Below are 57,671 nucleotides of genomic sequence, written 5' to 3'. Positions count from 1 at the left end.
GGGCGACTTCGACCCCCTCGGGTACTGCATAGAAGCCGCTCACAAGAGGGGGATTAAGGTACACGCTTGGTTTGTGAACGGAGAAGCCGAGAATGGTGCTATCACGTCAAAGCATCAAGATTGGCTTGCGGAAGATGCCGAAGGCAAGAAGGCAGGTTGGTTTGACTTCACAAAAAAAGAAGTTCGGGATTTCCAGCGGGACTTAATGCTCTCGGCGGTGAAGCAATACCCTAATTTGGATGGAATACATTTCGATTATATACGCTTTCTGAATATGTCATTGGGCTACGGGGAAGCAGCTGAAGAGTTCCGCAAGGCTACCGGGCTTGATTTGCCCACATGGGATAAATTTCCCTTAAGGTTGACTATGAGTGCAAACCCAGTTCATGCTGCTACTACTGGCAGAGTCCTCGCTGTATTTGATAATGGCATTCCTGCAATTGTCGACAACCGTTTAGGAAAAGGGAGTGTATTATTGTTTAATTGGCACGCCGAATACTCTAGATTTCTCGTTTTAGACAATTTTCTGCGCGCAAAGCTCAGAGGATTCGGCGCTGATTCCAAGCGAATCCGAATTCTCATTTCTGAGGCAAATACGAAGCGCTATGGTTCGGCTTTTAAAAATGCTGCTGAAGCATGGCTGGAACGCATTGGATTCAAAGCTACAACTGCAGAATTTGGGAAAGATGAGCCCTCCGCTGACGAAATCCTTGTCGTGTCGAATATTTACGTTTGGTCGCAGCAAGACGCAGCTAAATTGAGAAAGCTTGTCGAAGAAGGAATGAATGTAATTTGGATAGATGGGCCAGCGGTGAATATGCACGACCTTATGGTTGTTCTCGGTGTTGATCGTCCGGCAAGCTTCTTTGCTGATGAGCAAGTCATCACGCCCACCGTAGATGACCCTGCAATGCCTGTTGATAAGGAATTAAGCGAGCAGAAGCTATTGCAGAAACAAACGGCCTCGTGGAAACAGTGGAGAATGGACCGCATCAGCGATCTTGTAAAGGATGTCTACCAGTCTGCAAAGCGGATTCGCCCTAATATCAAAGTAACTGCGGCTGTGTTCTATAAAAAGGCAAGCGCGGATGGGGTTCTCCAAGATTGGCAACGTTGGATTAAAGAGGGCTTTATTGATTATGTGATTCCAATGGCGTATGTTGGCCATGAGGAGCTGGCTAGGGCTTTTGATGAGTGGGAAAAGCTCCCGAAGTGGCACGAGAAGGTCATTCCTGGGCTGTCGATTTATACATTTAAGGACCAAAAAGCGGTTCCTCAAGAAAAGGATTATGTTAGACACCAGATTGAACTTTGTCGAAAAAGAGGTGTTAAAGGAATCGTATTTTTCTGTTGCCATTATATAAGTTCGGATTTAGAACCAGTCTTGAAATTTGCAAGGACGGTCAACAGCCAATGACGAACATAGGCAATAGAAAAAGTTTGGAGGCTTCATAAATGGAAGCGAGAAAGGCTCACAAATTGAGTAGGCGTGATTTTCTTAAGTCATCTTCGGCGATGGCATTAACAGCGGGCATGGGTCTGTCTGTTAGCCACGCTGCAGCACAGGAGGTAAGAAAAGTGGTTTCAGCAAACGAGAAAATCGTTCTTGGTTGTATTGGGCTTGGTGGTCGCGGAATGGGCGTCATGAACGGGTTCATGAAATACGAAGACGTGGAAATTGGGGCCGTCTGCGACGTAAGCGAGGAACGCCGGAATGCGGCTGTTGAAAAGACCGAAGGCAAGGCAAAGGCATTCAAAGACTTCCGCGAGGTGTTGGAGCAGAAGGACATCGATGCAGTTGTTATAACAACACCGCCTCATTGGCATCCTCTAATGTCCATTTATGCTTGCCAAGCTGGGAAGGATGTCTACTGCGAAAAACCAATTTCGCGCTATCCTGCCGAAGCAATTGCGATGGCAAAGGCAGCGCGGGATAATAAGCGTGTAACGCAAGTGGGGACACAAATTCACTCCTTGGACAACTTCCGCCGCTGTGTCGAAATAGTTCAATCAGGTAAGCTTGGTAAGGTGATGGCTGTTCGCGTGATTTGTACTATGAACGAGTATCCTGGGGGCATAGGTAAGACACCAGATTCCGAACCGCCTCTAGGATTGGATTGGGATGCGTGGCTTGGACCTGCGCCAAAAGTGCCATATAATGAAGCACGATTTAAGTTTCACAGGTATTTTAAAGACTATGTGGCAAGCTGGCTAAGCGAGCTAGGTCCCCATATTCTCGACCTTGCTTTTTGGGCAATGGATCCAGGACAGCCCCTGTCTGCAAATGCTACTGGTGGAAGATTCGTGGCTGACGACATTAGCGACATCCCCGACACAGTAGATGCAGTTTGGGAATTTCCTGGCTTCACTATGTCGTGGATAAACATGTGTGGAAATAGCTATAACTTCGACTTTGGCGGTCCACCAGATGGAGGGCGAAGACTAGGCGTAATTTTCCATGGGACTGATGCTACCTTGCTAGGTGATTATGGCAGCCACAAAGTGGTTGTTGAAAAGCAAAAGATGAAGGAGGGCGAAGAATTCACTCCTCCGCCTCCAACGATACCTTCGTCGCCAGGGCATGACAGGGAGTTCTTGGATGCAATTAAAACCCGACAGCAACCGTCATGCAATTTCGATTACCATTTGCCAATAGCTATTGCCATCGACATTGCGCATATTTCAATGAAAGTAGGGCGCAAGGTTCGTTGGGATGCAAAAAAGGGCGAAATCATTGGCGACAAGGAAGCCAACGAACTTGTAACGCCAATCTACCGAAAGCCCTGGGTTTTTCCCAAAGTGTAGCAGGATTGGGGTAAAGAAACAAAATAGGTTATTTAAAAATTTCCATCACTCCGAATTCTAGAGGAAAAATGTTATGAAAAGACGTGAGTTCTTGGGGCGGGCAGCGAAAATTGCGTTGGCGGCTGGCTTGTCACCAAGCTTAATAACATCGGAAACATTTGCCAAGGAGGAAAGTTCAGTGTCAAAATCCGAGCTTAAAAAGGCGTTGGTTTTCGGCATGCTGCCAGGAAATCTAAGCACCGAAGACCGCATGAAGCTTGCAAGAGATTGTGGATTTGACGGCGTCGAAGCACCGCCTTTGACAGATCCAAAAGAAACCGAAGCTATGCGTTTAGCGGCAGAGAAAGCAGGCATAGAAATTCACTCGGTAATCTACGGTGGCTGGGGAAAGCCACTATCCGCTGCGGATGAGAAAACGCAGGACGAAGCAGTCCAAGCGGCCAAAGAAGGGCTCAAAGGAGCGAAGGAAATGGGTGCGGCTTGCCTCCTGCTTGTTCCAGCAGTGGTCAACGAACATACGCGATATGAAGATGCATATCACCGATCTCAGAAAAATATCAGGCGCATTATCCCGACGGCAAAGGATTTGAATGTTACAATTGCGATTGAAAACGTATGGAATAACTTCCTGCTAAGCCCAATGGAATTCGCACGGTATGTAGATGAGCTTGATAGTCCATTTGTTCGAGCGTACTTCGATGTCGGAAACGTTGTGGCATTTGGATGGCCGCAAGATTGGATCCGCACGCTTGGAAAACGAATTTACAGGGTTCATGTAAAGGATTTTAAAAAGGATACTCGTGAGTGGAAAAACCTGCGTGAAGGAAGCGTCGATTGGATTGAAGTACGCAAGGCGCTCGACGAGGTAGGTTATAAAGGTTATTTGACGGCGGAGCTTCCGGGAGGCGATGCCGCATATCTAAAAGATGTTGCCATTCGCATGGACAAAATAATAGCCGGCGAATAGTGTGAAGCAGGGACAGCCGGCTTACAAACAGCCGGCTGTCTTTTTTGACCAAAAGTTTATGTTCCAGAGCCCCTAAAGCTCGCGGATGCGTATGTTTCTGAACCAGATTTTACCGCCATGGTCCTGAAAACCAATATGTCCGGAACGGGGCATATCTTTGTAAGCGGTATTGAACTTGTTCTTTGTACCATCAGGGTTTTTATGTGGAGTTGTCCACTTGTCGAGGTTCATGACAATGATTCGTTCCCCATTTAGGTCCACGAGAATCATGTTGTTCTTGCAGGTGAGTAGTAAGTTGTTCCATTCACCAGCTGGCTTGCAAGCGTTCTTTTTTGGTTCTAAACAGTCATAGATTGCCCCACAGTCATGCTTGCTCGGATTTTGTACACCATAAGAATCTAGAAGCTGAATTTCTATCCCCGTTTGAACTGGATCACTCAAGTTTGCCCAGCGGAAAAAGACGCCGCTGTTTACTCCTTTTTCAAGCTTGAACTCTAGTTCAAGTTGAAAATTGCCATAGGTCTTCTCAGAAGCGAGATAGCCGCCACCCTTTGCAAGATTAACAATTGTACCATTCTCCACGGTCCAACCTTTTGGATCGCCAGTTGCTTTCCACCCTTTTAATGTTTTACCATCGAATAAATACTTCCATCCTGATGGGTCGGCAGTGCATTTTGACCCAGCATGGTTAACTGATATGAAGCACAAAAGCAGAATGAGAGTGATGCAAGGTGTACAAAAACGTTTCAAGGTATATTCCTCCTATACAAAGTGCTCAGCAAATGCCGAGTTTGAAATGCATTTAGTAAAGTATTCGACGCTTAGTGCGTAATTTCCTAATTTTCTTGGGAATATATTAATAGAAATTTGCTAACCTAGGAAACACACGATGAATCGATGCTTGCAGTATTAACGCTTAGCGTCCAATAAATTGTAAAGGGGGCACTGGGTGCAAAGTGAAATTAATAAATGAGGTTTTCAGGCGTTCGAAGCACAACCCTATAATAACTTTTCGTGATATGCCATATCTCTGCCAGGCGGTTTACAACCCTGGAGTGGTTTTAGTCGGAAATGAAACAGTTTTGCTCCTAAGAGTAGAGGATTTGGAAGGTAAATCACACCTGACTGTAGCCAGAAGTATTGATGGAATAACTGACTGGCGAATTGAGCCTGACCCGCTGTTATCTCCTTCGCAAAATGCTTCTCCATATGAAGAGTATGGCTGTGAAGATCCACGAATAACCTATTTGGATGACCTAGGGCAGTACGTAATTGCCTATACCGCCTATTCTCCTTTTGGCGCAGGCGTAGCGCTTGCAACCACAAAGGATTTTAAGAGCATTGAACGTATTGGTTTGGCGCTGGCACCGAGCAATAAGGATGCAGCGGTGTTTCCACGAAAAATTAACGGCAAATATTGGATGCTCCACCGGCCAGAGGCAGGGCAAATTCAACATATTTGGCTGACCGAATCGACTGACCTTATACATTGGGGCCGACCTTGGTGTGTTCTTATGGAACGCGGTGGGCCAATGTGGGATGGAAGTAAGGTTGGCACAAACACTGTGCCAATTGAGACACCTGAAGGTTGGCTTGTATTATATCATGGAGTAAAAGAGTTCGCCGCTGGACCAACCTATCGCATGGGAATGGCGTTACTTGATTTAGAAGACCCCAGAAAAATGATTGCAAGACTTCCTTTTTGGGTTCTTGGTCCCCACGAACACTATGAGGTAAGCGGTGCTGTGCCAAATGTGGTTTTTGCTTGTGGACACACGCGGTTTGGTGATGAAATTCGTGTATATTATGGCGCTGCCGACACTTGCGTCTGCCTAGCAACTGCTCATCTTTCGGACTTGCTTGGGTTGCTTAGAAAGTACAGGACTTAAAAGGGCAAATGTTCATTAGAAGGAAATTGCTATTATTTCTCTTGCCACTTCACAGGTATTTTTACCTCGGCAGACATGGCAACAGCAGGGTAATTTTTGAAAAACCTTTTTGAATAATCGTCAGCAAGGTTGCGCACGGCAACAACATTAGGCTTACCTTTTACCTTTAAATGAACAATGTTGCCGTCTACTTCTATATCGTTGATTTTGCATGGAGTGACCACAAAGTTCTCAATACAAGATGCCTTTTTAGGATCAAGCCGCTTATTGAAGACTATTGTAATTAGGTTTTTCTTGCCAATTGCATAAAGAGGGCGGGGTTCTAGTTTATAAATATCAAGATTAAGGTGATATTCATATGCGGTGATACCTAGCATTCCTGCTTCTTTTGCTGATGCTTCACATTTATGCATCCATTCATAGCCACGTCGGCACATCTCTTTTGAGCCAACGTCTGTTTGCATAATAATCGGAACACCTGAAACCTTGCGAACGGCATCAACGAAGGGTTTGTATTTTAATGGATAATCAGCAGGCAAGTTCGGGTTTGACCAATCTGGCCAATCGGTTTGGATAACATAGATGTCCGGCCTTACGGTCGTTACAATAAGCGGTCCATCCGACCCTTCCCACTCCCTGAGCGTTTCAACGGGATTTGGAATATCATCTGCAATTCCCCAAGCAGCAACCTTGATGTTCGGTCGAGTATTCCTTACTCCGCCTGGGCTGTTTATAATGAAATCTTGGAATGATGCTATGCTCTGGCAACGGAAGCTCACCCATTTCTTATAAAGGTTAGAGTTGGTTTTGTAATAATTCGGGCTTTTTTTATCAAAGAAGTCGGGAATTGACTTCTCCTCTGGATACATTTTAAGGAAGGCGGCTTTACAATGGTCGCATAAACAGCCATAGTAGTCACTTTCTGGTCCATTAACCGCAGGCCAGAATGTTTCGGCGATTTCAAAGCCATCGAATGGAATGTGCTTGAGTGTCTTGACGACTTGTTCTTTTTTCCATTTGCGGTATTCAGGATTATTCATGCAAAGGTATACAAACCCAGCTGCTGCTTCATTTGCCTTTTTTGATTTTAGCTTCATCTGCCATTTTTCTGAGCCTGGCGGTAGCGAAGCAAATGCATATGTTCCATTGCCCCATGTTTCATACCAAACCGCAATGCCTGCTTTATGGAACTCTTCAATCAATTTGGGATTGACGTTGTTGTCATTGGTAACTATTAGACGGACGGCACTGAATCCGTTCGCTTTTATCTCCAATGCTATGCTCTCCGGACTGCGGTCCATATAATAGCTGAAGTTTGGGTCAATTTGGATGCTTTTGGCAAAAGGATTGAGCTTTGCCTCAGCATTGCATGAAAGTAACATAATCGCAAATATTATTAATGTTAAAAATCTGCAATCCATGTCCTTATTCAAAAACTTTGTGTTCGTTATCCAAAACTTTTGCGCTATAGTTGGGAAATTCGGCCGCAAGTAATTCCAAGCCTGGTGCGCCTAGGACAAGTAAAGCGGTTGCGAGGGCATCACAAATTGTTGATGATGGACCTGCAACTGCGGCGATTAAGGCTTTGCGGGTTGGCTGCCCACTTCTAGGATCAATTACATGACAATATTGCATTTTGCCATCGGTAAAGGCTTTCCCATGCGATGCGGATACAGACAGCGAACTGTCTTCAATTTCAAATATATCAAACGGCTTATTTTTTATGATTGGATGATTTACTGCTATTTTCCACCTTTTTCCGTCTGGTTGAGTACCAATTGCAGAGATACTACTGGTTCCGCCATGAAGAAGGGCGCTTTTAATGCCGTTTTCTCGCAGTATTTCAACTGCTCGTTCAATTGCATAACCTTTACCAATCGCTCCAAGGTCAAGTTCAACTCCAGGATGGTCAAAAGCAATGGTGAATCGCTCAGGGTCTAGGTGGATATGGTCAATTCCTGTGGCAGACCTTGCGGTTTCAATAACACTTGAATCAGGTGTTTTACCTTTGCCGCCAACGAATCCCCAAGCTCTCATTAGTGGTGCGATTGTAATGTCAAACGAAGAGGCTGTGCGGCGGCTGATTTCAAGCGCTTGCTTAAGCAACCGAAACATGCGTGGTTCTACCTTGACGGGTCCTTTTGCTCCATGCGTGTTAATCCATGACAGGTCGCTATCCGGACGGTAGAAACTCAACTGCTGGTCAAGTCTTTCAATTTCGGCAATGGCTTCCTCTGCTGCTGATCGTAGCCGTAATGGGTTATCGCCGTAGAGGACTAGTTCAAAGCGTGTCCCCATTGCAGGAATTGATAATTTAACTGGCAATGTTGGGACCATATAGGGTTTTCTAATATGTATGAGGTAAACTCAATTAATGAGGATTGTGTAACGGATGAGAGGAATATTAATTCCCCTCATCCGTTGTTAGACTTATATTTTTAAGCTATCATTCGCATCTTTTTCGGATCAAAGCGTACAGTCTTATTCTCGCGGTATGCTTTTACTGCCATTGAGACAATGGTTTGAACTCTAATTCCTAAATCAATCGGACAATATTGTTTTGCGCCATTTCGAATTGCATCGAACAAGTTCTTGTGCATTTCGACTTGGCTCTCACCAGGGCCCTCGTAAGGTTCATCTTTGGCTTCAACCTCATCTGCAAAAGGTCGCTCGGGTTCTATTCGGACTTTTCCGCCGCCGAAATAGAGATTTCCCTTTTGCCCACGTATCATGTCTTCTACGCCGCGTTCGTTTACTGTGCTACCAGCGAGAAAGATCATTGTTCCACTAGGGAACTCAACAGTCAACAATGTTGCTTCGGCAACATCGCGTGGTTCACCGTGGCCTGCATCAGTATTACAGAGTATGCTTCCGATGCAGGTAACTTTGGATGGCCACTCTTCGGTCATTGCTAGTGCAATCATTAACGGGTGAAGGCGGTGGGGCCACAAATCACCAATGATTCCTGTGCCATAATCCCAGAATTTCCTCCATCGGAAGTAGCGTTCAGGGCTGAAGGGCCGCTTGGGCGCATTGCCAAGCCACATATTCCAATCGCATGTTTCCGGAGTCAAATCAGGATCGATGTTATAATTCCACTCGCCATTGGGGTTATTTCGGCAGTAGCCACCCTGTGCCCAAATCGGCTTTCCAATTCGGCCGGCTTTTATCAATTCACCTGCCTTATGCCATTTTGCATCAGCACAGCCTTGCGAACCCACTTGCACAAGCTTTTTTGTACGCTGAGCGGTTTTCCACATGTCAACCGCTTCTTCGAAGTCGTGGGTCATGGGCTTTTCTATATATACATGTTTGCCAGATTCCATGGCGGCAATGGCAATTGGTGCGTGCCAGTGGTCTGGCGTGGCGATTACAACAGAGTCGATATCATTCCGCTCTAGAAGTTTTCGATAATCTTTATAGGCATAGGAACGAGGCAGATTGAGAGCATTTCTTGAGTTTTCTAGGCGCTTGTCCCACACATCGCAAACGGCGACTATTCGGATGTTTTGCTCTTCCTGCATGCCTTTTAAGTGATTGAGATGGCCTTGTCCCATGCCGCCAACGCCTATTATTCCCACGTTGATGCGGTCATTTGCTCCCAGAACCTTGGGGGATGGAAGTGATTCAGCTGCCTGAAGATTCGTGGGAACAATTGAGCCCGCTACAACCCCGGTGGCAGTTACGCCCGCAGCTTTGATAAACTCTCTGCGGCTTAGTCTTTTCTTTTTTTGCTTTTCAGACATAGAATTGCACTCCTTATACTTATTTTAGCTCAAACCAGTCTGGCTGGTAGGAAATTTTGGTCCCAGATAGGATTGCCTCGTTAGCTTTGATTGCTACCACCGCTGCCTGGTAACCTTCAAGTGCTCCGCAGGCTGGTTTGGAGCCTTCTCGGATGCTCCTGGTAAAATTCTCTAGCGCGCAATATAAAGCTTCTTTGGTTGGTTCAACCGAACCTTCCTTGCTTGGTTCTTTGCCTGCTTCAAGAAGTTTTGTCGAATCAGCGACCATGCAAATGCCGGTTTCGTCGAAGCATTGTTCTTTCTTGGCGTATACTTCCCATCCAAGCAAGGGTGAGTCCGCTTCTTTTACCATCCAAGCTCGTTTTTCGCGCATTATCAGGCTGCTATTGCTTCCCTGGAACAGTGTATACGCGTTGCTGAATGAGTTAGCTAGTGTGGCTGAGAATATCATGCGGACGTTCTTTGGGTATTCAAAGATACACTGTACCGTATCAGGTACATCACGTCCGTCATTCCAGTTTATTATTGAGCCAAACCCGATTACAGCGGTGGGTAGCGAGTTGAGGTACCAATTTGCTAAATCTAAATTGTGAATTCCTGTTTCTGCAACTAGGCCGGCAGAGGTCTTATTGGAAATTCTCCAATTGAGTTCTGCCTCGCGTTCGGGTGTTGGAGCCATGCGCCGCCAGCTATCTTTTTTGTGCCACTGGGCATGGACCATCGCAGTATTTCCGAGAACGCCGGCCTTTACAAAGTTGGCGACATGCTTGTAAAGAAGGTTCGACCGCCCTTGCTGTCCAGCATAGAATACCTGCTTCGTTCCCTGTGCAGCCATCGCAATGGCCTTTGCATCTTCTATGGTTGAAGCAAGTGGCGACTCACAGTAGACATGCTTGCCAGCTTGCAAAGCCGAAATTACTATGTCTTTATGCAGGTGAGTTGGAGTTGCTACAATAACGGCTTCGACATCGGGCGATTCCAACACTTTTTTGAAATCAGTAAAAGTTACAGCATTTGGTGCAATTTCCTTTCCTTTGTTTAGGAAAGGTTCGTAGGTATCGCAAATTGCCGTTATTTGTGCTGAGGGCATTTTAGAAAGTGTTGATAAAATTTCTCTTCCCCATTGGCCAATCCCGACAACTCCGAACTTTACTGGCGGTCCTGCTACCGCGGTTTCAGTTGCCCCTTCTGCTGCAAAAAGTTCCTCTGCAGCAAAAAGAAGTGCCATTGATGCTGCTGCACCTTTGATGAAATCTCGCCTATCAATTGCTCCGTTGCTCATAGTTACTTCAGCACCTTGATTCTTATATTTCTAAATGCAACCGGGCCATGATCTCCTTGAAGCATAATTGGCCCTGGTTCATTTACTTTATCATCCAATGCGCCTCCCGTTGGTGCGCTAAGTTCCTGATTATCAATGATTTTTACGCCGTTTAGAATTACGGTTACTTTATTGCCGATTAGTTTGGCTTCGACGGTTTGCCACTCCCCCGGGGCTTTGCTAGCGAATTGGGACGGCGGAATTAGACCGTAAATAGCACCGTTGCCGTGAATGTCGGGGGTTTTTTTATCGAAATCATCGAGAATTTGTATTTCATAACGCCCCCGCAGATAGACGCCGCTGTTACCGCCTTTTGGAATCATGTACTCATAGCGTATAATGAAATCACGGAATTTTTCATTGGTAATTAAGTCTGAACCACCTTTCCCCATAACCAACATTCCGTTTTGCACTGTCCATGGAGTGGCACCCTCGTGCCTGGGATGCCAGCCTGTAATGTCTTTGGCGTTTAGAAGCGCTCTGAAGCCTTCTTTCTTTTCTTGCTTAGTAATGGGTGCAGGTGGGGGCAGTGGTTTTGCGTCTCCTTTTGCAATGCCGAGAACCCATCGAATGCCGCCACGGAGGTGCTTTTTGTAATTCTCCGTTTGCATTAAATCTTCTCGATGGCCAAGTGAGGTGTAAAAAACACGTCCTTTCCCATATTGGTGTACCCAGGCAATTGGGTAGTCGCCTGGTTCGCCTGAGTTTGGATGTTTGTCCAATGCAATCAGTACGCGGACTTTATCCCGTGACCAATCCTTTAAAAGGTAAATTTCTTCTTTGACTTTAAATTTCGGAGGCAGTTCTTTTGTAGCTGGGTGTTTGGGGTCTTGGATAAGAAGTTCTACTTCTGATTGAGGTCCATGGGAAACAAATTGACCTCCCATCATTTCTCGGAATCCGGCCCAGCCGGGAGAATCGCCGCGTTCACGGAATGTGTCGGTTGCGGCATGTATTCCGACTACGCCTCCGCCGGCTTTTACCCAATCGAGGAGCCCCTGCTTATCGGGAAGTGGTAAGTCGCCGCTTGTATTATTGAAGACTATGGCATCGTACTTTTTGAGAGCATTCGCCGTCATTTTTTGTGCCATTTCCTCGTCTGTGCGCACGAGATCTACGTCCCACTCGCCCGATTCAGTTCCAAGCTTTCTTATCAGTTCTTCTCCAAGAGGTATGGAACTGTGTCGGAAGCCTTTGGTAACTGATATAACGAGCACCGATTTCTTGGGGGATGATGGGAGTGCAAGAGTTGAACCGAGGAAAAACATTGAAAGACAGCAAACAAGTGCTAAAGTGCTTATTACTTTAAGGTTAGGCGTTTTCAACATTGTCGCTCCTAAATAAAAGAGTAACCGCTTTATTATATCGCGTTAGATTTAAATGTACAAGAATGCCTATTGCACTGATTCTGGGACTTGCTTTGCAGCGGCCAGAATGTCGGATGCTGGGAGAATCATTGGCATTATTGGCATATAGTTCATACTAAACAGGGAAAAGGACATTTCCCCACCAGCCCGCGTTGGAAGAATTCGCATAATAAGCAAGCCAATTACATTTCCATCGAGCGCGAAGACTGGCCCACCAAGGTTTAGGTCACCTATAGACATACCTGTGATATAGAATGTACGCGGTTTTTCTACAATTGCTTGGATGCGCTCAACGCTAGCGGCAATCGTTCGGTTGGCAATCATTCCGAGTCTTGATAGCATTATTGCTTGATCTAATAATGCTGGTTTAGCTTGTTTTGAAAGGTCTAGTACATTTAGCGGTTTTGTCGGCTTTTGTATCGGACGAATAAAAGCAAGGTCTAGGTCCTTGTCTCGCAGGGCAATTTTTGCAGGGATTTCTGTGCCATCTGCAAGGCGAATTTTTAAATCGGTGACCTCGCTAGAAATCTTAAGATTATATTCGCTGGAGCTCATCATCTTGCTCATCATTTCAGATGGATCTACTGCAGAGAGCGATGCAACTGTGAGACCTGATGGGTCAATTATGACTCCTGTGGCCTCAGCTTTGTTCTCTTCTTTCGATGCTTCCTCGCCTTCCATTGACATCTCGGTCTTGACGACTAATTGCAGAGTAACAATGGCATCGCCATATTTAGTGATGATATCCTTTCCTGCTTGAGCGGCTTCATCAGCGGCCAGGGGTGCGGGAGAAAACAAACTACATAGCACACACAAAAGTGAAACCGCGACCGCAAATCCAAATCTTAGTGTTTTCATCGTATCCTCCTTAATTTATGGTACACGTGACCAAGTTGGCCTTATTTCTATGAACATTTCTTGAATACCACGCTTAATCTGAAAAACTACCATTTTCCGTTTTTCGTTTGCTATCCTTGCCATTATTTTCTGGAATTCCTGGACATTTTTCACTTGCTGGTTGTCAACTGTGCAGATAAGGTCGCCAATCAAAAGGTTTCCTAAAGCCGCCCAACCGCCTTCGCTGACTGATTCGACAATAACACCTTCTTGATTCTCTGGCCAACCTTCTTCTACTCGGTCTAAAAATGCGATGTCGCGAACAATAAAGTCGAAGTTGATATCCTGATATTTTTTCATCTCACGGGGCAGTTTAGGCGAGGCAGGCAACTCCACCGGCACCTTTATTTCTTCATTATTGTGTAGGACAGTGAGCTCTACCTTGGAACCTATTGGGTACTGTCTAATCATTGTAGATAGTACCTCTTCGTCCTCGGGTTGTGAAGCAGGCACTAGCTCGCCATCAACTTTGGTTATAATGTCTCCAACACGGAGGTCAATTTTTGCATTTGGGTATACTTTGGTTACCCTGACTCCCATTTTACCTTCAATGCCTAGCACTTTTGCAAGGTCCCTTGTTAGAACTTGTGTAGACACTGGTAGCCAAGCTTTGCTTAGCTCGAGCCCAGGGTCTTTTAACTCTCTGATTCCTACTTTTACAACCGTAAGGAACTTTTCGGAAGAGCGCTCGAAGGCAACAAGGGTAGGGGTTGGTTCGGTTTTGTCTTTTGTTATTTCCTCTGTTAATTTTGCCAAATCGTTGATATTATTTACTGGTTTGCCGCCTACTTCAATAATAACATCGTCTTCCTTTAGGTTTGGTTTGGCAGTACCAGCTGGCCCTCCCGGACGGACGCTTCTAACAAGCACACCATTACGTGAGTTGCGCTTTAATTCCTTGGCTTTGAGAAAAGTTATATTGCTCGCACAAATACCCCATTGTTTAAATTCCTGGGGTCGGGCTAACGCAGGTTCTCGCTCTTCAGGTACAATAGATACAACGATTTGTTTTCCATTACGTAATATTACAGCTTTAACAGGCTTTCCTATCGGAAGCGCTGCCATAATTTGGTTGAATGGAGGGAGTTCCTCTTTGAACCTCACGCTTACGTCGCGCCCGCCAATTTTGAGAAGGATGTCGCCGGATTTGATGCCTGCCTTTTCGGCAGGAGAGCCGGAGATGACGCCACTGATTAATACGCCGTTCTTTACTTTGGTTGATTTTAAGAGTGGCTGAACGCAAACGCCAATCCAGCTGCGAATTATCTTTCCATGTTTTATTATCTGTTCACTTACTTGCTTAGCCAGGTTGCTGGGGATTGCGCCTCCGAGGCCAATTCGAATTTCATTTATTCCAATAACTTCACCATTCAAATTCACAAGAGGTCCGCCGGAGTTGCCGCCGTAGATTGCTGCGTCATGTCCTATCCACCTCACCATTGACCCAACATCTTCGCCGTCAAGTTTAAAATCCATGCCCCAAGTTTCTGGTATTACAAGTTCAGTATTGCTTACCACCCCCATGGTTACTGACTGAGAGAAGGCTAGTGGACTGCCCATTGCAAAAACATAATCGCCAACTTTTATTTTAGAAGAGTCACCGAATTTTGCAGTTGGAAACACTCGTTTTGTTGGTGGAAGGAGCTTGATGACTGCAATATCAGTCATTGGGTCTGTGCCAACTAACTCGGCATCAATTTCTTCTTTATTTGCAAGGGTGCAGATTATCTGCTTTGCATCGCCAGCAACATGATGGTTGGTTATGACATAGCCCTCTTTTGAGATTATAAAGCCGCTGCCAAAACTCTCGCTCTTAGATTCTTTCCCCTCGTAGTATTCGGCGCTCACCACGTGAATCCGAACTAAAGCGGGCTTGACAGCCATAACAGCCTTTTCTATTGCGTCTCGAACAAGCTTGGAAGGCATTTCTCCTGCTGCTGCTTGAAGTGGGGTGAATGTAGCTAAAAGGGAGATGTTTATTATGATGAGCAGGATATAATGCGGAATTTTATTGCACGTGGTGCGTATCATGAGTCCCTCCTTATCGTTTTTGGCGCAGTAACGGTATTATTGTTACAATCATAGACTGTTTATTGAGTGAGGTCAAGACTGTTTTTCTATTTAAGACAAGGCTAATGAATCTTCTTAAGACAAGGCTAATGAATCTTCGAGGTCATGCCGATAACTACGATTGGGAGTTGAAGAATCGTGGGGGCACCGATAATTGAGGCAAGATGTCTTAATATTGATTACTCTGCAGGGCATGGTAAAAAACGTCAAGCGGTAAAGGATTTGTCTTTCAAAGTTCACCGTGGCGAAATAGTTGGTTTTATCGGCCCAAATGGTGCAGGAAAAACTTCTACAATCAAAGCATTGCTTAATTTAATCCCCGTGGCACATGGTGAATGTTTCATAGCAGGTATTTCAAGCTCCAACCCAAAATCAAGATTGAGCGTTGGGTACATGCCGGAGGTATCTTACTATCCAAAATATTTGAAGCTTTGCGAATTTCTTCGTATTTGTGCCGCATTGTCTGGGGTTCCTAGAGGACAACGAGAAAAGTGTGTTAAGTTTGCGGCTGAACGGACGGGAATGACCCCTTATCTAAAAACGAAACTTTTGGGTTTCTCAAAGGGCATGCTTCAGCAGGCTGGCTTTACCCAGGCGCTTCTACATGACCCTGAGATACTTATTTTAGACGAGCCCATGTCGGGCTTGGACCCGATTGCTCGAATGAGAATGCGCACGATGCTTTCAAGTCTAAGGTCAGAAGGAAAAACAATTTTATTCTCCTCCCATGAGCTTGGGGAGATTGAGATGGTAGCCGATAGGATTTTGCTAATGAATGAAGGAAGCCTAGTATTTCAAGGACCGATTGCAGAGCTCGTCGGAAATGAGACTAATTTGGAGCAGGCGTTCGTGCGGTTACTTGGGGAGGAATTGCCATGGGCTGCCTAGCAGTTGCATACCTTTCTATTATTGAGACTTTGCGCCGCAAGGAATTTTATGTCGTTCTTGTTTTAATCATTGGACTTGCTATTTGGCTTCATCTAATCAATATTGGTGAATCAAGCGCGGGCAGGTTTGCAAAAGATGTAATAATGCAAGTCGTATGGCTTTCATCCTTTGCTCTGGCTGTTCCTCTTGCAGCTCGCCAAATCCCTCAGGATTTAGAAAGCAAAACAGTTTATGTAATACTCGCTAGGCCTTTACCTAGGTGGCAATATGTACTTGGAAGGACAATTGGAGCGGCTGGAGCTGCTGGCATTTGTCTGACAGGATTGTTTCTTGTCCTAGCTACTATGCTCTGCGTAAAAGGTGGAGAAGCATTAGTTGATCCGATGCTGTGGCAGGCATTTGCTCTTCAGCTGGTGGCATTATTTATGTTGTGCTCGCTGGCTGTTTTCTTTTCCTCTTTCTCAACAACTGCAGGTGCGGTAACATTTTCTTTCATAATCTTATGCGTCATGAGATATGGCGCAAAATCGCTGTCGGATATGATCCTGGGAGTATCCAGTATATGGCAGTATATAGCGTGGTGTTTATATCTTTTGATGCCGCATTTCGAATTTTTTAATGTAACCCAGCGGTTTGTTCATGGATGGGGACCCCTTCCGTTTTGGATATTTCTTTATATTGCAATTTACGGGATAGTCTACGCAATTGGCTTGATAGCTGTATGTTCGCTAATTTTTCGGCGAAGGTGGCTTTAATGGTGAAGTCCATTGCGGTCGTAATTTCTTTTCTTTTTTCCGTGGTTCTTCTTGCTGCTATTCTTAACCCCATAGTTCATTCTGCAAATCCGCAGCCTGAAGATGTTCTAACACAGCTACTTGGCGGGGCGTCGGAGGTTGCGGCGCAAGCAGCATATAAGCAGGCTGATGTTTATTTCCATTCCGGTGTGCGCGGCAATGAATCACATGAGGAGAATGAAAACTTACACCATAAGAAGGGTAATAAACCAGAAAATTTAAGTCTCCCATTAATGAGATATATTAAGTTACTTCAGGAGACCGCCATACCAAGCAGCGAAAGGCATGTCGTTGGCGCAGATGAGAAAGAGATTCTTCCCTGGTTCGTTGTTGCTGTCCGCCTCAATCCTCACTACGTAGAAGCATGGTGTGTTGGCACTTATTGGTTTTATCGCACAAAGGAATATGACCGCGCAAAGGCCTTCATTAACGAGGGAATTCGGCACAATCCGAAAAACTATAGGCTTTATTTAGAACGCGGAGTGCTCTTCGCGCGCCTTAAGCAATGGGAATGTGCTCTCAGGGATCTTGAAAAAGCGGATATCCTACGACCTGTAGTTAGTGATGGATTTGAGTGGCATGCAGTTGATACTTATTTAAGCTATGTCCGTGCGAAAGCCGCCGGAAGACCGAACGTAAAAGATATCTGGTAATTGTTTTCTTTGCAATTTTTCCCTCTATACATTGATGCCTCCTTTCAAATTGTTTTTTCTCTCAAGAGGATTAATGCTTCCAAAGTATAATCCTATCTTGTAGACATGGAAAAAACATCCCTCGAAAAGCAGTCAGAGGTTGCTCGGCCTGGTAGGCCCGAAAAGCTCGCACATGCCCGCGTATTAAGATTTCGTGCAGTGATTCTTGGGCTGTTGATAATTCCTATCAATAGCTACTGGGTCATCTTAATGGAAAAGGTTTTACCCGGGCCATTTCCAACGAGTATATCGCTTTTTGCTAACGTCATCTTCATATTGCTAATCGTTTGGTTGCTAAATCATTTTATCCACCAATTTGCTCCTAAGGTTGCGCTAACCCAAACCGAGTTGCTCTTAGTTTACACAATGGTTGCTATAGGAAGTGCGCTTGCAGGCCACGATTCCATTCCTGTGCTCATAATGATGATGGGCCATCCTTACTTTTTTGCCAATGCAAGCAACAGATGGATGAGCAACTTTGGCGGATATCTGCCAAAGTTTGTTCTTGTTGACGACATGGATGCGCTGAAAGGCTACTATAATGGCGCTTCATCGCTTTATAGGTGGAGCAATCTTGAGCCTTGGATATCACCCGTGCTGATTTGGGCAGGCTTCATCTTCGTGCTACTTTTTGTTTTCATGTGCATCAATACATTGGTTAGAGCGCAATGGCAAGACAGAGAAAAACTGTCGTTCCCGATTGTTTATCTGCCAATCGAAATGAGCGATGTCGAGGGAAAGCTTTATCGAAATAAGCTGATGTGGGCGGGTTTCATACTAGCCGGAGGAATTGATTTCATTAACGGGCTTCATTACCTCTATCCCGCAATCCCTGAGATTGTCGTCAAACATACTGATTTGCGGCCATATCTTACTGCAAAACCGTGGAGTGCAGTTGGCTGGACTCCGTATTCGTTTTATCCCTTTGCAATTGGTCTGGGTTTCCTGCTCCCCGTGGACCTTCTTTTCTCGTGCTGGTTCTTCTATGTTTTCTGGAAGATGCAGCTAGTTGTGTCAAACGCTATGGCTTGGGACGTCACTCCTAACTTCCCGTTCATAACCGAACAGTGCTTCGGCGGCTATATGGCTATCGTGGCTTTCCTTCTTTATACGGGGAGACGACAACTTAGAGAAATTATCAAGAAAATCCTTGGTCGGCCTTCTGCAGTTGATTGTAGCAACGAAGCCATTGACTATCGTGTGGCAGGGATTGGAGCGGTTGTGGGGACTTTCATGCTTGTTGGATTCTTTGTTCTGCTGGGTTTGAAGCCCTGGTTGGCTTTCGCCGGGATGTTGATTTACCTTGCCTTGTCGGTTGCCGTAACACGCATCCGCGCCGAACTTGGGCCGCCAGTGCACGACCTCCATTTCTCCGGACCTGACCATATCATTACAAGGGTGGTTGGCACGGAAAACATTGATGGGCGCTCGCTGACCGCCTTGAGTTATTTCTTCTGGTTCAACCGCGCTTACCGAAGCCACCCGATGCCAGTGCTAATGGAAGGGCTGAAGGTTTCTGACCCGACCAAATCAAGTCGGCGCTTCTACTTCTGGGCAATGAGCGCAGCGTGCTTTCTTGGAACCTTTTCGGCGTTCTGGGCATTTCTCCACCACGCCTATATTAAAGGAACAGCGGCGAAATTTAACTCCGGCATATGGTTCAGCACCGAGATGTACACCCGCCTAAACGCCTGGATTAGTTCACCTCAGCCGCCAAACCTTCTGGCTACTTGGGCAATCGTGATAGGTTTCACTTTCTGCATGCTTCTAAACCTAATTCGCATTCGGTCGGTCGGGTTTCCATTTCATCCTATCGGCTACGCAATTTCGGGAAGTTGGTCGATGAACCTTGTCTGGCTTCCGTTATTCATTGCTTGGTTGTTAAAGTCGCTGATTCTCCGCTTCGGCGGCTTAAAAACATATCGGTGGGCAATCCCATTTTTCCTCGGGCTAATACTAGGACAGTGCGTTGTCGGTTCATTCTGGAGCATTTATGGGATTATTTTCAAAATACCGACATACAGCTTTTGGGGCGCATAATAACAGAAGGAAAAAAGAGTCCATACGCCGAAGTAGCGTGTATAAACCAAATTGTTGAGTTTTCTTTCCTACTTCAGAGTGCCAAACAGGAGGATTAGTAGGCGATGAAAATCGGCTTAATACCCGCCAACAGAGGTTTTTTCAGCGACATCCTTGCTGCCCAAATGCGCAAAGAAACTATCGCGGCCATGGAAAAGGCTGGCATTGAGGTTGTGGTTCCAAGCGAAGATATGACAAAGCTTGGATGCGTTGAAACCTACGAGGAGGCGCTGAAGACGGGACGCCTCTTCAGGGAGGAAAGTGTCCAAGGCATTATTGTCGCCGCAGTCAATTTTGGCGACGAACAAGCAGTGGCTTTTACAATCAAAACAGCGGCGTTGAACGTGCCAATACTAATATTCGGCTGTCAGGAAGAAGAGGTGTTAAAGCCTAGCACGGATAGGAGAGATTCTTTCTGCGGGCTTATTTCGATTGGAGAAGCCCTAAGACAGCTAGGTGTGAAGTATACCGTCGCTCGTGTGCCTATTTGCTTCCCAAGAGAAGATTCTTTCCAAGACGAACTCCAACGCTTCATGGCACTTTGCCGGGTGGTGAATGGTATTAGGAATGCTAGATACGGTCAAATAGGGGCCCGCCCCGATGCATTCTGGACTTGCCGCGTTAGCGAGAAAGCTCTCCAGCGTCTAGGAGTCACTACAGTTACGCTAGACCTTTCTGAAGCGATTCGTGCCGTCTCGAATATGGACCCCGCCTCCGAGGACGTCAAGAGAATTGAAGACAACATACGCGGATACTGCGACACGTCAGATGCACCCGAAGGCGTCGTCAATAAAATGGCTCGCTTCGAGCTTTTCCTGCGGAAGTTCGTCGAAGAGAAGGACTTGAATGGATTGGCAATTCAGTGCTGGACGAGTTTCCAGGATAATCTGAGCATGTGTGCATGCGCAACAATGGGCCGCCTCGGGGAGGAAGGAATCCCTTGTGCCTGCGAATCGGACATACTCGGGACCCTTTCGATGCATGCGCTTCTCCTTGCTTCTGGTAGCCCTGCGGGACTTGCTGATTGGAATAACCTTCACAACGAAGACCCTAACTTGGTTAACCTCTGGCATTGCGGTGTCTTCCCCGGAAGTTTCGCAAAAACCCGCCTAAAGCTTGGCATCCAGGAAATAATCTCCCACACCATTGGCAAGGATAACTCTTGGGGTGCTGTCGAGTTCGAAGTCAAAGAAGGGCCCGTGACGCTACTTCGCGCAACCCAGGACGCAGATGGCAACCACAAGGCAGTGATTGTCCCTGCCAACATCGAAGCAAGCAATGCTAAAACATTCGGTGCGTATGGGTGGGCAAGAATTAACAACCTAACGAAGCTTTATCGAGACATCCTCGTGCGCCATTTCCCGCATCACGTCGGGTTTACAAGAGGAAAGGTCGAGGATGTCCTTTGGGAGGCTTTCGGCAACTATCTCGGCTTCGAAGTATATGCAACTGACCAAGTTGTTCCAGGAATGTGGACGCCCGAGCCGCCGTTCCCGCCAAGATAAGCACCATTGCCGAACAGCTTGCAGTTGCTCTGCCTAAGCTGTCGCGTGTCTTCCAATTAATTTAGCAGGATTAGCTTTCGGATGCAGGATGATATCCATTTGCATAATTTGCGGATGGTCTTATAATGTCGTCTGGCGTTCGCAGATAAAATTGCAAAGGAGCTTGTTGGAAAGCATGCAATGAAAATCACCGCTTTTCTCGGAAGTCCAAGACCTGGGGGCAATACGGATATCCTCGCCTCCCGCATCCTAGACGGCGCTGAGGAAGCCGGCGTCGAAACCGACGTCGTCGCCCTCCGAAGGCTCAAAATTAAACCATGCGTCGCTTGCGGGAAATGCTGGCGGAAGGGACGCCCTTGTGCGTTTGATGACGATATGACTCGCTTATATGAAATAATTGCCGCCTCCGACTTCCTTTTGCTCGCCACGCCGGTTTATTGGTATGCGCCCACCGCAATTATGAAGACATTCATTGACCGCCTTGTTGTGTTTAACCACCCCGAAGGACGGCCTATTATCAAAGGTAAAGAGGCTATCCTCGTCGTCGCATACGAAGAGGAAGGTCCCCAAGCCGCCGACCCTCTCCTTAGAATGTTTGAGATGAGCTTCGACTACCTCGGCATCAGCCTCATCGAGCGATTGGTCGTGGATGGAGTCGGACCAAAAGGCGCCGTCTTGCAGAAGCCGACCGTCCTCGAACGTGCCTATGAGATTGGCAGGTCGCTGAAAAAACGCGTGAAAGCCTAGGCGGCGCTCGTCTATCTCAATAACGAAAGTCACCCAACACGCAAAAAGTTGAAGGGTGCCGATTGCCCCGTTCGCAAATTGTCCTTCTTAATTCAGAGGCTTACTCTAACAGAAATCCTCGCACTGAACTACTGCCGAGTGGCTCTCCTTATAGGTGCACTTTTCCCTAAATCCGCAAGTATCGCAGAGCCCTTCGTTGTTTGTCTCAAAGATTAGGTAGGGGATGTAATCTTTGGGGATCTTCTTGCCGTTGCCGTTGACCTCCCCCTCATATTCGTCGCATTCAATAATGCTTTCGGAGTTGGTCGTGAATGTGCAAACGTTGCGCTTTACACAAGATGTGCAAATGCCTTCCTTCATTGGATCATTCCTCCATTGGAATATTTCCGACGTCGTCGTCGGAGATTTCTTCGCTTGCCCAACTCTAGGACAAGATGGTCTAACCTCTACCGCTTATTATACAGCATTTTTAGTATTTTTATCCAATTATTTGAATATTCCTCCTAAAAAAGAATCGGCACATTCGCCCGATTTCGAAAGTCCACGAAGTTGCAGGAAAAACCTTTCTTTTCGGATAAAAGTTTACCAAACAAAAGTGCCAAATGTGGGAGGATAATTATCTTGCCAGACAACAAGAAAATCGGAAGAAGGGAATTTTTAGCAAGCGCAAGCGCCGCCGTTGCAAGCCTGCCGTTCATCAATATTCACAGAGCTTTCGCCGCCGATAAAAAGCCCAATTTCGTCTTCATCCTCACAGACGACCAGCGCTACGATGCGATGAGCTGTGCTGGGCACCCGTTCCTTTTTACGCCAAATATAGACCGCCTCGCAAAAGAAGGCGCACGCTTCAGAAACGCCTTCGTAACAATCGCACTCTGCTCCCCAAGCCGCGGTTGCTTCCTTACCGGCCGTTATGCCCACTCGCACGGAGTTATTAATAATGGAACTCCTTTTAGCGACGAAATCCCAACAATGCCGCAGGCACTCCAAAAAGTCGGCTACGATACGGCTTTCATCGGCAAGTGGCACATGGACGGTCAAGAAAGGCCTAGGCCCGGCTTCAATCATTGGATTAGCTTTAAAGGGCAGGGCGTCTACTACAACCCAACGCTGAACATCAATGGCGAAGCTAAGAAAGTCGATGGCTACATGACCGATATCCTTACAGAGTTTGCGGTGGATTGGCTGTCGAAGACCAACAAAAATCCTTTCTGCTTGTACCTTTGTCATAAAGCCGTCCACGGTCCTTTCCAGCCCGCTGTAAGGCATTCCAAACTGTATGAAAATGTGCGCATAACAAAGCCCTCGAGCATGAATGACACCCTCGAAGGCAAACCCGAGTGGGTGAAGCTTGGCATGGAGCCGGGCCACGATGCGAAGGGCGCGCTCAAAAGCAAAGAAGGCTACGAACTTTTCATCCGCGATTACAACCGCACTATAATGGCTGTGGACGACAGCGTCGGTCGGATACTCAAAACACTTGAGGCAATTAACAAGCTGGACGACACCGTTGTCGTCTTCGCAAGCGACAACGGCTACTTCCAAGGCGAGCACGGGCGCCTCGACAAGCGCGCGATGTACGAAGAATCAATACGCATTCCCTTCCTAATGCGGTATCCGAAGCTTATTAAGCCCGGCACGCTAGTTGATGGAATGGTGCTAAATATAGACCTTGCGCCAACGTTTCTCGATTTGGCTGGCGTTCCAATGCTCCCCGGCAACCAAGGGCTTTCTATTGTCCCTTTGCTGAAAGGACGCAAGTCGAACTGGCGTAGCGACTGGCTTTACGAATACTTCCAAGAGAAGGGCTTCCCTCGCACACCCACTATAATCGGCGTTCGCACTGACTGCTGGAAATACATCGAATACCCCGAAATAAACGACAAGTCTGAGCTTTACAACTTGAAAGATGACCCGCAGGAACTCCGCAACTTGGTGGATGACCCAAAATACAAACACATCCTTGCCGAAATGAAGTCGCGCCTCGAGCGGCTTAAAAAGGAAACGGGGTATCCAAAGTAAGTGCGCGGTACCGCGCCTTCCATTTGGCGCACTGCGGCACATTAAAGCATAAGCTTGGAGAAAGTTCGCAAGGCGGCGCTCTTTTGCAGAATATGGTCAAACTTTGTGGAAGGCTTTTCTCTCGTCATTTTACCCTTTTCTAACAAAAAGAGAAGCCCGACCAAAGGAATTATCACTTGGTGCAAAAGTTTTGTACCGCAGTACAAAAATGTTGTACCGAAGTACAAAAATGTTGCACGACTGTACAAAACTTTTGTACGATGGCCCCAAAATAATTAGCTAGCGGTGAAAGCTGAAAATCGGGCCTGCAATGGAGATAGAAAAGCGGCCAAAAAGGGCTGAAAAATATCGAATTCAATTAAAAAAGCGGCAAAAAACCTTGAAAAAATCAGCAATCACTTGACATTGCGGGATATCATGTGCAAAAATCCCTGTATCTAAGTGTTGTAAAGGATTACAACATTTGAAAAGAGGAGCGTTGAATTGATATATCTTGACAACGCCGCAACTTCATTCCCCAAGCCGCCTCAGGTGGTCGACGCTGTTGTTAGATATCTCACGGAAGTTGGTGGCAACCCTGCGCGGTCGGGTCATCGCATGTCGACGGAAGCGGCGCGCATCATCTACCGAACTAGAGAAAGCATCGCTCGCTTAGTTGGCTTGGAGGACCCTCTGCGCATCATCCTCACGGCAAATGCGACTACCGCAATCAACATAGCCCTTCAGGGGCTCCTCAAGCCTGGGAGGCACGTAATCACAAGCAGTGTTGAGCACAATTCGGTTATGCGGCCGCTCCGACAGCTAGAATCCACGGGCGTTGAAGTAACCGTTGTAGACTGCAGTCGCGAGGGCTATATTTCGGTTGATGCGATTGCAGAGGCAATTCAGCCGAACACAGACATGGTTGCCATCTGCCACGGGTCGAATGTTCTTGGGAGCGTTCAGCCGATTGGTGAGATAGGACGTCTTTGCCGCGAGAAGGAAATCCTTTTCCTTGTCGATGCCGCGCAGACATTGGGCGTGATTGACGTTGATATTGAGCGGGACTGCGTTGATCTCCTCGCTTTCACCGGTCATAAATCGCTGTACGGTCCTCAAGGGACTGGCGGACTTGTAGTATCGCGGACGGTCAAAGGTTCACAGTTTAAGCCACTTGTTTGTGGCGGGACCGGAAGCCGTTCAGACAGTGAGATCCAGCCTAATTTCCTTCCTGACGTCGGTGAAAGCGGGACGCTGAACGGTCCTGGGCTAGCGGGCCTTGGTGCAGGCGTGGAGTTTGTTTTGGCTGAAGGCATCGAAAAAATCCGCAAGCATGAGAAAGCATTGACAGAAAAGCTAATCAAAGGGCTAAAGGCTATCCCGTATGTTAGGGTGTATGGCCCAAAAGATAGCGAGAACCGCATATCCATTGTATCGGCAAACATCGGCGGCTTCGACCCGTCGGTATTTGCTTATCTCCTTGAGGACAGGTATGGAATCCTCACCAGGGCGGGTCTCCACTGTTCTCCGGCGGCGCACAAGACTGCGAACACGTTTCCCGTGGGCACTGTTAGGTTTAGTCTAAGCTACTTTACTGCGGAAGAAGAGATAGACGCTGTAATTGACGCCATGCAAGAGATTAGCGGAGGCAAGATAATTTCGGGAGATTGGAACAAATAGCGACGGGAGAATGATTCACGGAGGCGTGAGCGGCATGACATTTCGGGAGAGAACACTTGCAATCTTCGCCCGCAAGCCGGTAGACAACATAGTCTACCAACCGAGGATAGAGCATTGGTATTGGACGAATTTAAACGCGGGAACTTTGCCCGCGCGCTATCGAGGGATGTCGCTCCTCGATGTATACGACGATCTTGGCTGTTCCATCCGCAGTTATCCCTTCTTCAACGGATGCCTTAAGGTCAAGGAAGACCCGAGCGTGAAGTACAAAGTCGAAGAATACGGCGGCATTACCGTAAGCAGATGGACGACTCCCGTTGGCAGTATTGAGATGCGCTCTCGACGCACGGCGCTTGCTCATCACACTGAAAAGTTCCCGGTGGAGAAGCCGGAGGATGCGCGAGTGATGGAGTACATCCTCCGCGGGCGGACGTGGTGGTTTGATTATGAAGAGTTCGAGCGAAATGACAAGCTAATTGGCGAGCGTGCCGCACCGATGATTTTCATTCCCCGCATCAACATCCAGCGCCTCTACATTGAGATAATGGGAGTGGAGAACACGATATTTGCGCTAAACGATGACAGGCGAATGGTTGAGCATCTGATTCAAGTAATTAACGAGACGGATAAGCAGATGCTTGAAGTGGTTGCCGAAAGCCCAATCCCGATTATCAACTTTGGCGACAACATTGACCATCACTTCCTGCCGCCGAATCTCTACAAGCGCTACGTCGAGCCGGAATATCAGCGCAGAGCGAAGTACCTGCGGTCGAAGGGCAAATACACGCATGCCCACTGGGATGGACACATTAAGCTCTTGTTGCCATATGCCAAGGACACGGGATTAGACGGGATTGAAGCATTGACACCGATGCCGCAAGGAGATATTACAATTGACGAAATGAAGGAAGCGCTTGGGGATATGATTCTGCTCGATGGCATACCGATGACATGGTTTCTTCCACATGAACGCGTGGAGGACCTCGAGAAGGTTACGCGGGAGATTATCGAAAAGTTCAGGCCGAACCTAATACTGGGCATCTCCGACGAGCCGTCGCCGGTCTGCGACATTGAAAGAGTGCGGCTGGTATCGGAAATTCTAAAGACGTATGAGGAACGATAGCATATGAAACTTGCAGGCAGAGAGCATGCAGACATTATGTTCAGGCGAATCCTGGCGGAAGCGAAGGGATTCGGGTTGGAAATAGTTGACAAAGATTTTGACAGGCCCTGGGGAGGTTTTCTTCGGTTCTCGGAAGAGTCTCTCGAGCCTTTCTTCGAAGCTTATTGGCGGGGAGTGGACACGGGCTCGAGGACTGGGCGGCGTGACCCGAAGGTGTTGCTCGTTGCCCCTGGGCAGAGACTTTCGCTACAGCTTCACAACCGCCGTTCGGAGCTGTGGCGGGTTCTTGATGGGCCGGTGTTGGTTATACACGGGCCTGACCAAGAACATCTCGCCTATGACGTATTATATGCAGGCGAGACGATACATATTGAATGCGGGGAGATGCACCGCCTAGCGGGCGCGTTGGATTCTTGGGGCAGGGTGGCGGAGATTTGGGAGCACGTGGACCCAAGCAATCCGTCGGACGAAGACGACATCTTGCGGATTCAAGACGACTATGCGCGGTAGATTGGCGTGCGGGAGGCTTCTTATTATATTTGAGAAGCTTTGGTGAAGAATAGTTTATTCTTCAGCTTCGGGGAAATAAAGCCCAGCTATCATGTTCCGATTGTCTATCGTTATTACCATTCGGTAAGAACCCTTCTGGGCTTCGACAACGTAGGTTGTGACGGTTTCCCCTTCATAGGTGGTGGTTTTGCCCTTCAGCACCCGCTGTGGTTTACCATACTTCTCGCGAAGAATTTTTCCGATATAGGCAACCTGGCTGTCCGTAAGCACGTTTTCAAGGTCCGCCCTCAAGTGTTTGGATATCGGGCGCAGTGAGCCGTCGTATACGCACGATATAATTTTGCGGACGAACTTGGGGTTGTTCTCCATCTTGGAACAACCGGAGAAGATGGCGGCAACCACAAGCGCGAGGACAAGCGCAAATACTTTCCTCTTGCACATAACACCAATTCCTCTTTTTATATAACAAAGTAACCGCTATTTTGGAACGAACCAGACTCCTGCAAGTCTTCCCTTCTTGTCAATAATGAGCTTCATGTCGAAACTACCGCGTTCGGCTTTGACATCCCATGTTTCGTGCTCGAACTCATCTTCAGTGCCTTCGTTGAGTTTTTCCGTTGCAGTTAGCTTTAAACTTTTGACTTTGCCATAACGCTGTTCCAGGTCTTTGCCCACCTGGCTGACGGAGTAATCCGACATTGTCTCCTTCATCATATCGGTCATCTTGGGGCGGAGTGGGTCGAAAGACCCGGCATAAGTGGCGTCAATAACCTTGCGGGCAAACTTCTCCTTCCCATATTTGCCGCATCCCGGCATTAGGAGAGCGAGCGCCAGCATTGCAACAATAGCAGTTGACAGTCTTTTATTCATAAGTTAACCTCCGATGTTTTTCGTTAGACTTGATACTTATTTAGGGCAAAGGCAAGCCTCAATCCGTGCGCCACACTTGGGGCAGTGCGGTACACCAGCGGCTGGCTGCCAATCTTTACCGGTGTTTGGCCCAAGGATGATAAAGTTCGACTCGAACTTATCGGCGCCAATCTCGACCTTTGCCTTGATTGTGTTCGAATCCACTGGGTTGTCAGCAAAGACTTCGTATGCCATCTCAAGTTCTGATGATTCGATTGGCTTAACATGCCAGTCCGAGGGGAATTCAAGCATGGCGTTGGCTGGTATGGGTTCTTCGTTGCGCTCAACCGTGATGCTTAAGACCTTTGGAACGCCAGGCTTAATCACGGGATCGCCGTGGTAATGGAGTGTTACCTCCATGTCTTTTGAGATTGGAATTGTAGCAGATTCCATATCTCGCTTCCAAAGCGTGCGCGCTTTTTCATTTATTGAATAAATGTGAAGGATATTGGGCGGAACTTTAGTGCTTTCGCCAACCATGCTGATTTTGGAGCGTTGAGAAAGCACCTTCTTCCCGATTTCTACTGTTTGCTCTGTCAGTTCGGCGATTGTCTTCGGAGCATCCAGTTTCTGTGTAAACTTGTGGAGAACGATTCCTTCTCTTACGGGATCCGACCATTCCTTGGGTATATTCTTCGTACCGCCAAGGATTCCAAGGACGGAGCCAAGGGTAGCGCCAGTACAATCAGTATCGTAGCCGCAGTTAACAGCTTTGCACAATTTGTCGCCATAATCTTTGCCATAAAGCCAACCAATTATCGTGAAGCCGTGGTTTTGAGGGGCATGGCATGGATGGTTGTGTCCGAAGCGATTCAATATTTTTTCTCGGGCTTGTTCCCAGGGGATATTGTTATGGTAACACCAAACAGCCGAATTAACGGCGCGGCTAATATGAGACCAAATTGGAATCATGCTGAGTCCAATTTGGATAAGTTTGAGAGGGTCGTTGATGACAAACGCAGCGCTTTCGACGGCCGCCCAAAACATCTCCCCCCAGACGCCCTCGCCGCCCGCATGGTCGAGAACTGCATCCTTCCATGCCATAATGGCGGCAAGTTGCGGGTCTCCTGGGGCAATGCATGCCCATATCTCGCTTCGGATTGGTGAGCCCATCTGGTCAATGAAATCATTTTCGAAGCATCCGCTAATTGGAGGCCTAAGCCCCCTTTGCAAGTTGCGCTGGCAGAATCCATATTCATCCCAAGGATATGGATAGAGGTGCTTCATCCAATAATCAGCGAAATCCTGGAGGCGCGGGTTGATGCCACGCTCCTGTAGCATTTTTAACCAAACAAGTTGAAGGTCGAGATCGTCATTTGCTGCTGACCCGGAGGGAAGTGGGTCATAGTAGGTGAGGTTATGTGCTTCCTTTCGGCCCTCATATGGTGCACCAAGCGTGCCTCCAATGTTCTTCCCGAGCCAGCATGCGTATACTTTGTCGCGGTATTCGGTTTCTGAGATGGTAATAGGCTTCACTGCAGTTTGTCCTTTCTATCATTTCTGCTGTTGGCGTTGATCTAAAAACTACATAAACTTTTTGCCTGTTGCTTCTTCATATATTGCAAGTATATTCTCGAGTGGCGTGTCCGGCTGGATGCAGTGTGCCGGTGCGAATATATAGCCGCCATTTTTTCCTATGACATCAATACGATGTCTTGCTTCCGCCCGACATTCCTCAATTGTACCATGGGGTAGCGTTTGTTGGGTGCTTATCATACCGCAATACGTCAAACGGTCGCCGAACTCCTTCTTTAATTCTTCCGGATTCATTCCTACGGGTTCCGGCTGGACTGCGTCCAGTATATCAAGTTTCATTTCAATAAACTTGTGTTGGAGCAAGCGGGTTGAGCCGCATGAGTGGAGCATTGCTTTTGCTCCGAACTCATGGGCTAAGTCAATGAACTTTTGTATCCGAGGCCGGAAGAAGCTATCGAAGATTGCGGGGCTCATGGTTGGTCCTTTTTGTGTGCCCAAGTCTTCCCCGATGCATAGGATGTCTATTTTTCCTCCGCCTGCTTCCAACCCTCTGCGACACCATTCATAATAAAAGTCTACGCGTTTGTCGATAATAGCGATTCCAACTTCATCTTTTGTAATAATATCTATAAGCACCTGTTCCATTCCACGGCCACGGCCAACTCCATTAATAATATCGGGAATGCCTGCATTACCTAAGCAAATAGCGTAGTCTTTCACTCGCTCAATTTGTTTGGGGATGGATGAGTAGTCGTAGTCGTTAGGGTTCGGCCATGGATATGATTGAACATCATCGATTGTCTTTAATCGTGCCAAAGCGAGATCGCATGCCTCGCTATATACGCCACCTGCATTATTGGGAACGTTCTTGTAACCAACACCCCAGATGTCATAGTAGTCGATTGAACTCCCCTGTTCGGGTTTTCGTGGAGCTTTGAGTTCAATCGGGGAAACATAGCGAAAATCAACTTCAAAAACCTCAATGTAATTTGACGGGGCAAAATATTCCATAAGCTGCTGGTGGATTTCCGGCGTGACGTATATTTGAATTGGTGGGCGGTCTGGCTGAATGTGATTTACAGCAGCTAGAACTCGTTCCTTTGGGGACATATGGGTTATGCTGACCTCCACATGGCAATTGGCCATCGTTGTTTTTTGATTATACAGACTTTGAAGTTGTGAGTCTAGCTGGTATAGTTATATAAAAAAACAAGAGGTAAAGTAGCTGAGCGAATCGGAAGAAGCAATTTTTATTTGAATAACCTAGTTTCTATGTGCAGTGCAAGGCGTGAGAAAAACGACACGGGCTTTTATGCGAATTTGACTTCTGCTTAACCGACGTTTTTGCATACTTCAGACAAGTTAATACTAATTTGGAAGAAAGTCGAGATGCAACATTTTTGAGTTAAATTGGTTTAACCAAGTACTTGGAGAGTTAAAATGTCAACACGACCGGTAATTGGAATAACTATGGGCGATCCAGCTGGGATTGGCCCAGAAATCGTACTTGTTGCCCTACAACGCCGAGATATTTATAAGCGTTTGGTTCCCGTCGTGATAGGCAGCCTTTCTGTGCTCAAGCGAGTGGCTGATATCTTAGGTATTCGAACACCGTTATTAGCCATCAGTGATCCTCGAAGTGCCCAAGGGATTCCAGGAATGATTGAAGTTTTGGATGTCGTTGTCGAAGGCATCCAAGAAATCGAACCAGGAAAGGTCCAAGCAATTGGAGGTCGTGCCGCCGATGCATACATAAGGTATGCATGTGAATTGGCATTGTGGCAAAAGATAGATGCTATTGTAACCGCCCCAATTAGCAAAGAATCGCTGAGGGCTGCCGGCGTTGAAGGCATTGGACACACCGAAATGCTTGCCGACTATCTGGATGCACCAAACCCACTCACAATGTTTATAACTGAGAATATGAAGATTTTCTTCCTTTCTCGCCATCTTTCGCTAAGAGAAGCAATTGACTATATAACAGAGGAACGTCTGCTCAACATGCTACAACTAGTGAACAATGCGATGAGAGAATTGGGTTTCGAGTCGCCACGAATTGGAGTAGCCGCGCTTAATCCGCATGCAAGCGATGGTGGGCAATTTGGCAATGAGGAAGAGAAAATTCTAATCCCTGCTGTCAAAAAAGCACAGGCAAAGGGCATAAATGTGCAGGGACCTGTGGGAGCGGATTCTGTATTTCACCAAGCTCTTGAGGGCAGGTATGACTGCGTGGTTTCGCTATACCATGACCAAGGTCACATAGCTGCAAAAACGCGCGATTTCTATCGAACAGTTTCAGCAACACTAGGATTGCCTGTCCTTCGCACATCCGTTGACCATGGAACGGCGTTTGACATCGCTTGGCAGGGCAGGGCGAATCCCGTTAGTATGGAAGCTGCCATTATTGCTGCTGCAGACTTACTCGAACATCAAAGGCGAAACTTGTAAAAGGAATGTTCAGTTTGGTATTATTCTACAGCCTGTTATGCCGTGAATACTACATGAATTGAATTGCGGAGGTTTTCAAAATGTATGTTGGGCGAATAGTCGCTGTAGGGATGACTAGTAAGCCATTTGTTGCATATAGGGTTTCATCACGTTCGTTTCCAAACCGAGTTGCTAGAATTACCGATATAGGTGTTGCTATCCAGCCATTAGATTCCGAGGATTTGAAAAAAAACCCTTATATAGCTTACAACTGCATACGCGTATCGAAGAATGGAGTTGTAGTCTCAAATGGTTCGCACACTGACCCAATTTGGGAGAAACTTGAGGGTGGAGTCGAACCAGAGACAGCGTTGAGTGACGTGCTTGCTGAGATGGGTTACGAAAGGGATGAGCTGAACACACCTCGAATTGCCGGGATTGTGAAAGATTCAGTGGGCTACATTGGGATTGTTCGTCCGGATAAGGTGGAGACTGCTCATTTTAACCTGAAGCCTAATTCTTGTCGAATAATTTGCACTTATGAGATGAATAAGGTAGAAGATAAAGATTATCCCTTTTTTGCAGAAACTCCTCTTGAAGCAGCTAAGTATGTTGTAGATAGTGGTATTTTCGCAAACCTAGAAAAACCCATATGTGCTGCAGCTTGGATGGAAAAGCTAGCAGTATTTAATCCATTTGAAATTGGCAAAATAAAGGGATAAGATATCAGCCTTCTGAAAGGATTTTTATAAATCTGGCTCAATTTTGGTAACAATCGGTGTCAAATTGGTTGAAAGCGGCTAGTGAACCATTTTATCGGCCTGGCAGCTTCGCTGTCATTCGTTCAAGCTTTGGTTTGGTGGCTACCAGCTTTCCGTCTATGAATAGGCTATACCCTTTTGGGCAGCCTTTATATCGCTTGCCATCCTCCCTTAAATCAAAAACAATAGTTAGCTGATGACCTTTGTATGGGATTTTGTCCAGCCTAAAATAGTTCCAAGGTATGTCAACAACAGGGAAAAGCTCAACCTCATCGTCATTCCTTGGCACCAAACCTCCTACTAGTGTGATGATTAAATTATTGTATGTGGAATGAAAGTAGTCTGGGCATCCAAACATTTGTCCATCATCTGCGTTTCCTTCTTCTCGGATATTCGGTTGTTTCCAAATCCCTTTATCCTCATAATGAAGATTTGTGTATGAATCGAGAAGCTCCCAAACATGCTTCCGTGAAACGGCTGGAGCCATGTATCTCCGTATTCCCTGGGCAAGCGCATTGGCAACAATGCTATTTGCATGAGGCCAGACGGGACCATTCCAATTGCAAAGCACAACTTTTGGGGTGAACATTGGACACTTCATTGTGCAGGTGGTAAGCTTCCAAGGTCCCCAAAACTCTTCTGGATTCAAAATAGACTCGAATGCTCCAACTTGCGTTTTCTCTGGAACTTCGAATGCAAACGGATAAATGCCGACAATTTCTTTTACCATTGCTTTTTGGTCATCTGTGCCAGTTTTGATTGAATAGAAGAAGTTTGTATCTGCATCCCACATGAGTGTATTGAGCGCTTCTTTAATTTTGTCAGCCAAAGCATCAAATTGTTTAGCTCTATTTATATTGCCTAGTTCGCGATACATATTTGCCACAGCGCGGGCGTTTGCGTAGTAATAGGCTGTGTAATCGGGTCGGTAGAGGTTTGTTTCCTTGCTTCGGTCATAATTGTCGAAGTAGAACCAAGCAGGTTGCCATTCCATGCCTGTTGCCCAGTGACTTGGTGGATTGAGAAGATAATCGCATAGAGGCCTATTGGTATCGAGTCTGCCGCGGAAAGCGCATTCAGTGTCTTCTGCCCATGCTGGTAGAAGTTTCGCTAATCTCTTTTTATCCGGATGCACGAGGTAAGTATTCCATAGTGTGCTTGAAATCCAATGGGTATATCCTCCAAACCTTCTACCATTTGGCTCCCGACGTTTGCCGAGAATTTCTGCTTGACCATAGGCGTACTTGCCATCGCGTAACCAGCGAACTTCATCCATTATGTGAGGCGCAGAATAAGTTATATGTCGCGTATATCCGCCGCGCTTACCTTCATAGAATCCAGGAATGCCATCTTCTTCTTGATAGTTTACTTTAACTAAAAACCAGCGGTAGTACCAGCAACGTGTCCATTTTGCGTCTGGGCAGTCGAAGATTGGTATATTATCTGCAAGCCATTTCTCTGCGGCTGCTCTGTCGGCATACTTGTGAATACGCAAAGCTTCAGCAAATCGCTTAGCCCCCATCATAGTGCTGAAAGGATATCTTGGGAGGAGGTCAGGTTCAAGTGCAAGAGGCGCTAAAATTTTCGCCATCTCACATACTGATTTTGGTGTTTTGTTCAAAGGCGCGGGTTCGTCAATTGGAATTAGAGGCTCCTTATCAAGTCCAAACATAGCTGCTAATTCTTTAACTTGCCTTTTATTAAGGGCAATATTGTAAATCATTACATCAGCAATTATCCCTCGGAATCCTTCACCAACGTTCCATCCCCCGATTGTCCAATTGTCAGGATCTTTTGGCCATGCCATAACTCTTGATGCTCCAACCTCAGAACCATTGACATACATTCGTGCGTTTTGTTCTTCGTCCATGGTAACAGCGATATGGAGCCATTGGTCCTCGGGCAGGAATTGTTCAACGTGCCAATCATGACCCCAGATAGCAAGCTTTAGTTGATTTGTGGAGAATACTAGCCCACCAGCACCTGCAGATCCGATAATTTGACCAAACGAGGTGGAGCTACTTTTTATTCTTGCGGCGAGTGTGAAGTTTGAGCGGAATAGCAACTTTGGAGCGCTTCCAATTTGGACATTTCCATTTCCATTAAAAATGACCCCTCCCGTTGGTGCCCAATTACCGTTATTCAATTTTCCATCAGCAGACGGCTGGATGGAATCGTGCATTACATTGCCTTTACCTTCGTTCATTTTGTACCAGGCTACCAAATGTTTGGAAACAGGAGGAGAAATATCAGCATAGCTTGGTAGGCATGCAAGTACTGCAAGAATAAGAACTACTGTAAGGCATCTATTCATAGTAGACCCCCTCATGTTTTGCAATCAAGATTTGATTGTTTTAACAAAGCGGTTTACGGGTACTAAATTAGGCAAAAGGAGCCTTGGCATGGCATACGAATTACGAATTTCATGGTTTTCAGTTATAGTAATAGGTTTAATTGTGATATTGGTTGCTTTAATTGGAAGCTACTTTAGCAATCAAAACAGGGATTGGTATGAACAGCTGAAAAAGCCTCCGTTCCAGCCACCGAATTGGGTATTTCCAATTGTATGGAATGTTATATTTCTACTTGCAATTGTGTCGCTATCGCTTGTATGGAATAGCCGCCCACACACGAACGGCACATTTTGGGTGATAAGCCTTGCTCTCTTTAATGGCGTTTTAAATATTGCGTGGTCGGCACTATTCTTTGGAAACCGCATGGTATACCTTGCAATATGGGATGCGGCGGCGATTTGTCTCTCTGTAATAGGGATAATTATTATTTCTTGGCGTATTTCACGCATTGCATCTTTTCTTTTCATCCCATATGCCCTCTGGACTGGGTTTGCAACGTATTTAACATGGGTGATTTGGCGTCTTAATGTATGAGTTTATTTCCACAAATCTCTTTCTTCTGCCAGGTTTTTAGGATGATTCGGCAGGTTAAGGTTACCTTTACAGAAAATTCTAATTAATTTTCTTCTGTAAGGCTTTCTCAATTGCAGCTCCTAATTTTCTTCTCACTTTTTCAAGTTTAAGCGGATCTAGCTCATAATATGTTAGCGATTTTGCTACTGTGCGGATGTATTGGTTCGTTGTGCTAGAGCCAACCAAGTTATTAGCAAGACATAGGTATTCGAAGTCTTCGATGCCATCGCGAATTACTTCCAACCGAAGCGACGAAACCGGGCCGTCAATTCCAACGGGTTTTCCAGGATATAAGAGCGAACCGTCGCCGAATATATTTGGGTTTATGTTTTTTACTGTCATCATTGACTTCCATGGATCATCACATCCTGCCCAAGGCATCCAATAAGTCGTTGACCAGTAAAGGAGTCCGTCAATGCCTTCTCGTTTCTGGTGCCAGAAAAGCATTCTGTGTTTCATTGCTTCCTGTTGAACAAAGAAATTCGAATATGGATCGCCAGGCCCACAGCAAACATACCACCAAACATCTTCTCCGGCGTTCTTGCGGGTCCTTATCATTGGCCGGGTACGCGGTTCAAGGTCGAAATAGTGTTCGTTTGGACACCAGATGTTTATCTGCCCGATTGCAAGGTCCCAAATGGTTTTTCCTTCTGCAAAATCTGGTCCTCGGAAGAAAGGCGCCACAATGCGGTATCTTGGTTCAATTGCACGTAAGCGGTCTGTAATTTGTTTTAGCTGGTTGTAAGCGTTTTTATCGACCGGCTCATCAAGGGGATAAAAGTAGCCTTTTCGAAACCAGTTATTTTCGATGAGATACTGAACTAGCGATTTGAGTTTTGCATCATCTTCGATGTAGGGGATGATATACGAAGTCATCCGCGGATCATCTAGATATGCCTTTGCATCAGGCGACATAAGGTCAACCGGGATATGGTACGGTGAAATTTTATGGTCGAGAAGCATCTCATGGTATTTCTTATGTAGCTCTAAAGTCTTATCAGCGTCGCCAGTAGCGCCGTGGGTTCGAGCGACTGATTCCATGGTGATGCCGAAAGCCGTCACACAACTGGGTGTCTTAGGTAGGGTAAAGTCCCAAACATGAAGTTTGATTGCTATGTTTAACGTAGACCTGCCTGCTGTTACCTTAATGCTTCCTTTGTATTCGCCTGCTGGAATTCCCTCAGGTACTTTGACTGTAACCCATATTGGTTGGGTAACGTTAGGCTGAAGGTCGAAGGGGCGAAGAGGCGGCAGTGGATCTGGATATGGAATTGGTGGGTCCATTATAGGCACATATGAAACAAGGCCTAACCAGATGTTTGTACTTGGAATAACGCCTTTGCCTTTTACCTGCTTGAGGTCAGAAGCTTCGACTCCAATGTTTCGTATGGTCTTGTTAGACCTTAGGCATATTTGAAAGGATTCCCATTCGTTGTGTGCAGCGCAAAGATCGGCGGCAGATGGCGCTTGCTCGGAAGGTAATGCATCTTGTAGAATTTTCTTTGCTGATGGTTCAATCCAAAGCCGGTATTCATTTGTTGTCGCAGACGCTGTACCTAATAATATCATGAGGAGTAGGACAGCGGCAAAGTTTAAGTACGCCATAATAACGCACCTCCAATAATTATCATCTTTCAGTTCAGCAGGCTGGCAAGAATTCCCTGCTTTGCACTGAGTTATCCTTTAATGCATGTTCGTTACTTTTAAAATATTCATGTTGAAACTAAATGGCTAGATTTACAAAGCTTTTGAAGGTAATTAGGGGAGCCAAGTGAAAAATAATTGCGGAGGTTTTATTATGAGAACTTTTTTTCTATGGATACTTGCGGTGTTGGTGTTACTAGGTATTGACGCATGTCCGGCAGATTGTAAATTTCCAGGCAATGTCGGGGCTTATATGAACTTGCGCGATGGTTCTGCTGAAAACATTTCTGCTCTTATCAACGAGGCTGCAGATTTGGGAATTCAATTTCTTATGCCTATTGCCAAGTCCACAAGCGGCAAAGCATACTACAAAAGCGAAATTATTCCTGAAGCACGTCCCGGCTCTCCGGATATGTTAAAAATCGTTATAGACGCTGCACATAAACGAGGACTCAAAGTTTATCCTTGGATATGCGTTAATTGCGATGGTGGAGAACAACCATCAAAAATTCTCGAAGAACATCCAGAATGGCGAGTTGTAAGCATTGATGGAAGAAGCGGTGGTTATATTGACCCTTCTTCGCAGGAAGCACGCGATTATGTGTGCTCTGTAATAAAAGAAATTGTAAGCAAGTACGATGTGGACGGAATCAATCTTGATTATCTGCGTTATCCAAGCGGCCGCAATTGCTTCTGTGATAGGTGTGTGAAACTTTTTAAAGAAGCAACAGGCTATGATGCACGTGATGCGGACAAAGCTATGCCAGGAACTGATAAATGGCGCAAGTGGCGGGCTTGGCGAATGAAGCAGATAAATTTAGAGATGGAGCAGATTCGCAAAGTTGTTGACGAGATTAAGCCTGGACTGCCGATTTCTAGCTATGTATGGGGAGTGCACACCTACAGTGAGAAATACCAGACCTGTCAAGATTGGAAGACATGGATCAAAAAAGGTTGGCTCGATTGGATTAATCCTTCTGGCTACATTTACAATATGAAGTCTTTCTCCGACCGCGTGAGCCAAAATCGCTCGGCTATACCCAAAGGCTTCCCATATTTGGTAACTATTGGTGTGATTACAAGTCATGGTAGGCTTAACACCGTAGACGAAATCAAAGCTCAGATAAATGAAGCAATGAGGCTGGGCGCCGATGGCATAGTGTTCTTTACACTCGAATATACAAAGCCGTTTCTAAAGGACCTATCTTCAACGTTAAGGCAACTAGGAAAACATGCTTCTCAGACACATTAACTTTTCATCCTTTTTATGAATTGCTATGCTAAAAAGCATCGGCGGAATACGAAGGAAAAAATCTTTTGCCAGTTTAATAGCACTTTTGTTGGAAGCAAGAGAAAGCTTGCTAATTAATGTTTCCGGACTAATGCATTGTAGTTTTTGGAGGTAAAAGTGCCAATAGAACAACCCATGCTCCATGATAGAATCGAGGAGCTATTGCTCCAAAAAGCTCGACAGCGCTGGAATGAAATAGGCAATTTGCGCTGGTGGGGCACTCGACAAATCGAAAAAATCCTAATACGCGAGACTACCGCATATGAGAAGATAGATGAGGCGTTGAACGCAAGTGACTGGCGTATTATCAAGGTCGGTGATGAGTGGGCTGGCGGTGGTGAGTTTGCTTGGTTTCGCTTCCAATTTACAGTTCCAAGGGAATTCGCTGGTAAGACGCTTGTAGCATTGTTTCGTTTCGGAAAGACAGGTTGGTTAGGTGGCGAAGGATGCCTCTTTATAGACGGCATTCCATACCAAGGGATAGATCCCAACCATCCGGACGTAATTTTGACTGAAAAAGCAAAGCCTGGAGAGAAATTTGACATTGTGGTGGCATGTGTTTCCACCCCAGTTTGGCAGGGCATCAAACACAAGATGGTGCTTGAGCAAGCAGATATTGCAGTGCTGAATACCGATGTTAAGGACTATTACTATGATCTTGGATTCATTCTTGGGATTGCCGAATCCTTGCCAAAGGGAGATAGGCGTCGCGCAAGAATAGTTCGGATTGCTAATAAAAGCGTGGATTCGTTCAACCCCGACGCAAACAGTTTTGACGCACTTGCAGAAAGCGCAAGAAACGCGGCAAGGATACTCATGCCCCTATACAAGGCTCCTGCAAACGCAAGCTCCCTTGAATTTGCATGTAACGGTCATTCTCATATTGACGTGGCTTGGCTATGGCCATATGCGGAGACCATACGCAAGTGTTCACGCACATTTTCAACTGTTGACCGCTTAATGGAGGAATATCCGTATTATCTTTTTACCCAAAGCCAAGCTCAGCTCTACGAGTTTACAAAAGAACATTATCCTCAGCTTTATCAAAAAATTAAAAAGCGCATAAATGAACGAAGATTTGAGCCTCAGGGAAGCATGTGGGTTGAGGCAGATTGCAATCTTACGTCAGGTGAATCCCTTGTAAGGCAGATTTTGCTTGGCAAGAGTTATTTTTTAGATGAATTTGGAATCGAAACAGACGTGTTCTGGCTACCAGATGTATTTGGATACAGCGCCGCATTGCCACAGATTTTAAAGCTTGGTGGAATTAAGTATTTTTCAACTATCAAGATAAGTTGGAGCCAATTTAATAAGTTTCCCTATTCAACCTTTTGGTGGGAGGGAATAGATGGAACGCGGGTTTTAGCTCATTTTCCTCCTAGCAACGACTACAACGCAAGGATTGATCCAGGAACGCTTCGAGGAGCGGCAGAGAATTATAGAGAGAAAGATAGATCGGATATCGCCCTTTACCCATATGGTTTTGGCGATGGCGGGGGCGGGCCAACTAGAGAACATTTGGAGCATCTGAAGCGTGCTGCAAATTTAGAGGGCGTTCCTAAATGCAAACCGTCGTGGGTTAGCGACTTTTTCCATGAGCTAGAGAAAAGAAGTGAGGACCTTCCCACATGGGTGGGCGAGCTCTATTTGGAGTACCATCGGGGTACGTATACCACCCAATCGCGAAACAAGAGAGCGAATCGAAAATCAGAGTTGCTCCTTCGTGACGCTGAAATGGCATGCGGCCTTGCATGGCTTCTTGCGAAAGCTGAATATCCACATGAACGGTTTACACGTGCTTGGAAGCTCATTTGCAAGAATCAATTCCATGATGTAATTCCTGGAACCTCGGTTACAGATGTTTACAAAGACACAGCCATTGACTACCAAGAAATTGCCGAAATTGGCGAGAAAATGCGAGCCCAGGGTCTGCGGGTAATTGGCGCATCAGAGGCAGATGGTAATCAAATTATTGTTTTTAATAGCCTAGCATGGAATCGGTCGGATGCAGTCTGCTTGAAGGTACCTGGGAATGCAAAAAATTGGCACGTTGAAACTATTGATGGTCAGGTGCTTCCATCACAACCGAAAGCTGGAAACGCATCGGAACTTTGGTTCGAACCGCAGGCACTACCTGGCATAGGACTTTGCTCATTTAAACTTGTTAAGGGCGTACCAAGGATAGCTAAGGCAAACATAAAGGTTTCAACATCATGCATGGAAAACTCTTTCTACCGCGTCAAAATTGACCGGCAAGGGTTAATAACCTCGATTTACGATAAGCGGGCAAAAAGGGAGGTGCTTCCCAGAGGAGCCCGTGCCAATCTTTTCCAGCTATTCGAGGACAAGCCGCTTTCTTGGGATGCATGGGATATCGAGTTCTACTACCGCGATAAAGGCAATGATATAACCGACCTTACGGAAATTACGGTAGAAGAGGCAGGGCCAGTTCGAGGCTCTGTGAGAATGGTAAGAAGGTTTGGGAACTCTCAGATTGAGCAAAGGATTGTACTTTGGGGCTCAAATCCAAGAATTGATTTTGAAACGCATGTTGACTGGCATGAAGCGACAAAGATGTTAAAGGTTGCTTTTCCTGTGAATGTTCATGGAAACAAAGCGAGATACGAGATTCAATTCGGAAGCGTTGAGCGCCCAAATCATTGGAATACCGGTTGGGACTTTGCTCGCTTTGAGGTTCCTGCTCAAAAGTGGGTTGATCTCTCGCAAGCGGATTACGGAGTTAGCCTCTTAAACGACTGCAAGTATGGCCACGATATATACAGCAACGTAATTCGGCTAACTTTGCTCCGTTCACCAAAAATGCCAGATTCGCAGGCTGATATGGGCGAGCATGTATTTACATATTCACTTCTGCCCCACCAAGGCGACTGGATAGCAGGGGAGACTGTGCGCAGGGCATATGAGCTAAACGTTCCTATGACGGCGTGGCTTTCGGAGGATAAACCAAGATTCAGCGGAAGTCTGTTATCCGTAGATTCGCCAAATGTGATTGTTGAAACAATAAAGAAGGCAGAAAGGGAAGATGCGTTAATCATGCGATTGTATGAATGCTCAGGTGGTCTTGCAGAGGTCACGCTTACAGCAGGCTCTTCGATTTCTCGTGCGGCAGAGTGTGACCTTCTTGAGAGAGATAAGAAAGAACTTGAAGTTGATAATAATAAAATCCAGCTATCATTTACACCTTTTGAGATTAAGACGGTTAAGCTGGTCGCTGGCTAAAGGAAAAGATTAGTTTAGGATAATTTCTTCTGTGTTTGAAATGCGTAATTTGTGTTTGGACATGAGACCTGCCTAAAAAATGTAAGTAATGAGTTTTACATAAGCGGATGAGACTATTATTCGCTTAGAAAGGGCTTTTCGCCCCATTCCAATCCAAATAGCTTCCTCCAATTATGGAGGAGCACAGGGGTTTGGAGTCTTTTGTTAGCACAAAAGCATAGCGACCGTCGGTTAGTAGCGGCCGTTCCCCTATATGGGGCTCAATTGAGATCCAGTCAGTAACTCCGTCATGATTGACTTCTATCAAACCCCTTTTCAAAGTTGCCGTTACCCTTAGTGAACCTAGGTATGGAAACAAAATCGCAGTAAATGTTGCCGTTTTGCCTTTTTTGTGAGAAACTATCAAAGGTACTTTTCGCGTTCCCAATTCGGCAGGACATTCGGTAGAATATACTAGCGATGGAGAATCATCAAGCATGATAAGACCAAGCCCTCCATCTTTAGTCTTCCACCTTGCTTGCCATGGTCCTTTGGGGGCGAAAGAAGCTAACTGCTCAACGTATTTGTACGAAATTGGAGGGGCATCTGTAGTTGGAACCATCCTTATTGTAAGGTCGCCTTCACATCGGAGGAACCAGTCATAGGAATGCTCTTCTTCGCTTTCTAAGTAGTCAACCACAATAAAATAATCTTCAACGCGAATTACCGTGCGGCGATGAAGCACCCCAGGATAAGCTTCCTCAGTTTCAGCTTCGGCAACTTCAAAAAAATCACCTGAATTAAAGCAAGTAAGCCGGCGTTCCTTTGTCGTAGCTTGGTTTTTGCAATCTACGACTACCGTGTTGTGAGCTGGAGTGCTTACATACCATTGCATAATTTCAGAGCCGTAACCAGGTGTTCCATAATCTAGAACAAGCGGTTTGCCATTTGCAAAAAGAGTGATTCCCATTTTATCGCGTTGTCCGTGTCCGAGATGCGGTCCATAATCGAAGGTTATCATGTTTCCGTTCTGAGAACGCAGGACAGCTATACCTAAGACAGGGAAATTAATTGATTTAAAACTCGGCTCTTTGAAATTCTTGTCAAGAGATCTGCCGTGTAACAGTGCCCAAAGACTTGACCTAGGGGATTTGAGCTTGTCATAGCCTTGTTTTAATACCCAGCCTAGCATTGGGTCATCATATCTTGCATAGGCAAGTTCATAAAGACCAAGCGGCAAGAAAGATTTGAACCACCCATCGTTGATTGCAGGAAGTTGAAAATTGGGATATGCATAATTAAGTGGAGCGATGAACATTGCCTTGAGCCCTTTGCCTGGTTTTGCTTCCCAGTTATAGAGGTCAGTACCGTTGTGAAGTGCTGCCTCCGCAAGGTAGAGAAATGCATTCATTGGATAAAAATGGTAGGTGTGGACTGACTCGGGCCAAAGGCCGTCATCTCCAAGTTGTTTATCTATTTGCGACTTAAAGCTTTCCAAAGCATATTGAATAAGCTCTTTGTCCTTTATTGCATAGCCGATTACGCCTACTGCCGAGAGATGCCATGAGCCCCAATTGCCACCAATGCCCATGTTACGCAGTCCCTCAGCAACAGGCCGAAATAGCTTTGTCTCGATTTTTGTTTTTTCATTTTCTGACAATTCGTTGTAGACCAAATCATAGGCAGCGGCAAGTGGAATGACCCAAACTGCTTCACAAAGCGATTGGTACATAATACCGCCAGCAGTTGGGGAAGTATGGGGTCCGGGGTAAGCATTTGTATATTTTATGAGAATTTCGGCAGCCTTGCGAGCATACTGGATATCTCCTTCCAAAACATGGGTGAGAGCTAAATTAAATGCGGCAACCGATAGCTCATTATGAGCTCGCCAGCGTACCGCACCATCGTATTTTTCGCCTTTGTATATTTGTCCACAGACTGGGCATTTATAGCCTTCTGGTCGTGGTTTGAGATCTTCGGGGAGTTCCAGCATGTTGCCATCTTTGCAGAAGAAATTATGAAAGTGCCCACTCCTTTCAGGAATTTGGATGTCAATATTCAGCCACCTATCGGCTGTGGCTTTGATGGATGTGCCGCCTAGGAACATTGGCCGTCCTGAATCTTTTTCATAAAGTTCTCGTTTCCATGAGACTGTTTTAACTTCCTTGCGTAGTCTAGCGATTTCTTTCGCGTTGAGGAAAACGGACGGCCTTTCTAGATTCATTGTGGTTGCCCCTAGGTTGCTTATCGCTGAGATGATAATGACAATTTTTATGAAGAGCTTCTTTTTCATTCCAAATTTTTATTAGGCATTGGGTGGCAGAAAACCTTTATGGGTTCAAAGTTGGTTGATAAGTTATAACAGGAAAAATTGGAGAAATGTTTGCAAAACAGGCTATTTAAAACACAGCCTTTAGCTTATCGCCGACGCCATGCTCGGCGGCGATTGCCCTTAGACGCTTTCCTAAGTCTGCGCAATACATGCGATATTCTTCTTTGTTGAAAAATAAGCGGTGGTAGTGATTTATTAACTGCGGATAGTACCTTCTTAAAAACAGCAGTACCGAATTCCAGACTCCTGGCCGTGGGTTCAGCTTATCCGCGTAATAATATTCAAGAGGCAGGGGTGCAATCGAAGAAATAAGTGAACTAAGAGCCTCGTCAGTGTCTGAGAGCTCTGGCATGAACGGACCGAGGAAGGCATATGCTCTGATTCCTTTTTCGCATGCTCTTTCCAATGCTGCAATCCGCTCATAAGTCGGTGAGGCACCAGGTTCAATAAGGAACCTCAATTTCTCATTCGCTGTCGTTAGGGTGCTCCCTACCTCGCAATAGGGGTATCCTGCCAAAATGTCAAAGTCTCTGGTCACCAATTTGCTTTTTGTTAGCACTGCAATACTAAAACCGGCTTCTATCAATCTCTTTAGGCATGAACGGGAAAGCTCATATCGTTTTTCGACTGGTTGGTAGGCATCGCATACGGAGCTGAAGAATACAGTTCCTGGGCGTTTTCGCTTGACCTCCCGCGCTAGAAGTACGGGAGCGTTTACTTTAATATCTAGAAACTGGCCCCAGCGTTCTTCGTGGTTCGTAAAGCGCTTCATAAATCTGGCATAGCAGTAAATACAACCATGTAAGCAGCCAGTATAGCAGTTGACGCAATAGTTAGAAATACCTGACTTGCATAGTATAGATTTTGCGATTACCTCTCGAATTACAGCCATTTGAACCTTTCAATATTGGATGTGGCATGGCTCCCTGAAGAATTAAGATAAACGGAGCATTAAATTGCAAAAGCTAAAAGTTTATTTTATGGAGCATAGCGCTCAAGCTTTCCTGCAATTTCGCGAGAAACCTCTGCTTCAATAAGAATGCCAGTGGTTGTGTATTCTGCTTTTAGTACGCGACCATTTTCATAACACAGCGATACGAGGTCACTTCGCTCGTAAGGGATATTCAGCGACATTCGAACCAAAAGACTTCTAAGAGTTTTAGAAAGCAGGTTCATTAATTGTCGAATTCCTTCTCGGTTTTTGGCTGAGATATAGACGCTATTTGGGGTTTCTGCTACAAGCTTGCGTAGCACATACTGGTCTTTGATGAGATCGCTCTTATTAAAAACGGTTACCATCGGCTTTTCATGCGAATTTAGCTCGTGGAGAACATTGCGAACAGCTTCCATTTGAGCTGTCATTTGTGGATGGCTCGCATCCACAACGTGAATTAGAAAATCGGATTCGGTAACTTCTTCAAGAGTGGCTCGAAAAGTAGCTACTAGTTCGTGAGGTAGCTTACGAATGAAGCCTACTGTATCGGTTATCAACACTGCCCATCCGTCGGGAAGCACGACGCGCCTGGTTGTTGGATCAAGGGTGGCGAAAAGTTTTTGGTCTACTAAAACTTCTGATCCCGATAGGGTATTCAACAACGTTGATTTTCCTGCGCTTGTATAGCCAACAAGTGCTGCTGTTGGGAAAGGTAGCTTGCGGCGGCTCTCTTTTTGGACGCGCCGATGTTGGCGAACCTCCTCAATTTCTTCGGAGAGGTCCGCAATTCGCTTTCTAATTCGCCTCCGGTCGCTTTCGAGTTTTGTTTCACCAGGCCCTCGCGTTCCAATACCGCCGCCGAGACGGCTCAATGCCTTGCCGCGGCCTGTGAGTCTTGGCAAAAGATAGTTGAGCTGGGCAAGCTCGACCTGAAGTTTACCTTCGTGCGTGTGTGCTCGTTGTGCGAAGATGTCAAGAATAAGCTGAGTGCGATCAATGACGCGTATCTCTAGGGTTTCCTCCAGGTTCCTTTGTTGAATAGGAGTAAGATCGTCATTTACCACGACAAGATCTGCTTCTTTGCTTTTAGCTTCAGCAAAAAGCTCCTCAGCTTTTCCTTGCCCAACATAGTAGGCAATATCCGGCTTTGCGCGCTTCTGGTGAAATTCGCCAGCAACTATTGCGCCCGCGGTTATTATTAGTTCTCTCAGTTCATCGAGCGACCAGCGGTTAGATTCTTCTTCAGATACATCCAGATTTACTATAATCGCTCGCTCAACGTGTCTAATCTCATGCATTTCCAACCATATTATACCCTGCAATTATTATTTTGGCGAGTTGGTTGACTCTGCTGAGGGCGTTGCGTAGAATAGGAAGAGATTTAGAATTCGCCCTCTTTTGGAGTGTGGGTGAGAGGGCTGTTGCTAATAATGACTGAAATCACTCGACGCGAATGGCTAAAGATTGGATTGACTCTTGGCATGACCTTTGTTTTGCCAGCGTTTTCATATTCAGAAAGGAAGACGGAATCAAAAATGAAATTAGGTCTCGTGACTTACAACATCGCCAAGGATTGGGATATCCCAACCTTAATCGAAAAATGTAAAATGATAGGATTGCAAGGAGTCGAGCTTCGAACAACGCATGCGCATGGAGTGGAACCTTCTCTGGGGAAGCTTGAGCGTGCAGAAGTTAGAAAGCGGTTCGAAGATTCAGGAATCGTCCTTTGGGGCCTCGGCTCAGTATGTGAGTTTCATTCAGACGACCGTGCTGTTGTAAAGCAAAATATTGAAACATGCAAGGATTTTATACTACTGGCCGAAGATGTCGGAGCAAAGGGTGTTAAAGTTAGGCCAAACTCTCTTATGGAAGACAAGGGAATTCCAGTAGAGAAAACGCTAGAGCAGATTGGTCATGCATTGAGAGAGTGTGGTAAGATTGCTATGGACCATGGGGTTGAATTATGGCTTGAGGTGCACGGTCGGGGAACATCACATCCGCCGTATATAAGGAACATACTTGATTATTGTTCCCATCCGTCAGTTGGCGTCTGCTGGAATTCTAACGCAAGCGATATTAAGAATGGTTCTGTAGCTGAGTACTTCAACCTTTTGCATAACGAGATAAAATCTTGTCATATCAACGAACTTTGGAATACGAACTACCCATGGCGAGAGCTTTTTTCGCTGCTTAAAGCTTCAGGTTATGATAGATTTACGCTTGCAGAAATACCAGACAGCCCAGATTCCGAACGTATCTTAAGGTACTATCGCGCACTATGGATGGAGTTGATTAGATAATGACAACCAGAAGAGACTTTCTCAAATTGGGTGTAGGGCTGGCCGCTGGGGTTGTTTGTAGCACAAATATTGCTAACAGTGCAGAATCAATCTCTCGCAAAGGTGGCCCCATTTTGAAAGTTGGTTGTGCCGCATATTCCTATAAAAAGTATCTTACAGCAAAAGAAAATCCCATAACGCTGGAAGACTTTCTTGATACTGCAGCAGAGATTGGTTGTGATGGAGTTGAAATTACATCCTATTATTTTCCGAACCCCGTTACTACGAGCTACCTAAACCGTTTAAAGCGAAAAGCTTTCCTGCTCGGTCTCGAAATTACCGGGATGTCGGTGCAAAATAATTTCTGCGTACCTCCTGGAAATATGCGTGAAAAGGAAGTGTCCGCTGTTAATGAGTGGATTCATCGTGCGTCAGAACTGGGGGCGCCCTGCATTAGAATATTTGCCGGGGACCCCCCTAAAGGTACTTCAAGCAAAGATGCTGCGCGCTGGGTGGCCGAGTGCATTGAAGCCTGCGGGGATACAGCCGAAAAACACGGCGTCATGCTAGCTTTAGAAAATCATGGAGCATTTACTGGCAACATAGAAAATTTTCTGGCAATTATAAAGGAAGTAAAAACAAGTTGGTTTGGTGTCAATCTTGACACAGGCAATTTCCGAGGCGACGACCCATATAGATATAGAAAAAGCTGCGCCATTTGCTATAACAACTCATGTAAAAACAACAGTTTCACCCCAAAAGCCAGCTGATTACAAAATGATAGCTAATATACTCAAAAATGTTGGTTATCGGGGGTATCTCATTTTGGAGTACGAAGCCTCAGAAGAGCCAAGGATAGCTATTCCGGAAATTGTTCGTGCCCTGAAAGGGGCAGTTTGATTTTGTTTTAAAGGAAAGGAAGTGCTTTTTATGCAAAGGATTTTTCGAATCACTAGTTTTATAATTATCACCGTTTTAATCACTGCAGTGTCTGCTGCATATGCAGCAAAAACACCGAAGGTTTATTTGTGTTGTGAGACATACAGTGTTAGAAGCTTGATGGGAGAGGGCGAGAGGAAGTATACCCCCATAACCGTGATGAAGCTTATGAAGGAAATGGGCATGAAAGGCGTTGCTCTAAATGATATTTGGATGAAATCCTACGACAAATCCTACCTTGACCAGATTAAGAAAGCGGCTAAGGAAAACGGCATAATAATCGCGGCACTTATCTGTGAAGGAAATCTAGCTACCGATGATGAGGAAGCAAGAAAGCGCCAGATAGAAGTAAACAAAATGAAGCTTCGAGCGGCAGGATACCTTGGGGCTAAAGTAGTCAGGTTCGATCTTGGAGGCACTGGCGATCCAGTACGTGATGGCACAGTAGGCGTCCAGCGTGTTATCGATGCGTTCAATCAACTTATCCCGCTTGCAAAGGAAATGAATGTGAAGATTACTATTGAAAACCATGGGGGAGTGTCAAAAAAAGCTGATTGGATTATTCAAATCATCAAAGGAACAGATCCCAAATGGGTGGGTTCTTGCTTGGATTTTAAGAATTGGCCCAAAGACATACTCTATGAAGAAAATGCAAAGCTTGCTCCATATGCATATCATACTCATGCCAAGGCCCATTCATTTAACGCGCAGGGCGAGGAAGAGAGTGTTGAGTATGGAAGAATCCTAAAAATGCTTAAGGATGCGAAATACAAGGGCGCCATCTCAATTGAATACGAAGGCGGTGGAGATGAGATTGCCGGAGTGAAAAAGACAAGAGATTTGATACTAAAGTATTGGAAAATGTAGTTTTCGAATGATTGAGCTATTTGCTTTTTACAGATAGTAATCTGTGGCAATTTACATATACTTTCATTTGAAGTAGCAAGATTTTATGAATGTAACAGGATTGGCACTTTGTGCATTCATTGCAATTGCTTTTATCACGATCTCATGGGCAGATGAGGCGAGGCCGGTTGTTGTATTGGCACCGGAGTTTGAGAAGCTAATCCCAAAAGATGCAAAGGTTGAAAAGGTAGCTGGAGGGTTCGAGTTTCTTGAAGGACCCGTGTGGCATAAAGACGGATACTTGCTATTTAGCGATTGCCATCAGGTAGGCATTTACAAGTGGGACCCAGCCACCGGCAAGACAAGCCTGTATCGGGAAGTGCCAGGAAACTCGAATGGACTCACCTTTGACAACGAAGGGCGACTAATAGCCGTTGAATATGGCATGCATAGGCTTACACGCGAAGAGAAGGATGGTAAAATTACCGTGCTTGTTTCTGAATATCAAGGCAAGCGATTGAACACGACAAATGATGTTGTAGTTAGGTCGGACGGAAGCATATATTTTACCGACCCACCTTATGGTGTAAAAAAGGAAGATCGTGAGCTAGATTTTCAAGGTGTATATCGTCTTTCACCTGAGGGCAAGCTAACTCTTCTTGTTAAAGACTTTGACTGCCCCAATGGCTTGGCGTTCTCCCCTGATGAGAAGACACTATATATTGCGGATTCATCTGCACGAATGCATATCAGGGCTTTCGATGTAAAGGAGGATGGAACATTAGCGAATGGACGCCTTTTCACCGTTTTAAAATCTCGAGACCCCGGTTGCCCAGACGGGTTGAAAGTTGACACAAAGGGTAATGTTTGGACTACTGGACCAGGAGGAATTTGGGTTTTTGATAGGTCTGGCAAACATCTTGGCATAATTAAAACTCCTGAGGTGCCGGCAAACTGCGCCTGGGGTGATTCAGATGGCAAAACCCTCTATATCACCGCGCGCACCAGTCTCTACCGTTTTAGAACCAAGGTGGAGGGAAATCGTCCTTGGATGAAGGGGAGGCAAAACAATAAGTCAAACCTCAAATGAAAAAACTTTTTGCCAAGAGAAAGGCACATGCTATATCGTGCAGCATTCAAAGCAAGTTGACATTTTGGGGCATAGCTGCACTCGTCATTGCAACCATTCTAGCCTATATTCCCTCAATTAATAATGGCTTCGTCTGGGATGACAATACATATGTAATCCATGGACGGATAATGAATTCGCCAAACGCATTATATCGCTATTGGTTTACCAGCGATTCGGTTGATTACTATCCTCTTTCCTATACCCTTTTTTGGCTAGAGTATCGAACTTGGGGTAAGAACGCAGTTCCTTACCATATTATAAGCGTAATTCTGCACGCCTTAACCTCGGTTGCTGCATGGATGGTGTTGAAGCGTTTGAAAATCCTTGGAGCATTTGCAGCAGCATTGATATTTGCTGTTCATCCAGTAAATGTTGAATCCGTAGCCTGGATGTTTCAGCAACGCACCATATTGCCAGTGGTTTTCTCGCTTGCGGCTTTGCTTGCTTACATGCGTTTTGAGGACAATGCTAAGACATTTTGGTATGGGCTTTCATTGTTATTGTTTTTGTTAGCTTTGCTAAGCAAGACTTCGGTTGTAACCCTGCCATTTGTCATTCTTTGTTTGACATGGTGGCGTAAGGGAAGTATCAAGAAGTATGACATAATCAGAGCTGTTCCGTTTTTTGTGACAGCCGTGGTTCTGGGGTTTGTCACGGCATGGGTACAAGCTAACCGAACGATTGCTGGCGAGGTTATTCGGCCTGAAGGATTAGCCTCTCGCATAGCCGGAGCCGGTTGGGCGGTATGGTTCTACTTTTTCAAAGCTTTATTTCCATATAGACTTTCTTTTGTTTATCCAAGGTGGGAAATAGACCCGCATTCAATAGTTTCGTATATTCCATCTTTTATGGTAGTGGTTTGCTTTGCTGTATTCTGGATTTATCGCAATGGTTGGGGGCGATCGCTACTTGTCGGATTTGGATGCTACGTTGTTACTCTATTGCCAGTTCTAGGGTTTCTTGACATTTACTTCATGAAATATTCACTTGTTGCAGACCATTGGCAATATCAGTCAATACTATGCATAATAGCGCTCATAATAGGTGGGATTGTGCGACTAACTGGAATCCGCACAGGATATGCAACAGCTTTGGTAGCCGTCGTAATGGCTGTATTTATCACATTAAGTTGGCGGCAGGAAAGCATTTATAGAAATGAAATAACTCTTTGGCAAGATACGATTGCAAAGAATTCGACTGCCTGGATGGCACATGTCAACTTAGGGCTTGCGTTCGCCGAACGTGGTATGGTAGAGAGGGGAATTGCTGAGTTCAATCGCGCTCTAGAAATTGACCCCAGTTGCGTTGAGGCACTTGTATCGCTTGGGGCTATCTATAATGAAAAGAAACAGTTTGGCCAAGCGACGAACTATCTAAAGCGTGCATTGAAGTTCAAACCAAATAATCCCCAGGTGCATTACAATCTTGGTGTTGCGCTAGCGGGAAAAGGAGATATACGCGGAGCTTTGGCTTTTTATCGAAAGGCGATTAAGTTGGACCCTGGGTTTGCAAAAGCATATGCCAACCTTGGAATAGTTCTTGTTGAACTAGGGAGGTTAGACGAGGCTAGAAAATACTTTGTCACCGCTATAAGGTTAGATCCAAACTCACCTCAAATGCATAACAATATCGGCGTTGCTTTGGCAAGATGCGGATTAATTGAAGAAGCAATTGTGCATTTTCGAGAGGCTGTGCGTTTGAAACCAGACTATGAATCAGCCCAGCGAAATCTCACATATGCGCTCAGGGTAATTAGACAATCTTACTGAAGCTCGCAATATCCGTTGAAGTTTATGAAAAAATTATCATTCATAGCTTTTGCAAGCGGTAATAATGCAATTATCTTAGGCGTACTTGCAGTTGCAGTTGTTGCGATAATTGCCTATATGCCTGCAATTAATAACGGGTTCATTTGGGATGATTACGACAGCTTTCTTAATAGTCCTCTGATTAAATCTCAAAATGCATTTTATAAGTTATGGTTTACAACAGAGAGTGCCGATTATTACCCTTTGGTCTACAGCTTATTCCGCATAGAGTATCAACTTTGGTGAATGAACCCACGTCCATATCATCTGGCTAACATTTTTATACATGCTTTGGGTTCGGCGCTTCTTTGGTTGGTTCTAAGCAAGCTTAAGTTTCCAGGAGCATTTGTTTCAGCATTGGTGTTTGCAGTTCATCCTGTTAATGTCGAGGCAGTTGCATGGATATTCCAGCAACGAACTACACTACCGATGGTCTTTATGCTGGTTGCAATCCTTGCATACCTACAATTTTACACAAATTTTAGGGCACGTTGGTATATAATCGCCTTGGTTGTATTTCTGCTGGGATTGCTTAGCAAATCTTCCATCGTTATGCTTCCTTGCGTTCTTCTTGGGTGTGTTTGGTGGCAAAGAGGCAAGATTGTGCGACGTGATTTAATTTGGAGTGCGCCTTTTTTTATCCAAGCGTTGGCATTTGGGATACTTACGATATGGTTTCAGTCACATAGAGCAATTGGCAGTGAAATTATTAGAAACGATAATTTCCTTCCCGAATGGCTGGGGCTGGATGGGCAGTGTGGTTCTATCTCTACAAGGCTCTAATTCCATATAAGCTCACCTTTGTCTACCCGAAATGGAATATTAATTCCAAATCAATTATTTCTTACATGCCCCTGGCAATCTTGGTTTTTTGCCTTATAGTCTTTGCAAAATATAGAAAGAGTTGGGGCCGTCCTCTTTTAGCTGCTTTTGGTTACTATTTCTTGATGTTACTGCCAGTTCTAGGCTTTTTTGATATTTATTTAATGAAATTCTCGCTTGTGGCTGACCATTGGCAATATGTTGCTATCCCTGGAGTTATCGTTCTTGTCATAGGTACTGCAGCTTTTATATTTAAACGTTTTGGAAGAAATGGTATGCTAATTGGGACAATTGGAGCCATTGCCATAGTTGGGTTGTTAACCGGGATAAGTTGGAAACAGGAGAAGATCTATAAAAATGAAGAAACAATATGGCGTGACACAATTGCAAAAAACCCAACAGCTTGGCTAGCGCACTACAATCTCGGTCTCAGCTTAGTTGGAAAAGGAAAGCATGATGAAGCATTCGAACACTTTAGGGAAACTTTGAGGTTCAACCCACGTTATGCAGAAGCGCATAATAACATAGGCCTTATTCTTCAAATACGTGGCGAATTGAACCAGGCCGTAGTGCACTTTCGGAAAGCATTGGAAATTAAGCCGATAATGGCTGAAGTACATAACAACCTTGGCAATGTGCTTGCGGATTTGGGACAATACGAAGAGGCTATGCGCGAGTATGAAGAAGCCATTCGGATTGATAGATATTTTGCCTCAGCATACAATAACCTAGGTGTAGTTCTTGCAAGCCAAGGTAGTTATGACGAAGCAATTATTAGGTATAAGCAAGCTATCGAATTGAAACCAGATTATCGGGAAGCGCATCAAAACTTAGCAGTTGCATTCTTTGCGAAGGGGATGTATGAAGATGCTTGGAGGGAGGTTCGGTGGTGTAGGAAATATGGAATGGCGGTTAATCCAGCATTTATAAGGGAATTGTCCAAAAAGATGCCAGAATACTTGGTTCGTTAGGCTATGGAGATTACAGTTCGTTTTAAAGGATTTTTTAAGCGAAATGAGTTGTCAATCCTGGGCGCAGTAGCAATCGTTTTGATGGTTGTAGTCGCATATATTCCTTCTATGGATGGAGCGTTCATTTGGGATGATGAAGCTAACGTTACCCAAAATATGACGCTCAGAAGTTGGAAAGGTCTTGTTGAGATATGGACTAATCTTCGTGCAAATCAGCAGTATTATCCGTTGACGCACACTAGTTTCTGGATTCAATACCATTTATCGAATCTCAACCCTTTTGCATACCATTTGGCTAATATTCTGCTTCATTCTCTGAATGCAATTTTATTTTGGTTCATCCTAAGACGGCTTTTAATCCCCGGAGCGTGGCTTGCGGCGGCAGTATTTGCAATTCATCCGGTTCATGTAGAGTCGGTAGCATGGATAACGGAGCGAAAAAATGTGCTCTCGGGTGCATTCTATTTTGCTTCTATGCTTGCCTATATCCGCTTTGCCGGGCTTGATGGCACTTCTGGTTCGCCGCGCTGTTATTGGCTGGCATTTGTGCTTTTCATTTGTGCGGTCCTTAGCAAAACGGTTGTTTCTACTCTTCCTGCAGTGCTCTTGATACTTATTTGGTGGAAGCAAGGCTGCTTGAAATGGAATGATATACTTCCTCTTGTTCCTTTTTTCTTGCTCGGAGGCGGAATGGGGCAGCTAACGGCATATCTTGAGAAACATCACGTTGGAGCAGTCGGTGAAGAGTGGAACATGCCACTAATTAATAAAATCCTCGTAGCAGGAAGAATACCCTGGTTTTATGCTTGGAAGCTAGTATGGCCTATTAATCTCACGTTCAATTATCCAAAATGGCATATTAATCCGACTGAGCCGTTGCAGTATATATACCCCATAGGGGTTGTCATCCTCATAGTTTTCCTTTTTATGTTGCGTAGGGTGATTGGAACCTCACCGCTTGCCGCAGTCTTGTACTTTGGGGTAACGCTGGTGCCCGCGCTTGGAATCTTTAATGTCTATTTTATGCGATATTCTTATGTTCAAGACCACTTCCAATATCTGGCAAGTGTCGGGATTATAGCGCTTATTTCTGGAATGCTTGCTACTGTAGCAAAAAAATTGGGGTCGGTAAGTTTCATCGGCGTAGCACCAATATTACTGATTCTAGGGGTTCTCACATACCGCCAATGTTTTATTTATAAGGATTGTCAAACACTGTGGCTTGACACTATTGCCAAAAATCCGGACTCATGGATGGCACACAACAATCTGGGTAACGAATACACACATCAAGGAAAGTTGGACCTGGCAGTAAAGGAGTATAAGGAAGCTTTAAAAAGCAACCCCAAAGAGCCGGAGATATACTACAATTTGGGTACAGCGTTGGTGAGATTGGGGAGAATTGACGATGGTATCGAACAGTATAAAATCGCTCTTAAACTAGACCCTAATTATTCCGATGCACACAGCAATCTCGCGGTATCCCTTGCTGCTAAAGGACAAACAGACGAGGCACGAAAACACTATGTTATAGCACTTAAGCTTAATCCTCGAAATGCGAATGCTCATTATAATTTTGGGACACTGCTTGCTATGGAGGGGAAGGTTGATGAGGCAATTAGCCATTATAGACGTGCATTGGAGCTTAATCCAGACTTTGTCGAAGGGCATTATAATCTTGGCGATATTTTAAGCCGCCAGGGGAACTATGAGGAAGCAATTCAACATTATTCTAAGGCAATCCAACTCCGTCCAAACTTTGCTCAGGCACATTTGAGCTTAGGAGCCCTATTAGCTTTAATGCAAAATTATGATGAAGCAATCAAACATTTAAAATACGGCCTTGAGCTTTCTCCTGAAAATGCCGAGGGTCACTACAACCTTGCAGTGGCATTTTACTCAAAAGGAGATTACGCTGCGGCATGGGAGGAGATTCGATTGGCTAAACAATATGGAATGAAACCGAATCCAGCCTTTATTCAGGCGCTATCAAAAGAGATGCCTAAGCCGCGGCTAAGTGAATGAAAAGAAGACGCGTTCTAAAAGGCAGCAGTCTACACTTTCGATTGTTGTTATTTGGCATCGCCGGCATACTTTTGATTACGGCAATTGCTTATGTACCAGCGATATGTAATGGGTTTGTATGGGATGATAATGTCTTTATTATTGAAAGTCCCATAATGAATTCTCCCAATGCACTTTATCGTTATTGGTTTACGACGGATTCTCCTGACTACTATCCATTGGTATACACGCTCTTTTGGATTGAGTATCAAATTTGGGGCAAAAATCCCATTCCCTACCATATTGTGAGCATATTTCTGCATGCTTTGGCATCAGTCCTATCTTGGTTAGTGCTTAGGAGACTTAGAATACCAGGTTCGTGGTTTGCTGCCTTAATATTTGCTGTCCATCCGGTTAATGTTGAATCAGTAGCGTGGATTTTCCAGCAAAGAACGACGATGCCAATGGTATTTTCATTGCTTACGATACTGGCATATCTTCGTTTTGTTGTTGAAGGCAAAGCTCGCTGGTATATTTCTGCGCTAATAACTTTCACACTTGGCTTGCTAAGCAAGACATCAGTAGTAATGATGCCGCTTGTTCTACTAGGATGTATTTGGTGGGAAAGCGGCAAAGTTCAGCGCAGGGACATAATTAGGAGCATACCGTTCTTTGTATTGGCGATAGCGTTTGGATTGGTTACGGCATGGGTTCAGTCACATCGGGCAATCGGTGAAGAAGTAGTAAGGGCGGATAATTATTGCGGGCGGTTAGCAGGTGCAGGTTGGGCAGTGTGGTTTTACCTTTATAAAGCTCTCATACCTAGCAACTTATGTTTTGTATATCCCCGGTGGAATCTAGATTCAAGTTCGATAGTCTCATATATTCCCACACTTGCGGTATTTATGTGGTTTTGGATTTTGTGGAGGTATCGCAGAAGTTGGGGACGCCCACTGCTAATGGGGTTTGGTTATTTTGTTGTAACTTTACTACCTGTGTTAGGATTTCTAGATATTTACTTTATGAGATATTCTTTGGTAGCAGACCACTGGCAGTACATCTCAATCTTGGGCATAATTGCCCTTGTTGTTGGGGTTATTGCTAGTTTCGCTAATAGGGCAGGTTATGCTGGGAAGTTAATTTGTGCCGTCATTGGAGTATTCGTAGTTTCGCTGTTTATGGTATTGAGTTGGAATCAGGAAAAAATTTATAAGAATGAGGAAACTCTATGGACTGATACGATTAGAAAGAACCCTGCTTGTTGGATGGCTCACAACAACCTAGGTAGAGTCTTGGCAGATAAGGGCAAAACTAAAGAAGCAATTTCTCACTTTAAGGCTGTGCTTCATATTAAGCCAGATCATGTCAATGCTCATTTTAATATTGGTGTGCTCATGGGAGAGCAAGGAAATCTAGATGTTGAGATCGCAGAATACCGAAAAGCATTGAAGATTAAGCCCGATTTCGCTGATGCCCATAATAATTTGGCTGTTGCATTATATTACAAGGGGAGATATGCTGAGGCATGGCGGGAAGTTGAGCTTTGTCGCAAATATGGAGGCAAGCCCGACCCAACTTTTATTGAAGCCCTTGAAAGAAAAATGCCCCGCAGCGCTGTTCCCAAGTAAATGAAAATAACTTGACTTACTTAAAGCCCTCATGTTAGATTAAACCCACATCTGCGATGAATAAAAAAGCCGCAAAATGTAGACCAACCATCTTCCAGGATTTCAACAAAGCTGAACGTAAAGTTATTGTGCTGGGTATAGCGGCAATTGTCATTATGATTGCTGTTGCCTACATCCCGGCAATGCAAGGAGGATATATCTGGGACGACGACGTCTATGTTACCGAGAATACGCTTCTAAC

General features: G+C 45.4%; 47 protein-coding genes (1 of these 47 running past the window's edge). 29 read left to right on the top strand and 18 right to left on the bottom strand.

The features are described 5' to 3' along the window. From K6T99_06570 to K6T99_06560, 3 genes are all read left to right on the top strand, one after another. Positions 1 to 1,417, top strand: partial view of a family 10 glycosylhydrolase gene (locus K6T99_06570; protein MCL6519480.1) — the 3' portion only. The gene continues 173 nt to the left of window position 1, outside the view; 1,417 of the gene's 1,590 nt are visible here — the last part of the coding sequence; its start codon lies beyond the left edge, outside the window; it ends in the stop codon at positions 1,415 to 1,417. 38 nt (positions 1,418 to 1,455) lie between these two features. Further along, the gene (locus K6T99_06565; protein ID MCL6519479.1) at positions 1,456 to 2,805 is read left to right on the top strand and encodes a Gfo/Idh/MocA family oxidoreductase; all 1,350 of its coding nucleotides are present in this window, start codon (positions 1,456 to 1,458) and stop codon (positions 2,803 to 2,805) included. Positions 2,806 to 2,878: 73 nt separating this feature from the next. Further along, positions 2,879 to 3,772, top strand: coding sequence for a sugar phosphate isomerase/epimerase (locus K6T99_06560; protein MCL6519478.1), 894 nt, complete (start codon positions 2,879 to 2,881; stop codon positions 3,770 to 3,772). 72 nt (positions 3,773 to 3,844) lie between these two features. Here the strand turns inward: K6T99_06560 and K6T99_06555 are convergent, their stop codons facing one another. After that, positions 3,845 to 4,522 (bottom strand): DUF1080 domain-containing protein, encoded by a 678-nt coding sequence (locus K6T99_06555; protein ID MCL6519477.1) that lies wholly within the window; start codon positions 4,520 to 4,522, stop codon positions 3,845 to 3,847. A 269-nt stretch (positions 4,523 to 4,791) separates the two neighbouring features. Here K6T99_06555 and K6T99_06550 point away from each other — a divergent pair, with 269 nt between their 5' ends. Next, a complete protein-coding gene (locus K6T99_06550; GenBank protein ID MCL6519476.1) occupies positions 4,792 to 5,661 on the top strand; it encodes a glycosidase in 870 nt (289 codons plus the stop codon). Between the two features lie 32 nt (positions 5,662 to 5,693). Here the strand turns inward: K6T99_06550 and K6T99_06545 are convergent, their stop codons facing one another. The 7 genes from K6T99_06545 to K6T99_06515 all read right to left on the bottom strand — a co-directional run bounded on the left by K6T99_06545 (position 5,694) and on the right by K6T99_06515 (position 15,023). Further along, positions 5,694 to 7,082 carry a hypothetical protein gene (locus tag K6T99_06545; GenBank protein ID MCL6519475.1) on the bottom strand — a complete coding sequence of 463 codons (1,389 nt, stop codon included), beginning with the start codon at positions 7,080 to 7,082 and terminating at the stop codon, positions 5,694 to 5,696. Between the two features lie 4 nt (positions 7,083 to 7,086). Next, positions 7,087 to 7,998 (bottom strand): FAD:protein FMN transferase, encoded by a 912-nt coding sequence (locus K6T99_06540; protein ID MCL6519474.1) that lies wholly within the window; start codon positions 7,996 to 7,998, stop codon positions 7,087 to 7,089. Positions 7,999 to 8,099: 101 nt separating this feature from the next. Beyond that, positions 8,100 to 9,407 carry a Gfo/Idh/MocA family oxidoreductase gene (locus K6T99_06535; protein MCL6519473.1) on the bottom strand — a complete coding sequence of 436 codons (1,308 nt, stop codon included), beginning with the start codon at positions 9,405 to 9,407 and terminating at the stop codon, positions 8,100 to 8,102. 19 nt (positions 9,408 to 9,426) lie between these two features. Beyond that, complete coding sequence (locus K6T99_06530; GenBank protein ID MCL6519472.1) at positions 9,427 to 10,689, bottom strand: Gfo/Idh/MocA family oxidoreductase; 1,263 nt, start codon at positions 10,687 to 10,689, stop codon at positions 9,427 to 9,429. Positions 10,690 to 10,691: 2 nt separating this feature from the next. Beyond that, positions 10,692 to 12,056 (bottom strand): ThuA domain-containing protein, encoded by a 1,365-nt coding sequence (locus K6T99_06525; GenBank protein ID MCL6519471.1) that lies wholly within the window; start codon positions 12,054 to 12,056, stop codon positions 10,692 to 10,694. A gap of 66 nt (positions 12,057 to 12,122) precedes the next feature. Further along, positions 12,123 to 12,953, bottom strand: coding sequence for a serine protease (locus K6T99_06520; protein MCL6519470.1), 831 nt, complete (start codon positions 12,951 to 12,953; stop codon positions 12,123 to 12,125). Between the two features lie 15 nt (positions 12,954 to 12,968). Then, positions 12,969 to 15,023, bottom strand: a complete 2,055-nt coding sequence (locus K6T99_06515; GenBank protein ID MCL6519469.1) for a PDZ domain-containing protein — start codon at positions 15,021 to 15,023, stop codon at positions 12,969 to 12,971. Between the two features lie 177 nt (positions 15,024 to 15,200). Between K6T99_06515 and K6T99_06510 the strand changes: the two genes are divergently transcribed. The 6 genes from K6T99_06510 (at position 15,201) to K6T99_06485 (ending at position 21,767) form a co-directional block, all read left to right on the top strand. Beyond that, positions 15,201 to 15,950, top strand: coding sequence for an ABC transporter ATP-binding protein (locus K6T99_06510; GenBank protein MCL6519468.1), 750 nt, complete (start codon positions 15,201 to 15,203; stop codon positions 15,948 to 15,950). Next, entirely contained in the window at positions 15,938 to 16,705 is a 768-nt protein-coding gene (locus K6T99_06505; protein MCL6519467.1) for an ABC transporter permease, read from the top strand. The genes K6T99_06510 and K6T99_06505 overlap by 13 nt, the downstream gene beginning before the upstream one ends. Then, positions 16,705 to 17,397 (top strand): hypothetical protein, encoded by a 693-nt coding sequence (locus K6T99_06500; GenBank protein MCL6519466.1) that lies wholly within the window; start codon positions 16,705 to 16,707, stop codon positions 17,395 to 17,397. Before K6T99_06505 ends, K6T99_06500 begins: the two co-directional genes overlap by 1 nt. Positions 17,398 to 17,502: 105 nt before the next feature. Then, positions 17,503 to 19,476: a hypothetical protein gene (locus K6T99_06495; GenBank protein ID MCL6519465.1), complete on the top strand. Its 1,974-nt coding sequence runs from the start codon at positions 17,503 to 17,505 to the stop codon at positions 19,474 to 19,476. Positions 19,477 to 19,580: 104 nt separating this feature from the next. Further along, positions 19,581 to 21,020 carry an L-fucose/L-arabinose isomerase family protein gene (locus K6T99_06490; GenBank protein ID MCL6519464.1) on the top strand — a complete coding sequence of 480 codons (1,440 nt, stop codon included), beginning with the start codon at positions 19,581 to 19,583 and terminating at the stop codon, positions 21,018 to 21,020. A 180-nt stretch (positions 21,021 to 21,200) separates the two neighbouring features. Continuing rightward, positions 21,201 to 21,767, top strand: coding sequence for a flavodoxin family protein (locus tag K6T99_06485; GenBank protein MCL6519463.1), 567 nt, complete (start codon positions 21,201 to 21,203; stop codon positions 21,765 to 21,767). A 105-nt stretch (positions 21,768 to 21,872) separates the two neighbouring features. Here K6T99_06485 and K6T99_06480 read toward each other — a convergent pair whose 3' ends face one another. Continuing rightward, complete coding sequence (locus tag K6T99_06480; protein MCL6519462.1) at positions 21,873 to 22,127, bottom strand: hypothetical protein; 255 nt, start codon at positions 22,125 to 22,127, stop codon at positions 21,873 to 21,875. A 261-nt stretch (positions 22,128 to 22,388) separates the two neighbouring features. Between K6T99_06480 and K6T99_06475 the strand changes: the two genes are divergently transcribed. The 4 genes from K6T99_06475 to K6T99_06460 all read left to right on the top strand — a co-directional run bounded on the left by K6T99_06475 (position 22,389) and on the right by K6T99_06460 (position 27,081). After that, complete coding sequence (locus K6T99_06475; GenBank protein ID MCL6519461.1) at positions 22,389 to 23,789, top strand: sulfatase; 1,401 nt, start codon at positions 22,389 to 22,391, stop codon at positions 23,787 to 23,789. 483 nt (positions 23,790 to 24,272) lie between these two features. Further along, positions 24,273 to 25,448: an aminotransferase class V-fold PLP-dependent enzyme gene (locus tag K6T99_06470; protein ID MCL6519460.1), complete on the top strand. Its 1,176-nt coding sequence runs from the start codon at positions 24,273 to 24,275 to the stop codon at positions 25,446 to 25,448. A gap of 10 nt (positions 25,449 to 25,458) precedes the next feature. Beyond that, positions 25,459 to 26,571 carry a uroporphyrinogen decarboxylase family protein gene (locus tag K6T99_06465; protein ID MCL6519459.1) on the top strand — a complete coding sequence of 371 codons (1,113 nt, stop codon included), beginning with the start codon at positions 25,459 to 25,461 and terminating at the stop codon, positions 26,569 to 26,571. 3 nt (positions 26,572 to 26,574) lie between these two features. Continuing rightward, positions 26,575 to 27,081, top strand: coding sequence for a phosphoheptose isomerase (locus K6T99_06460; protein ID MCL6519458.1), 507 nt, complete (start codon positions 26,575 to 26,577; stop codon positions 27,079 to 27,081). Positions 27,082 to 27,135: 54 nt separating this feature from the next. On the opposite strand, the gene K6T99_06455 is transcribed toward K6T99_06460, so the two are convergent. The 4 genes from K6T99_06455 to K6T99_06440 are packed head-to-tail and all read right to left on the bottom strand — an operon-like array spanning position 27,136 to position 30,576. Further along, on the bottom strand, positions 27,136 to 27,522 hold the full coding sequence (locus tag K6T99_06455) for a hypothetical protein (protein ID MCL6519457.1): 387 nt from the start codon (positions 27,520 to 27,522) through the stop codon (positions 27,136 to 27,138). Between the two features lie 36 nt (positions 27,523 to 27,558). After that, positions 27,559 to 27,951: a DUF3887 domain-containing protein gene (locus K6T99_06450; protein ID MCL6519456.1), complete on the bottom strand. Its 393-nt coding sequence runs from the start codon at positions 27,949 to 27,951 to the stop codon at positions 27,559 to 27,561. A gap of 36 nt (positions 27,952 to 27,987) precedes the next feature. Beyond that, positions 27,988 to 29,466, bottom strand: coding sequence for an ADP-ribosylglycohydrolase family protein (locus tag K6T99_06445; GenBank protein ID MCL6519455.1), 1,479 nt, complete (start codon positions 29,464 to 29,466; stop codon positions 27,988 to 27,990). Positions 29,467 to 29,514: 48 nt separating this feature from the next. Then, on the bottom strand, positions 29,515 to 30,576 hold the full coding sequence (locus K6T99_06440; protein MCL6519454.1) for a hypothetical protein: 1,062 nt from the start codon (positions 30,574 to 30,576) through the stop codon (positions 29,515 to 29,517). A 330-nt stretch (positions 30,577 to 30,906) separates the two neighbouring features. On the opposite strand from K6T99_06440, the gene pdxA reads away from it, so the two are divergent. Continuing rightward, complete coding sequence (pdxA, locus tag K6T99_06435; GenBank protein ID MCL6519453.1) at positions 30,907 to 31,914, top strand: 4-hydroxythreonine-4-phosphate dehydrogenase PdxA; 1,008 nt, start codon at positions 30,907 to 30,909, stop codon at positions 31,912 to 31,914. A gap of 80 nt (positions 31,915 to 31,994) precedes the next feature. Further along, entirely contained in the window at positions 31,995 to 32,615 is a 621-nt protein-coding gene (locus K6T99_06430; GenBank protein MCL6519452.1) for an IMP cyclohydrolase, read from the top strand. Positions 32,616 to 32,706: 91 nt separating this feature from the next. Here K6T99_06430 and K6T99_06425 read toward each other — a convergent pair whose 3' ends face one another. After that, positions 32,707 to 34,968 (bottom strand): hypothetical protein, encoded by a 2,262-nt coding sequence (locus K6T99_06425; protein MCL6519451.1) that lies wholly within the window; start codon positions 34,966 to 34,968, stop codon positions 32,707 to 32,709. An 88-nt stretch (positions 34,969 to 35,056) separates the two neighbouring features. Here K6T99_06425 and K6T99_06420 point away from each other — a divergent pair, with 88 nt between their 5' ends. Beyond that, the gene (locus tag K6T99_06420; protein MCL6519450.1) at positions 35,057 to 35,542 is read left to right on the top strand and encodes a tryptophan-rich sensory protein; all 486 of its coding nucleotides are present in this window, start codon (positions 35,057 to 35,059) and stop codon (positions 35,540 to 35,542) included. 78 nt (positions 35,543 to 35,620) lie between these two features. Here the strand turns inward: K6T99_06420 and K6T99_06415 are convergent, their stop codons facing one another. Continuing rightward, positions 35,621 to 37,186, bottom strand: coding sequence for a DUF4091 domain-containing protein (locus K6T99_06415; GenBank protein MCL6519449.1), 1,566 nt, complete (start codon positions 37,184 to 37,186; stop codon positions 35,621 to 35,623). A 193-nt stretch (positions 37,187 to 37,379) separates the two neighbouring features. Here K6T99_06415 and K6T99_06410 point away from each other — a divergent pair, with 193 nt between their 5' ends. Both K6T99_06410 and K6T99_06405 read left to right on the top strand, forming a co-directional pair. Next, on the top strand, positions 37,380 to 38,477 hold the full coding sequence (locus K6T99_06410) for a family 10 glycosylhydrolase (protein MCL6519448.1): 1,098 nt from the start codon (positions 37,380 to 37,382) through the stop codon (positions 38,475 to 38,477). Positions 38,478 to 38,633: 156 nt separating this feature from the next. Next, positions 38,634 to 41,756, top strand: a complete 3,123-nt coding sequence (locus tag K6T99_06405) for an alpha-mannosidase (protein ID MCL6519447.1) — start codon at positions 38,634 to 38,636, stop codon at positions 41,754 to 41,756. A 124-nt stretch (positions 41,757 to 41,880) separates the two neighbouring features. Here the strand turns inward: K6T99_06405 and K6T99_06400 are convergent, their stop codons facing one another. The 3 genes from K6T99_06400 to hflX all read right to left on the bottom strand — a co-directional run bounded on the left by K6T99_06400 (position 41,881) and on the right by hflX (position 46,299). Further along, a complete protein-coding gene (locus K6T99_06400; protein ID MCL6519446.1) occupies positions 41,881 to 43,959 on the bottom strand; it encodes a heparinase II/III family protein in 2,079 nt (692 codons plus the stop codon). A 175-nt stretch (positions 43,960 to 44,134) separates the two neighbouring features. Next, positions 44,135 to 44,959, bottom strand: a complete 825-nt coding sequence (locus tag K6T99_06395) for a radical SAM protein (GenBank protein ID MCL6519445.1) — start codon at positions 44,957 to 44,959, stop codon at positions 44,135 to 44,137. An 86-nt stretch (positions 44,960 to 45,045) separates the two neighbouring features. After that, complete coding sequence (gene hflX, locus K6T99_06390) at positions 45,046 to 46,299, bottom strand: GTPase HflX (GenBank protein MCL6519444.1); 1,254 nt, start codon at positions 46,297 to 46,299, stop codon at positions 45,046 to 45,048. A gap of 237 nt (positions 46,300 to 46,536) precedes the next feature. On the opposite strand from hflX, the gene K6T99_06385 reads away from it, so the two are divergent. The 10 genes from K6T99_06385 to K6T99_06340 form a co-directional block, all read left to right on the top strand. Then, the gene (locus K6T99_06385) at positions 46,537 to 47,301 is read left to right on the top strand and encodes a sugar phosphate isomerase/epimerase (protein MCL6519443.1); all 765 of its coding nucleotides are present in this window, start codon (positions 46,537 to 46,539) and stop codon (positions 47,299 to 47,301) included. Beyond that, positions 47,301 to 48,050 carry a sugar phosphate isomerase/epimerase gene (locus K6T99_06380; GenBank protein MCL6519442.1) on the top strand — a complete coding sequence of 250 codons (750 nt, stop codon included), beginning with the start codon at positions 47,301 to 47,303 and terminating at the stop codon, positions 48,048 to 48,050. Before K6T99_06385 ends, K6T99_06380 begins: the two co-directional genes overlap by 1 nt. 160 nt (positions 48,051 to 48,210) lie before the next feature. Further along, on the top strand, positions 48,211 to 49,086 hold the full coding sequence (locus K6T99_06375; GenBank protein MCL6519441.1) for a sugar phosphate isomerase/epimerase: 876 nt from the start codon (positions 48,211 to 48,213) through the stop codon (positions 49,084 to 49,086). A gap of 85 nt (positions 49,087 to 49,171) precedes the next feature. Next, positions 49,172 to 50,155, top strand: a complete 984-nt coding sequence (locus tag K6T99_06370; protein MCL6519440.1) for an SMP-30/gluconolactonase/LRE family protein — start codon at positions 49,172 to 49,174, stop codon at positions 50,153 to 50,155. Then, positions 50,152 to 51,966, top strand: a complete 1,815-nt coding sequence (locus tag K6T99_06365) for a tetratricopeptide repeat protein (GenBank protein ID MCL6519439.1) — start codon at positions 50,152 to 50,154, stop codon at positions 51,964 to 51,966. Before K6T99_06370 ends, K6T99_06365 begins: the two co-directional genes overlap by 4 nt. Before the next feature lie 285 nt (positions 51,967 to 52,251). After that, positions 52,252 to 52,788 carry a glycosyltransferase family 39 protein gene (locus K6T99_06360; protein MCL6519438.1) on the top strand — a complete coding sequence of 179 codons (537 nt, stop codon included), beginning with the start codon at positions 52,252 to 52,254 and terminating at the stop codon, positions 52,786 to 52,788. Between the two features lie 203 nt (positions 52,789 to 52,991). After that, positions 52,992 to 53,798 (top strand): tetratricopeptide repeat protein, encoded by an 807-nt coding sequence (locus K6T99_06355; GenBank protein MCL6519437.1) that lies wholly within the window; start codon positions 52,992 to 52,994, stop codon positions 53,796 to 53,798. A 3-nt stretch (positions 53,799 to 53,801) separates the two neighbouring features. After that, positions 53,802 to 55,823 (top strand): tetratricopeptide repeat protein, encoded by a 2,022-nt coding sequence (locus tag K6T99_06350; GenBank protein ID MCL6519436.1) that lies wholly within the window; start codon positions 53,802 to 53,804, stop codon positions 55,821 to 55,823. Then, positions 55,820 to 57,430 (top strand): tetratricopeptide repeat protein, encoded by a 1,611-nt coding sequence (locus tag K6T99_06345; protein MCL6519435.1) that lies wholly within the window; start codon positions 55,820 to 55,822, stop codon positions 57,428 to 57,430. The genes K6T99_06350 and K6T99_06345 overlap by 4 nt, the downstream gene beginning before the upstream one ends. A gap of 56 nt (positions 57,431 to 57,486) precedes the next feature. Next, the coding region (locus tag K6T99_06340; GenBank protein ID MCL6519434.1) for a hypothetical protein at positions 57,487 to 57,671 on the top strand (185 nt) is incomplete at its 3' end.

It is taken from the genome of Armatimonadota bacterium (assembly GCA_023511795.1).
Lineage (GTDB): Bacteria > Armatimonadota > UBA5829 > DTJY01 > DTJY01 > JAIMAU01.
This window is presented reverse-complemented; position numbering and strand designations above follow the sequence as displayed.

Excerpts from the sequence above, each read along its gene's own strand:
- K6T99_06420 (MCL6519450.1), top strand. The coding sequence starts at position 35,057 with ATGGCATACGAATTACGAATTTCATGGTTTTCAGTTATAGTAATAGGT.
- K6T99_06500 (MCL6519466.1), top strand. The coding sequence starts at position 16,705 with ATGGTGAAGTCCATTGCGGTCGTAATTTCTTTTCTTTTTTCCGTGGTT.
- K6T99_06515 (MCL6519469.1), bottom strand. The coding sequence starts at position 15,023 with ATGATACGCACCACGTGCAATAAAATTCCGCATTATATCCTGCTCATC.
- K6T99_06375 (MCL6519441.1), top strand. The coding sequence starts at position 48,211 with ATGCAAAGGATTTTTCGAATCACTAGTTTTATAATTATCACCGTTTTA.
- K6T99_06410 (MCL6519448.1), top strand. The coding sequence starts at position 37,380 with ATGAGAACTTTTTTTCTATGGATACTTGCGGTGTTGGTGTTACTAGGT.
- K6T99_06495 (MCL6519465.1), top strand. The coding sequence starts at position 17,503 with ATGGAAAAAACATCCCTCGAAAAGCAGTCAGAGGTTGCTCGGCCTGGT.
- K6T99_06535 (MCL6519473.1), bottom strand. The coding sequence starts at position 9,407 with ATGTCTGAAAAGCAAAAAAAGAAAAGACTAAGCCGCAGAGAGTTTATC.
- K6T99_06370 (MCL6519440.1), top strand. The coding sequence starts at position 49,172 with ATGAATGTAACAGGATTGGCACTTTGTGCATTCATTGCAATTGCTTTT.
- K6T99_06360 (MCL6519438.1), top strand. The coding sequence starts at position 52,252 with ATGAACCCACGTCCATATCATCTGGCTAACATTTTTATACATGCTTTG.
- K6T99_06455 (MCL6519457.1), bottom strand. The coding sequence starts at position 27,522 with ATGTGCAAGAGGAAAGTATTTGCGCTTGTCCTCGCGCTTGTGGTTGCC.
- pdxA (MCL6519453.1), top strand. The coding sequence starts at position 30,907 with ATGTCAACACGACCGGTAATTGGAATAACTATGGGCGATCCAGCTGGG.
- K6T99_06485 (MCL6519463.1), top strand. The coding sequence starts at position 21,201 with ATGAAAATCACCGCTTTTCTCGGAAGTCCAAGACCTGGGGGCAATACG.
- K6T99_06480 (MCL6519462.1), bottom strand. The coding sequence starts at position 22,127 with ATGAAGGAAGGCATTTGCACATCTTGTGTAAAGCGCAACGTTTGCACA.
- K6T99_06345 (MCL6519435.1), top strand. The coding sequence starts at position 55,820 with ATGAAAAGAAGACGCGTTCTAAAAGGCAGCAGTCTACACTTTCGATTG.
- K6T99_06560 (MCL6519478.1), top strand. The coding sequence starts at position 2,879 with ATGAAAAGACGTGAGTTCTTGGGGCGGGCAGCGAAAATTGCGTTGGCG.
- K6T99_06425 (MCL6519451.1), bottom strand. The coding sequence starts at position 34,968 with ATGAATAGATGCCTTACAGTAGTTCTTATTCTTGCAGTACTTGCATGC.
- K6T99_06550 (MCL6519476.1), top strand. The coding sequence starts at position 4,792 with ATGCCATATCTCTGCCAGGCGGTTTACAACCCTGGAGTGGTTTTAGTC.
- hflX (MCL6519444.1), bottom strand. The coding sequence starts at position 46,299 with ATGCATGAGATTAGACACGTTGAGCGAGCGATTATAGTAAATCTGGAT.
- K6T99_06350 (MCL6519436.1), top strand. The coding sequence starts at position 53,802 with ATGGAGATTACAGTTCGTTTTAAAGGATTTTTTAAGCGAAATGAGTTG.
- K6T99_06465 (MCL6519459.1), top strand. The coding sequence starts at position 25,459 with ATGATTCACGGAGGCGTGAGCGGCATGACATTTCGGGAGAGAACACTT.
- K6T99_06400 (MCL6519446.1), bottom strand. The coding sequence starts at position 43,959 with ATGAATCTAGAAAGGCCGTCCGTTTTCCTCAACGCGAAAGAAATCGCT.
- K6T99_06565 (MCL6519479.1), top strand. The coding sequence starts at position 1,456 with ATGGAAGCGAGAAAGGCTCACAAATTGAGTAGGCGTGATTTTCTTAAG.
- K6T99_06520 (MCL6519470.1), bottom strand. The coding sequence starts at position 12,953 with ATGAAAACACTAAGATTTGGATTTGCGGTCGCGGTTTCACTTTTGTGT.
- K6T99_06440 (MCL6519454.1), bottom strand. The coding sequence starts at position 30,576 with ATGTCCCCAAAGGAACGAGTTCTAGCTGCTGTAAATCACATTCAGCCA.
- K6T99_06385 (MCL6519443.1), top strand. The coding sequence starts at position 46,537 with ATGAAATTAGGTCTCGTGACTTACAACATCGCCAAGGATTGGGATATC.
- K6T99_06545 (MCL6519475.1), bottom strand. The coding sequence starts at position 7,082 with ATGGATTGCAGATTTTTAACATTAATAATATTTGCGATTATGTTACTT.
- K6T99_06505 (MCL6519467.1), top strand. The coding sequence starts at position 15,938 with ATGGGCTGCCTAGCAGTTGCATACCTTTCTATTATTGAGACTTTGCGC.
- K6T99_06540 (MCL6519474.1), bottom strand. The coding sequence starts at position 7,998 with ATGGTCCCAACATTGCCAGTTAAATTATCAATTCCTGCAATGGGGACA.
- K6T99_06490 (MCL6519464.1), top strand. The coding sequence starts at position 19,581 with ATGAAAATCGGCTTAATACCCGCCAACAGAGGTTTTTTCAGCGACATC.
- K6T99_06355 (MCL6519437.1), top strand. The coding sequence starts at position 52,992 with ATGAAATTCTCGCTTGTGGCTGACCATTGGCAATATGTTGCTATCCCT.
- K6T99_06365 (MCL6519439.1), top strand. The coding sequence starts at position 50,152 with ATGAAAAAACTTTTTGCCAAGAGAAAGGCACATGCTATATCGTGCAGC.
- K6T99_06525 (MCL6519471.1), bottom strand. The coding sequence starts at position 12,056 with ATGTTGAAAACGCCTAACCTTAAAGTAATAAGCACTTTAGCACTTGTT.
- K6T99_06460 (MCL6519458.1), top strand. The coding sequence starts at position 26,575 with ATGAAACTTGCAGGCAGAGAGCATGCAGACATTATGTTCAGGCGAATC.
- K6T99_06415 (MCL6519449.1), bottom strand. The coding sequence starts at position 37,186 with ATGGCGTACTTAAACTTTGCCGCTGTCCTACTCCTCATGATATTATTA.
- K6T99_06430 (MCL6519452.1), top strand. The coding sequence starts at position 31,995 with ATGTATGTTGGGCGAATAGTCGCTGTAGGGATGACTAGTAAGCCATTT.
- K6T99_06530 (MCL6519472.1), bottom strand. The coding sequence starts at position 10,689 with ATGAGCAACGGAGCAATTGATAGGCGAGATTTCATCAAAGGTGCAGCA.
- K6T99_06380 (MCL6519442.1), top strand. The coding sequence starts at position 47,301 with ATGACAACCAGAAGAGACTTTCTCAAATTGGGTGTAGGGCTGGCCGCT.
- K6T99_06395 (MCL6519445.1), bottom strand. The coding sequence starts at position 44,959 with ATGGCTGTAATTCGAGAGGTAATCGCAAAATCTATACTATGCAAGTCA.
- K6T99_06450 (MCL6519456.1), bottom strand. The coding sequence starts at position 27,951 with ATGAATAAAAGACTGTCAACTGCTATTGTTGCAATGCTGGCGCTCGCT.